Origin of the sequence: Janthinobacterium kumbetense (genome assembly GCF_023703445.1) — a bacterium.
Lineage (GTDB): Bacteria > Pseudomonadota > Gammaproteobacteria > Burkholderiales > Burkholderiaceae_D > Janthinobacterium > Janthinobacterium kumbetense.
The window spans coordinates 230687-287199 of the sequence record NZ_JAMQGR010000006.1; the positions used below are offsets into that span (position 1 = coordinate 230687).

49 protein-coding genes and 1 tRNA gene (1 of these 50 cut by a window edge) are annotated in these 56513 nt (G+C 63.6%); 16 read left to right on the forward strand and 34 right to left on the reverse strand.

Features of this window, described 5'->3' with window-relative positions:
* Nucleotides 1-76: 76 nt before the first annotated feature.
* Nucleotides 77-153, forward strand: a tRNA-Met gene (locus tag NCG91_RS18105).
* Between the two features lie 59 nt (nucleotides 154-212).
* On the opposite strand, the gene NCG91_RS18110 is transcribed toward NCG91_RS18105, so the two are convergent.
* A complete protein-coding gene (locus NCG91_RS18110; protein ID WP_251350685.1) occupies nucleotides 213-1001 on the reverse strand; it encodes a helix-turn-helix transcriptional regulator in 789 nt (262 codons plus the stop codon).
* Between the two features lie 110 nt (nucleotides 1002-1111).
* Between NCG91_RS18110 and NCG91_RS18115 the strand changes: the two genes are divergently transcribed.
* Nucleotides 1112-2317, forward strand: a complete 1206-nt coding sequence (locus tag NCG91_RS18115; RefSeq protein WP_251350686.1) for an MFS transporter — start codon at nucleotides 1112-1114, stop codon at nucleotides 2315-2317.
* Here NCG91_RS18115 and NCG91_RS18120 read toward each other — a convergent pair.
* Together NCG91_RS18120 and NCG91_RS18125 are read right to left on the reverse strand one after the other, a co-directional pair.
* Complete coding sequence (locus tag NCG91_RS18120; protein WP_251350687.1) at nucleotides 2314-4620, reverse strand: xanthine dehydrogenase family protein molybdopterin-binding subunit; 2307 nt, start codon at nucleotides 4618-4620, stop codon at nucleotides 2314-2316. The genes NCG91_RS18115 and NCG91_RS18120 overlap by 4 nt on opposite strands.
* Nucleotides 4617-5093 carry a (2Fe-2S)-binding protein gene (locus NCG91_RS18125; protein WP_251350688.1) on the reverse strand — a complete coding sequence of 159 codons (477 nt, stop codon included), beginning with the start codon at nucleotides 5091-5093 and terminating at the stop codon, nucleotides 4617-4619. The genes NCG91_RS18120 and NCG91_RS18125 overlap by 4 nt, the downstream gene beginning before the upstream one ends.
* Before the next feature lie 152 nt (nucleotides 5094-5245).
* Between NCG91_RS18125 and mug the strand changes: the two genes are divergently transcribed.
* Nucleotides 5246-5767 (forward strand): G/U mismatch-specific DNA glycosylase, encoded by a 522-nt coding sequence (gene mug / locus NCG91_RS18130; RefSeq protein WP_251350689.1) that lies wholly within the window; start codon nucleotides 5246-5248, stop codon nucleotides 5765-5767.
* Nucleotides 5768-5810: 43 nt separating this feature from the next.
* On the opposite strand, the gene NCG91_RS18135 is transcribed toward mug, so the two are convergent.
* The 5 genes from NCG91_RS18135 to NCG91_RS18155 form a co-directional block, all read right to left on the reverse strand.
* A complete protein-coding gene (locus NCG91_RS18135) occupies nucleotides 5811-6596 on the reverse strand; it encodes an anti-sigma factor family protein (RefSeq protein WP_251350690.1) in 786 nt (261 codons plus the stop codon).
* Nucleotides 6593-7114: an RNA polymerase sigma factor gene (locus NCG91_RS18140; RefSeq protein ID WP_099666818.1), complete on the reverse strand. Its 522-nt coding sequence runs from the start codon at nucleotides 7112-7114 to the stop codon at nucleotides 6593-6595. The genes NCG91_RS18135 and NCG91_RS18140 overlap by 4 nt, the downstream gene beginning before the upstream one ends.
* A gap of 21 nt (nucleotides 7115-7135) precedes the next feature.
* Nucleotides 7136-7507, reverse strand: a complete 372-nt coding sequence (locus tag NCG91_RS18145; RefSeq protein WP_251350691.1) for a COG4315 family predicted lipoprotein — start codon at nucleotides 7505-7507, stop codon at nucleotides 7136-7138.
* A gap of 57 nt (nucleotides 7508-7564) precedes the next feature.
* The gene (locus NCG91_RS18150) at nucleotides 7565-8488 is read right to left on the reverse strand and encodes a DNA-3-methyladenine glycosylase family protein (protein ID WP_251350692.1); all 924 of its coding nucleotides are present in this window, start codon (nucleotides 8486-8488) and stop codon (nucleotides 7565-7567) included.
* 69 nt (nucleotides 8489-8557) lie between these two features.
* Nucleotides 8558-9565, reverse strand: a complete 1008-nt coding sequence (locus NCG91_RS18155; RefSeq protein ID WP_251350693.1) for an XdhC family protein — start codon at nucleotides 9563-9565, stop codon at nucleotides 8558-8560.
* 100 nt (nucleotides 9566-9665) lie between these two features.
* Between NCG91_RS18155 and NCG91_RS18160 the strand changes: the two genes are divergently transcribed.
* Nucleotides 9666-9806 (forward strand): hypothetical protein, encoded by a 141-nt coding sequence (locus NCG91_RS18160; protein ID WP_162835767.1) that lies wholly within the window; start codon nucleotides 9666-9668, stop codon nucleotides 9804-9806.
* A gap of 82 nt (nucleotides 9807-9888) precedes the next feature.
* Here NCG91_RS18160 and NCG91_RS18165 read toward each other — a convergent pair whose 3' ends face one another.
* The 14 genes from NCG91_RS18165 to NCG91_RS18230 all read right to left on the reverse strand — a co-directional run bounded on the left by NCG91_RS18165 (nucleotide 9889) and on the right by NCG91_RS18230 (nucleotide 27125).
* Entirely contained in the window at nucleotides 9889-10992 is a 1104-nt protein-coding gene (locus tag NCG91_RS18165; protein ID WP_251350694.1) for a M48 family metallopeptidase, read from the reverse strand.
* 151 nt (nucleotides 10993-11143) lie between these two features.
* Complete coding sequence (gene dut, locus NCG91_RS18170) at nucleotides 11144-11593, reverse strand: dUTP diphosphatase (protein WP_251350695.1); 450 nt, start codon at nucleotides 11591-11593, stop codon at nucleotides 11144-11146.
* Nucleotides 11594-11623: 30 nt separating this feature from the next.
* Nucleotides 11624-12844: a bifunctional phosphopantothenoylcysteine decarboxylase/phosphopantothenate--cysteine ligase CoaBC gene (gene coaBC / locus NCG91_RS18175; RefSeq protein WP_251350696.1), complete on the reverse strand. Its 1221-nt coding sequence runs from the start codon at nucleotides 12842-12844 to the stop codon at nucleotides 11624-11626.
* A 17-nt stretch (nucleotides 12845-12861) separates the two neighbouring features.
* A complete protein-coding gene (gene lspA, locus NCG91_RS18180) occupies nucleotides 12862-13365 on the reverse strand; it encodes a signal peptidase II (RefSeq protein ID WP_077407922.1) in 504 nt (167 codons plus the stop codon).
* Nucleotides 13366-13548: 183 nt separating this feature from the next.
* Nucleotides 13549-16449 carry an isoleucine--tRNA ligase gene (gene ileS, locus NCG91_RS18185; protein WP_099666825.1) on the reverse strand — a complete coding sequence of 967 codons (2901 nt, stop codon included), beginning with the start codon at nucleotides 16447-16449 and terminating at the stop codon, nucleotides 13549-13551.
* Between the two features lie 81 nt (nucleotides 16450-16530).
* Nucleotides 16531-17502 (reverse strand): bifunctional riboflavin kinase/FAD synthetase, encoded by a 972-nt coding sequence (locus tag NCG91_RS18190; protein WP_077407919.1) that lies wholly within the window; start codon nucleotides 17500-17502, stop codon nucleotides 16531-16533.
* A gap of 284 nt (nucleotides 17503-17786) precedes the next feature.
* Nucleotides 17787-18998 (reverse strand): tetratricopeptide repeat protein, encoded by a 1212-nt coding sequence (locus NCG91_RS18195; RefSeq protein WP_099666826.1) that lies wholly within the window; start codon nucleotides 18996-18998, stop codon nucleotides 17787-17789.
* A 78-nt stretch (nucleotides 18999-19076) separates the two neighbouring features.
* A complete protein-coding gene (locus NCG91_RS18200; protein ID WP_170840419.1) occupies nucleotides 19077-19508 on the reverse strand; it encodes an ExbD/TolR family protein in 432 nt (143 codons plus the stop codon).
* Between the two features lie 105 nt (nucleotides 19509-19613).
* Nucleotides 19614-20042 carry an ExbD/TolR family protein gene (locus NCG91_RS18205; RefSeq protein WP_077407915.1) on the reverse strand — a complete coding sequence of 143 codons (429 nt, stop codon included), beginning with the start codon at nucleotides 20040-20042 and terminating at the stop codon, nucleotides 19614-19616.
* A gap of 3 nt (nucleotides 20043-20045) precedes the next feature.
* Nucleotides 20046-20978 carry a MotA/TolQ/ExbB proton channel family protein gene (locus NCG91_RS18210; protein ID WP_199534342.1) on the reverse strand — a complete coding sequence of 311 codons (933 nt, stop codon included), beginning with the start codon at nucleotides 20976-20978 and terminating at the stop codon, nucleotides 20046-20048.
* Nucleotides 20979-21064: 86 nt separating this feature from the next.
* Nucleotides 21065-21721, reverse strand: a complete 657-nt coding sequence (locus NCG91_RS18215) for an energy transducer TonB (RefSeq protein WP_099377981.1) — start codon at nucleotides 21719-21721, stop codon at nucleotides 21065-21067.
* A 539-nt stretch (nucleotides 21722-22260) separates the two neighbouring features.
* Entirely contained in the window at nucleotides 22261-23862 is a 1602-nt protein-coding gene (locus tag NCG91_RS18220) for a SpoVR family protein (RefSeq protein WP_099666828.1), read from the reverse strand.
* Nucleotides 23862-25130, reverse strand: coding sequence for a YeaH/YhbH family protein (locus NCG91_RS18225; RefSeq protein ID WP_077407911.1), 1269 nt, complete (start codon nucleotides 25128-25130; stop codon nucleotides 23862-23864). Before NCG91_RS18225 ends, NCG91_RS18220 begins: the two co-directional genes overlap by 1 nt.
* Nucleotides 25131-25202: 72 nt before the next feature.
* Nucleotides 25203-27125 carry a PrkA family serine protein kinase gene (locus tag NCG91_RS18230; protein WP_099666829.1) on the reverse strand — a complete coding sequence of 641 codons (1923 nt, stop codon included), beginning with the start codon at nucleotides 27123-27125 and terminating at the stop codon, nucleotides 25203-25205.
* A 578-nt stretch (nucleotides 27126-27703) separates the two neighbouring features.
* Here NCG91_RS18230 and NCG91_RS18235 point away from each other — a divergent pair.
* Nucleotides 27704-28735 carry an adenosine deaminase gene (locus NCG91_RS18235; protein ID WP_099666830.1) on the forward strand — a complete coding sequence of 344 codons (1032 nt, stop codon included), beginning with the start codon at nucleotides 27704-27706 and terminating at the stop codon, nucleotides 28733-28735.
* A 21-nt stretch (nucleotides 28736-28756) separates the two neighbouring features.
* A complete protein-coding gene (locus NCG91_RS18240) occupies nucleotides 28757-31288 on the forward strand; it encodes an ABC transporter permease (RefSeq protein WP_251350697.1) in 2532 nt (843 codons plus the stop codon).
* 3 nt (nucleotides 31289-31291) lie between these two features.
* Here the strand turns inward: NCG91_RS18240 and NCG91_RS18245 are convergent, their stop codons facing one another.
* Together NCG91_RS18245 and NCG91_RS18250 are read right to left on the reverse strand one after the other, a co-directional pair.
* A complete protein-coding gene (locus NCG91_RS18245) occupies nucleotides 31292-32299 on the reverse strand; it encodes a response regulator (RefSeq protein ID WP_099666832.1) in 1008 nt (335 codons plus the stop codon).
* A 3-nt stretch (nucleotides 32300-32302) separates the two neighbouring features.
* Nucleotides 32303-33601 carry a sensor histidine kinase gene (locus tag NCG91_RS18250; protein WP_251350698.1) on the reverse strand — a complete coding sequence of 433 codons (1299 nt, stop codon included), beginning with the start codon at nucleotides 33599-33601 and terminating at the stop codon, nucleotides 32303-32305.
* A gap of 152 nt (nucleotides 33602-33753) precedes the next feature.
* On the opposite strand from NCG91_RS18250, the gene cqsA reads away from it, so the two are divergent.
* Entirely contained in the window at nucleotides 33754-35001 is a 1248-nt protein-coding gene (gene cqsA / locus NCG91_RS18255; RefSeq protein WP_099666834.1) for an alpha-hydroxyketone-type quorum-sensing autoinducer synthase, read from the forward strand.
* Nucleotides 35002-35006: 5 nt separating this feature from the next.
* Here cqsA and NCG91_RS18260 read toward each other — a convergent pair whose 3' ends face one another.
* The 3 genes from NCG91_RS18260 to NCG91_RS18270 are packed head-to-tail and all read right to left on the reverse strand — an operon-like array spanning nucleotide 35007 to nucleotide 37142.
* Nucleotides 35007-35456, reverse strand: coding sequence for a MarR family winged helix-turn-helix transcriptional regulator (locus NCG91_RS18260; RefSeq protein ID WP_099668394.1), 450 nt, complete (start codon nucleotides 35454-35456; stop codon nucleotides 35007-35009).
* Between the two features lie 57 nt (nucleotides 35457-35513).
* Nucleotides 35514-35861, reverse strand: coding sequence for a GIY-YIG nuclease family protein (locus tag NCG91_RS18265; protein ID WP_150131032.1), 348 nt, complete (start codon nucleotides 35859-35861; stop codon nucleotides 35514-35516).
* A 3-nt stretch (nucleotides 35862-35864) separates the two neighbouring features.
* On the reverse strand, nucleotides 35865-37142 hold the full coding sequence (locus tag NCG91_RS18270) for an MFS transporter (RefSeq protein WP_251350699.1): 1278 nt from the start codon (nucleotides 37140-37142) through the stop codon (nucleotides 35865-35867).
* A gap of 132 nt (nucleotides 37143-37274) precedes the next feature.
* On the opposite strand from NCG91_RS18270, the gene NCG91_RS18275 reads away from it, so the two are divergent.
* Nucleotides 37275-37670, forward strand: coding sequence for a group II truncated hemoglobin (locus NCG91_RS18275; RefSeq protein WP_251350700.1), 396 nt, complete (start codon nucleotides 37275-37277; stop codon nucleotides 37668-37670).
* A 5-nt stretch (nucleotides 37671-37675) separates the two neighbouring features.
* A complete protein-coding gene (locus tag NCG91_RS18280) occupies nucleotides 37676-39061 on the forward strand; it encodes a DNA recombination protein RmuC (RefSeq protein ID WP_251350701.1) in 1386 nt (461 codons plus the stop codon).
* Between the two features lie 12 nt (nucleotides 39062-39073).
* Here NCG91_RS18280 and NCG91_RS18285 read toward each other — a convergent pair whose 3' ends face one another.
* The 6 genes from NCG91_RS18285 to NCG91_RS18310 all read right to left on the reverse strand — a co-directional run bounded on the left by NCG91_RS18285 (nucleotide 39074) and on the right by NCG91_RS18310 (nucleotide 48661).
* Nucleotides 39074-39973 carry an MHFG family PEP-CTERM protein gene (locus tag NCG91_RS18285; RefSeq protein ID WP_251350702.1) on the reverse strand — a complete coding sequence of 300 codons (900 nt, stop codon included), beginning with the start codon at nucleotides 39971-39973 and terminating at the stop codon, nucleotides 39074-39076.
* 288 nt (nucleotides 39974-40261) lie between these two features.
* Complete coding sequence (locus NCG91_RS18290; protein WP_251350703.1) at nucleotides 40262-41044, reverse strand: hypothetical protein; 783 nt, start codon at nucleotides 41042-41044, stop codon at nucleotides 40262-40264.
* Nucleotides 41041-42900, reverse strand: coding sequence for a molybdopterin molybdotransferase MoeA (moeA, locus tag NCG91_RS18295; RefSeq protein WP_251350704.1), 1860 nt, complete (start codon nucleotides 42898-42900; stop codon nucleotides 41041-41043). The genes NCG91_RS18290 and moeA overlap by 4 nt, the downstream gene beginning before the upstream one ends.
* Nucleotides 42901-42962: 62 nt before the next feature.
* The gene (moaA, locus tag NCG91_RS18300; RefSeq protein WP_251350705.1) at nucleotides 42963-44084 is read right to left on the reverse strand and encodes a GTP 3',8-cyclase MoaA; all 1122 of its coding nucleotides are present in this window, start codon (nucleotides 44082-44084) and stop codon (nucleotides 42963-42965) included.
* Nucleotides 44085-44113: 29 nt separating this feature from the next.
* On the reverse strand, nucleotides 44114-45451 hold the full coding sequence (gene chrA / locus NCG91_RS18305; protein WP_251350706.1) for a chromate efflux transporter: 1338 nt from the start codon (nucleotides 45449-45451) through the stop codon (nucleotides 44114-44116).
* 87 nt (nucleotides 45452-45538) lie between these two features.
* Nucleotides 45539-48661, reverse strand: a complete 3123-nt coding sequence (locus NCG91_RS18310) for an Rne/Rng family ribonuclease (RefSeq protein WP_251350707.1) — start codon at nucleotides 48659-48661, stop codon at nucleotides 45539-45541.
* Between the two features lie 686 nt (nucleotides 48662-49347).
* Between NCG91_RS18310 and NCG91_RS18315 the strand changes: the two genes are divergently transcribed.
* From NCG91_RS18315 to NCG91_RS18330, 4 genes are all read left to right on the forward strand, one after another.
* On the forward strand, nucleotides 49348-50343 hold the full coding sequence (locus NCG91_RS18315; RefSeq protein WP_077407877.1) for an RluA family pseudouridine synthase: 996 nt from the start codon (nucleotides 49348-49350) through the stop codon (nucleotides 50341-50343).
* 88 nt (nucleotides 50344-50431) lie between these two features.
* Nucleotides 50432-51091, forward strand: coding sequence for an HAD-IIIA family hydrolase (locus tag NCG91_RS18320; protein WP_035821424.1), 660 nt, complete (start codon nucleotides 50432-50434; stop codon nucleotides 51089-51091).
* Complete coding sequence (locus tag NCG91_RS18325; protein WP_099666844.1) at nucleotides 51088-51465, forward strand: Rieske (2Fe-2S) protein; 378 nt, start codon at nucleotides 51088-51090, stop codon at nucleotides 51463-51465. Before NCG91_RS18320 ends, NCG91_RS18325 begins: the two co-directional genes overlap by 4 nt.
* A 39-nt stretch (nucleotides 51466-51504) precedes the next feature.
* Nucleotides 51505-52506 carry a S49 family peptidase gene (locus tag NCG91_RS18330; protein ID WP_099666845.1) on the forward strand — a complete coding sequence of 334 codons (1002 nt, stop codon included), beginning with the start codon at nucleotides 51505-51507 and terminating at the stop codon, nucleotides 52504-52506.
* Between the two features lie 374 nt (nucleotides 52507-52880).
* On the opposite strand, the gene NCG91_RS18335 is transcribed toward NCG91_RS18330, so the two are convergent.
* Entirely contained in the window at nucleotides 52881-53258 is a 378-nt protein-coding gene (locus NCG91_RS18335; protein ID WP_251350708.1) for a hypothetical protein, read from the reverse strand.
* A 256-nt stretch (nucleotides 53259-53514) separates the two neighbouring features.
* Between NCG91_RS18335 and NCG91_RS18340 the strand changes: the two genes are divergently transcribed.
* From NCG91_RS18340 to flhB, 3 genes are all read left to right on the forward strand, one after another.
* Nucleotides 53515-54225 (forward strand): pseudouridine synthase, encoded by a 711-nt coding sequence (locus NCG91_RS18340; protein WP_034754110.1) that lies wholly within the window; start codon nucleotides 53515-53517, stop codon nucleotides 54223-54225.
* Between the two features lie 87 nt (nucleotides 54226-54312).
* On the forward strand, nucleotides 54313-55311 hold the full coding sequence (locus NCG91_RS18345; protein WP_251350709.1) for a fumarylacetoacetate hydrolase family protein: 999 nt from the start codon (nucleotides 54313-54315) through the stop codon (nucleotides 55309-55311).
* A gap of 263 nt (nucleotides 55312-55574) precedes the next feature.
* A protein-coding gene (flhB, locus tag NCG91_RS18350) for a flagellar biosynthesis protein FlhB (RefSeq protein ID WP_092608479.1) crosses the window boundary here: on the forward strand, nucleotides 55575-56513 show its 5' portion. It continues 255 nt past the right edge of the window; only the first 939 of its 1194 coding nucleotides appear in the window; the start codon lies at nucleotides 55575-55577; the stop codon falls past the right edge of the window.

The following is a 56513-nucleotide window of genomic DNA, read 5'->3' on the forward strand; positions in this document are numbered from 1 at the left end:
TTCGCGAGGCGGGGGGCGCATGCAATTGTCAAATCTTGCCCTTTACGCCTCGCAACAATCTGGTATATAATTCTGCTGCGGGGTGGAGCAGTCTGGCAGCTCGTCGGGCTCATAACCCGAAGGTCACAGGTTCAAATCCTGTCCCCGCAACCAATTCGAAGCCGCTGATTCCTCGCAAGAGGGTCAGCGGTTTTTTCGTTGTGCGGCGGTGTTTACTCTGGCAGCTGGCGCGCATACACGACCAGCCGCAGGTGGCGGTCCGCATCGATGGTCAGCGAGGTGTGCTCATACGCGATGCCTTCGCCGTCGACGTCCAGGCAGCGCACGCCGGCACATGGCGCATGCACGTCGTGGCGGCGCCACCACAGCTTGAATTCGGGCGAGACTTTTTCCAGTTCGTCCACCAGCGCATGGATGTCCGCTTCCTGCGTGGCGCGCGCATAGTCGCGGCGAAAGCTCGACAGCATCAGCGGCGCCTGCTCTTCCCAGCCGATGAAGCGCGAGCGCAGCAGCGGATCGGTAAACAAGAGCCACAGCAGATTGCGCCGCGCCGGCACATGCGCGCCGAAGCCGAACAGGGCGTCCGCGCCCGCATTGAACGCCAGCACGTCCCAGCGCAAATTGAGCACATACGCGGGATGCGCCAGTTCGTGCATCAGGCGGCGCACCGGCGGCGGCACCACGCAAAACGTCTTGCCTTCTTCGGCCGGCGGACGCGCATGCGCGAGCAGGAACAGGTGGCGGCGTTCGCCCGCGTCCAGTTTCAGCACTTCGGCCAGCTTGTCGAGAAAGGCGCTGGATACGCCGATGTCGCGCCCCTGCTCCAGCCAGGTGTACCAGGTCAGTCCCACGCCGGCCAGCGCCGCCACTTCTTCGCGGCGCAAGCCCGGCGTCCTGCGCCGCCCGCCGCCGGGCAAGCCTACGTCTTCCGGCGACAGGCGCGCGCGGCGCGCCTGCAGGTAGGCGGCCAGTTCGTGGCGGGTGCGGGCCAAAGTGCGCATGATGCTGCCTTTCCGGTAAGCCTGTTGCTATCAGTAATAGCATAAACAGTTAAATTGTAATTGTTTATATTGTATTCCAGAATGCCTGCTTTCTTCCCGAAGGCTTGCCCATGTCCGACTATTCTTCTCACGCCAGTACTGGCACTTCCGCCGCCGTGCTGCCCGCCACCGTCTACCTGATCGCCGTGGGCGCGTTCGCGCTGGGCATGGCTTCGTATGTGACGGCAGGCTTGATGCCGATGATCGCCGGCGCGTTTTCCGTTTCCCTGGCGATGGCGGCGCAACTGGTGACGGCGTTTACCCTGGCCTATGGCCTCGGCTCGCCGCTGATGGTGGCCTTGCTGCCGGCGCGCGCGCAGCGCTCCGGCCTTTTGGTCGCCCTGGGCGTGTTCGTGCTGGCGAACGGGGCCAGCGCGCTGGCGCCCGGTTTCAGCGGTTTGCTGGCATGGCGCGCCATCGCCGGCATCGGTGCGGGCGTGTATCTGGCGCTGGGCATCGCGGCGGCGGCCGGCGTGTCGGCGCCGCAGCAGCGGGGCAAGGCCATCGGCGCGATCATGGGCGGCATGGCGGGCGGCACGGTGCTGGGCGTGCCTTTGAGTTTGCTGCTGGCGCAGCAGCTGGGCTGGACCGCGGCCCTGTGGCTGGTGGCGCTTCTCGGTGCGCTGGCGCTGGCGGGCTTGCTGTGGAAGCTGCCCGCGCTGCCTGCCGCATCGTCCGCGCCGGCCATCTCGCTGCGCCGCAAGCTGGCCTTGCTGGCCGACGGGCAGGTGCTGGCCATCCTGCTCGTGTCGCTGCTGGCGGCCATCGCCAGCCTGGGCATGTACACCTTCATTGCGCCGCTGCTGGCGTGGTCGGCGCAGGGCGCAGCGATCTCCGCCACGCCCTTCCTGTGGGCCTGGGGCGTGGGGGGGATCGTTGGCAGCATGCTGGTCGGGCCATGGGCGGACAAGGTGGCGGCGCCGAAACTGACCTGGCTCATCTTGCTGCTGCTGGCGCTGGCCTTGGGCGCGCTGCCGCTGGCGGCCGGCTGGTCGGCCTGGCTGATGCTGGCGCCTATCGTGCTGTGGGGCGCGGCCGGCTGGGCCCTGCAAGTGCCGCAAAACCAGCAACTGCTGGCCGTGCGTGCGCGCCAGGGCGACGGCAACCTGGCCATCGCCCTCAACGAATCGGCGCTGTACCTGGGCAGCGCCGTCGGCGCGGCCACGGGCGGGGTGCTGCTCCTGCTGGACTGGCCCATGTGGCTGCTGGCGGCCGGCGCCGCCCTGGTCGCCGCCGCCGCCTTGCTGCTGCAGTTGCCGGCGGCGCGGCGCGGCTAGGCTTTCTTCGCCAGTTGCATGCCCACGGGCAGGGCGCGGATGCGCTTGCCCGTGGCGGCGAAGATGGCGTTGCACAGGGCGGGCGCGATGGGCGGCGTGGCCGGCTCGCCCACGCCGCCCAGCTCCATCTCCAGGGTGCCCGGCACCAGGTGCGTGTGGATCACGCGAGGCGCGTCGGCCGCGCGCAGCACGGCGTAGTCGTGGAAATTGCTTTGCTCGACCCGGCCATTTTTAAAGCTGATTTCGCCGCTCATGGCCAGTGACAGGCCCATGATGCAGGCGCCCTCGATCTGCGAGCGCACGCGGTCCGGGTTGATCTGCGGGCCGCAATCCATGGCGATGTCGACCCTGGGCACGATGACTTCGCCGGCCGCATTGATCTCCACCTCGATCACGGCCGCCACATAGGTGACGAAACTGTAGGACACGGCCAGGCCCAGCCCCCGTCCCTTGGGCAGCTTGCGGCCCCAGCCCGCCTTGGCCGTCGCCAGCTCGATCACGTGGCGCATGCGGCTGATGTCGACCGGATACTTCGCCGGATCTTCGCCATAGTTCCAGCCGTCGGACAGGTCGGCCGGGTTGATCTTGCGCGCGGGGCCCAGGAGCGCCAGCAGGTAGTCGCGGTGGTCCTTCTTCGCCGCGTGCGCCAGTTCGGCCGTGAACGACTGGATGGCGAAGGCGTGCGGGATGTTCGACACGGAACGGAACCAGCCGATGCGCGTGTGGGCCGGCACTTCGGGCACTTCGACGCGGATGTTCGCAATGGCGAACGGCACGTTGATGGCCGACATGCCCAGTTCGAACGGCGCCTGCTTGTTCGCGCCGGCGGCAAAGGTCGACGTGATGGTGGGCGCGGCCGTGCGGTGCAGCCAGGCCGTCGGCATGCCTTTCGCATCGAGCGACGCTTCCAGCCGTTCGACCGATACCGTGTGCAGGTAGTCGTGCTGCAGGTCGTCGTCGCGCGTCCACGTCAGCTTGACGGGCGCGCCATCCATGGCTTTCGACAGCAGCGCCGCCTCGACGGCGAAATCGGGTTTCGATTTGCGCCCGAAGCCGCCGCCGAGCAGGGTCACGTGGACGGTCACGTCGTCATACGTCAGGCCCAGGGCCTTGGCCACGTTGCTGCGTGTCGCCTGCGGCGCCTGCACGCAGGCCCACACTTCGGCCTTGCCGTTGGCGATGCGCACGGTGGCGGCGGGCGGCTCCATGGTGGCGTGGGCCAGGTGGGGCAGATAGTATTCGGCGCTGAATTTCCGCGCGGCGGGAGCCGCGGCCAGCGTCGTCACCGTCTTGCCCTGGTCGCGCGCCGGACTGGCCGGCTGGCGCACGGCCGCTTCCAGCGTCTTGCGGAAGGCTTTCGAATCGTAGCCGCCGTTCGGACCGTCGTCCCATTCCAGCACCAGTGCTTCGCGGCCCTTGATGGCGGCCCAGGTGTTGCTGGCGATGACGGCCACGCCGCCCAGCGGATTGAACATGGCCGGCGGCGGGCTGCCCGCCAGTTCGACGATGCGCAGCACGCCCGGCACTTTCAGGGCCGCCGTCCTGTCCACGCTTTTCAGCTTGCCGCCGAAGACGGGCGGACGGGCGATGACGGCATACGCCATGCCATCGAGGCGCGTGTCGATGCCGAAGTGGGTGTTGCCCGTGACGATGTCGTGCAAGTCGATGCCGCGCGTGCTGGTTTGCCCGATGTAGCGCAGCTCGCCCGCCGTTTTCAGGCTGATGCGCGCGCGTGGCGGCACGGGCAACTTGGCCGCGTCTTCGGCCAGCGCCCCGAAGGACAGCGAGCGTCCGCTGGCCGCATGCACGACCGCGTGATTGACGGCTTTGACTTCGGTGACAGGTACGTCCCAGCGCACGGCGGCCGCCGTTTCCAGCATCAGGCGCGCCGTGGCGCCCACGTGGCGCATGGCGCGGAACGAGTGGCGCATGCTGCGCGAACCGTCCGTATCCTGGCTGCCGTAGCGCGCTTCGTCGGCGGGCGCCTGCTGCACGCGCACCTGCGCCCAGTCGGCGCCCAGTTCGTCGGCCGCCACCATGGGCAGGCTGGTGCGGATGCCCTGGCCCATTTCGGAGCGGTGCGCCACGATGGTGACGATGCCGTCGGCGCCGATCGACAGGAAGACCAGGGTGTCGTCGACCACGCCGCCAGCCATATTGTCGCCGCCGTATTTGACGGCATCGGCCGCCATCACGAGGCCGGAAGGGCCGGCCACCAGGGTCAAACCGGCCAGTGCGCCGGCGGCCTTGAGCCAGTTGCGCCGCGCAGGCGAATGTGCGGCGGCAGTGTCATGGATGCTCATTTGGCCGCTCCTTTTGCGTGGATGCTGCTTGCAGCCTGCTTGATGGCCGCGTGGATGCGCGTGTAGGTGCCGCAGCGGCAGATATTGCCGCTCATCGCTTCGCGGATTTGCTGGTCGCTCGGTCTTGGCGTCTTGTGCAGCAGGGCCGTGGCCGACATGATCTGCCCGGCCTGACAGTAACCGCATTGTGGCACGCCGTGTTCCTGCCAGGCTTGTTGCAGCGCAAGGCCGACCTTGTCTTCGCCCACCGCTTCGATGGTGGTGATCTTCTTGCCGGCGGCGGCCGACATGGGCGTCACGCAGGAGCGGATGGCTTCGCCATCGAGGTGCACGGTGCAGGCGCCGCACAGGGCCATGCCGCAGCCGAATTTGGTGCCGGTCATGCCCAGTTCGTCGCGCAGGGCCCACAGCAGGGGCGTGTCTTCAGGCAGTGCAAGGTCGTGCTGCTTGCCATTGATGGTCAGGGTCGTCATGTGTATTCCTCGGAGTGGGGATGGTGCGGGACAGCGCGACGGCCATCCGCCAGACGGATTAGCTCATCAGTATAGGATGGTAGCACCGGCCGCCCTGCGCTGCAGGAGATGGCGCCGGTGGCATACTGCGGTTTCTGATATCGGAGTTTTCCATGACATACCTCACAACGGCGCCGGGCTTGCCCGACATCCTGGCTCCCGGCTTGCAGGTGGTTTTTTGCGGCCTCAATCCCGGCGTGGATGCGGCGGCGGCCGGCCACCATTTTCTCGGCCGCGGCAACCGCTTCTGGCCCGTGCTGCACCTGGCCGGGTTCACGCCGCACCTGGTGGCGCCGCAGGACGATGCCAGCGTGCTCGGTTTCGGGCTGGGCTTGACGGCGGCCGTCGGGCGCCCGACCAGCCGCGCGGACCAGGTGGGGGCGGACGAATTTGCGCAAGCGGCGGCGGGCCTGCGGTACAAGCTGGCATGGGCGCAGCCGCAGTGGATCGCCTTCCTGGGCAAGGCCGCCTACGCGGCGATGACGGGAAAACGCCAGCTGGCGTGGGGCGAGCAGCCAGAGCGCTTCGGCGGCGCGCGCGTGTGGATCTTGCCCAATCCGAGTGGCCTCAATCGCGGTTATTCGAAGGAGCGGCTGGTCGACGCGTATGCGGAACTCAAGCGCGCGCTGGGCTGATGCCGGGCTGGCGTTCAGCGCACTTGCGCATGGATGGAGGGGCTTAGCGGGCTTGCTCCAGCTGCGCGTACACGGCGTCGGCGATCTTGCCCAGTTCCCGTTTGGGCAGGCTCGCCGAGAGGGCATAACCGAGCTGGCCGTCGATCCAGTAAAACACGCTCAGGTCCTTTTCCTGCGTATAGCGGAAAGCCGTTTCCTGCCTGCCCGTCCGTTCCTTGGCCACGTACAGGGTCAGGCGCTTGCCACCGCCATCTTCGTACATGAATTGCGCCACGGGGCCGTCGCCATCGCCGGGCAGCAAGCGCCCGCCGATCAGCTGGTAGCCGAGCGGCGACAGCGCGGGCGGCCGCAGTTGCGTACCCAGGCGTTTCGACAGCCATTGCACCAGGTGCGCTTCCTGCGCCGCGCCCACTTCGACGGGATGGCGCACTTCGGGCGTGTAGACGGCATGGGCGATGGCGGCGCTGCGCGCCAGGGTCAGGGGGCTGGCGCTGGCGCTCGTGCCGTCGCCGCCGCGCAGCAGCCAGCCACCCGCGCCGCCGGCGATGAGCAGCACGATGGCCGCTGCCGCCTGCATGGCGGGGCGGCGCCAGGCGCCGTTCGCCGCCGCTGGCGATGCCGCCTGCCGCAGGGCCGGCGGCACGGTTTCGTCGAGCACGGGATCGAACAGGGCGCGCAATTGCCGGTTCTGTTCGCGCCACGCATCCACCCTGGCGGCGTCCTCGGGGTGCGCGCGCAGGTGGGCGTCGATGGCCGCGCGCTGCTCCTCGGGCAGGACGCCGTCGGCCAGGGCGTGCAATTGCGCTTCGCTGATGGCTTGCGTTGTCATTTCACGACTTTCAGGGTAGGGGCGCCATGGCTGCCGGCGGGGCGGCCGTCGAGCAGTTCGCGCAGCCGCTCGCGCCCGCGCGACAGCCGCGACATGACGGTGCCGACGGGGATGCCCAGGGTGGACGCCACCTGCTCATACGGCATCTGTTCCAGCGCGACGAGCAGGATGACTTCGCGCTGCCCCAGCGGCAAACGGGCCAGCGCCGCATCCATTTCGCCGATGGCGATGGCCTGCCCTGGCGCGCGCTCCGGCGCGGGCAGCAGGGCGTCGTCGTCGAGTTCCTGCAGCGCCAGGCCGGGGCGGCGCAGTTGATCCACGTGCAGGTTATGCATGATGGAAAACAGCCAGGGCCGCATCTCGCCACCGCGCTGCCACTGGTCGAACTTGCGCCAGGCCCGTTCCACGGTATCCTGCACCAGGTCGTCCGCGTGCGCGGCGCCCGCCAGCGCGCGCGCATAGCGGCGCAGGCCGGGCAGGCAGGCTTGCAGCTGGCGGCTGTCCTCTTGCGTGGTCATCGTGGCGGCGGGATGGCGTGCTTAAGGCTTGACGACGTGCCACACGTTCTTGAAATTGTCGCCGGCCGCGTCGCCCGGTTTCTTGTCTTCCTTGTACAGGTACAGGGGCTTGCCCTTGTAGGTCAGCTGCATGGCGCCGTTGTCTTCGCGCTTGATGCTGCCATACGGGGCGGCGGGCGCCGCTTCGGTGGCGATGACGGCGGGCCAGGCCAGCAGGCAGCCGCCGCTGCAGGCGCTCTTGCCGCTGTCGGCGACATCCTTGTCGAACGCGTACACGGTCATGCCGCTGGCGTTGACCAGCATGCCGTTGGCTGGCATGACGTCGGCGGCAAAGGCCAGCGGGGCGGACAGGGCGGTGCAAAGGGCGGTGGCGGCAAAAGTGGTAAAGCGCATGGTGGTCTCCTTGAGGTTTTGGGGGCTTGCAAGGGATAGACGCGTGCCGCCCGCCGTTTATTCCCCGGCAGGCAAAATATTTTTTTCCGGCGCGTGCAGGCTGGCCCACAGGTGGGCGGCGGCCATGGTGCGGTGCGGCGCGTACTGGCGCAGCCACTGCTCCGTGCGCGCCATGTCCGGCTTGACCTCTTCGCCGAGCAGCTTTTGCAGGGCGGCGCGGATGGCCACGTCGCCGTGCAGCGAGCAGTCGGCATAGCCGTAGCCGCGCAGCAGCGCGTAATTGACGGTCCACGGGCCGATGCCCTTCACGGCCAGCAGCGCCTGCGAAATGGCCGCCACGTCGCCGGAAGGGGGCAGCTCCAGCGACAGTTCTCCATCGTTGACGAGATGCGCCAGACGCAGCACGGTTTCCGCCTTGGCGCGCGAGAATTTGCGGCTCGTCAAATCCTCGGCGGATAGCCGCGCCACGTCGCGCGCCTCCGGGTAGCACCACAAGCCGCTGCCATGCCGGCGTCCCGCCTGCACGATGAAGGTGCGGCGCAGGGAAATAGCGAACGGCAGGTTGATTTGCTGGCCGATGATGGCCCAGGTCAGCGCCTCGAAGGGGCTGGCCGATTGCACGATGCGCAAGCCCGGATTGACGTGGATCAAGGGCGCCAGCAGCGGGTCGGCGGCGGCCAGTTGCGCGAACGGCTGCGGGTCGATGCGCAGGCCGAGGATGTTCAGCAGGGCGCCGTGCAGCGGCGTTTGCAGGTCGGCGACGGTATCGTCATTGTCGTCGAGGTCTGCCTGGCAAATGGCGGCATCCTGCGTGAACGCCACGTCCAGTACCACGGGGACGCCGGCAAGCAGGATGCCCTTGCGCAGGCCTGTCGGCGTGACTTGTTCCGCCACGGCTTGCGTATCCCGGCTGTGGAAGGCGATGACATCGTCGCGGCGGTAGCCGGCGGGCAGGGGGAGGGTCCAGTGCAGCAGGGTCATGGCGGGCCAAAGTCAGGGAAGGTATCAGGGGGACGATGCTGGCGCATCCCGTTTCTTGCTTTGCAGGCTTCAGCGCACGCAGAGGTCAGGGTTGGGCGGGCTCAAGGCGGCCGCGTGCTGGATCTGCAGCGCGTCGGGCACGCCGTTTTTCACGGCCGTCAGTTCGGCCAGGATGGAAATGGCGATTTCGGCCGGCGTCTTGCTGCCGATGTACAGGCCGATGGGGGCGTGCAGGCGCGCCAGCTGCTCGGTGCTGACGTCGAACTGCAGCAGCCGTTCGCGCCGCTTGGCGTTATTCGCGCGCGAGCCGATGGCGCCCACGTAGAACGCTGGGGATTTCAACGCTTCCATCAGGGCCAGGTCGTCGAGCTTGGGGTCGTGCGTGAGGGCGACGACGGCGCTGCGGCTGTCGAGCTTTAATTCCAGCACGAGGTCGTCCGGCATGGCGTGCAGCAGGGGCACGCCCGGTACGTTCCAGCCGCCCCGGTATTCCTCGCGCGGGTCGCAGACGATGACGTGGTAATCCATGGCCGTGGCGATTTGCGCCACGAAGCGCGACAGCTGGCTGGCGCCGATGATCAGCAAGCGCCAGCGCGGGCCGTGCTGCGTGGTGAGCGCCCCGTCTTCCAGGGCCAGCACGGCGCCCGGCGCGGCGCGCTGCAGGGTGACCGCGCCGCTGCGCAGGTCGAGGCGGCGTTCGACGAGTTCATGGGCTTCCAGGCGCGCCAGCAGTTCGGCCACGCGGCTGCCCGCGTGCAGCGGCTCGATGGCCAGTTCGATGGTGCCGCCGCAGGGCAGGCCGAAGCGGTGCGCCTCGTCGGCGCTGATGCCGTAGCTGACGATTTCGGGCTGCGTGCGCACGATGCCGTGCATGCGCACGGTGTCGATCAAATCATCTTCGATGCAGCCGCCGGAAACGGAACCGACCACCGTGCCATCGTCGCAGATGGCCAGGGTGGCGCCCACGGGACGGGGGCTGGAACCCCAGGTCTTGATGACGGTGACGAGTTCGCAGCGGCGGCCGGCGGCGAGCCAGGCGGCGCTGGTTTTCAGAACTTCAAGGTCGATGCTGTCCATGGCGCGCGCGGGTTACATGCCGCATGTTTGCGGCAAAGTATGGAAAAGTATTCAAGATTGTGGATATACTACCTGTTCCACCACCCTGCGGAGAATTTTCATGTCAAATGAAGTCAAGACGCAAGAAGAGGGTATTCCCAAGTTCGGCAAGCTGCTCATTGTCCTGTTTCTAGCCGTGGTGTTCTGCGGTGCCCTGACTTGGATCATGGGCACCTACTTCCCCAACTTCCCGGGGGCCTGAGCAAACCCTGTTTGATCAGGATTGAGCACAGTGAGCATCGCAGACCGCAAAGCGCGACGCGCAGTAGGTTATGGCAGGCGTTCTAAGGCTTCAGCGGTTTCTTCGCCGCCTGCTTGGCGCGCACGTCGATGACGGCGCGGTTGACGGCGGCCATGCGCGAGTTGGTGCCCGGATGCAGCGCCGTGTAGCCGTTGGCGACTGTGGCCGGTACTTGTGTGGCCAGCCGCTGCCAGAAGCGGGCCGCGTTGTCGACGTTGTAGCCGGCGCGCGCCAGCAGGTAGATGGCCAGCGTGTCGGCTTGCACGTCGAGTTCCTGCGGCATGGCCTTGATGCCGGCGGCGCCCGTCAGCATCGACACGTCGGGCTGCACGGCGCCCAGGCTGTCGATGATGCTGCCGGCCGTCCCTGCCGTGCGCTGGCTGCGCGCGTGGTCGAGGATGTTGTGCGCCATTTCGCGGGCGATGACAAAGGCGATGCCTTCGTCGTTTTGCGCCGCATTGACCATGCCGCGCGTGAGCATGATGCGCGCGCCGTCCGAGTAGGCGTTGATATTGTCCGCATTGCCCAGGGCGACGCGGAAGGCGCAGGCGCGCGTGACGGGAATCTTCAGGTCCTGCTGCTGGCCGTCGCGGGCGATGGTCATGTTCAGGTTCGCGCTTTTCGAGGCCAGCGGGCCGACGATGGCGCCAAACGGGCCTTCCGCCTTCGGGCCGGCCGGCAGCGGCTTGCCTTCGGCGGCCAGCAAGCCGTCGCCCTTGCGCAAGCCGGCGCGCGCGGCGCCGCTGCCCGGCAAGACGCCGGAGACCTGCATCTGTTCGCCGTAGCCGAGGGCCGCCTGCGCCGCGTCGGCATAGATGCCGGGGTAGGAATACTTGTTCTGCGCCGTGAAGCCCAGCAAGTTGCGCGCATACGTCTTGCACAGGTCCGCATTGTTGATCAGCAGGGGCGCCGAGACTTTCGACAGGCGGTCCTGCAGGGCCACCATCTTCACCAGTTCTTCCTGCGCCGCCTTTTGCTGCGCCGTCGGGGCGGGCGCATCGGGCGCCGGCACCACGTTGAACGGGCCGCTGACATGCGTCGCCGGCGTGGTGCAGCCGGCGAGGATGGCCGCACTGGCCAGCAGGAGGGGAGTGGCCAGTTGGCGCAGCGAAGTTGGGGCTGTGATCAGATGGCGGAAACCTGGCATAAACTATTCCTTCTTGTCGCTCCTGACAACACCTGCTGCGCGGCGAGATTTGCGGCCTCCGATGCTCACTGCCTCGGCGGCCCCGTGCATTCGCACAACTCCGCTTCCCGGCCACAAATCACATCCGCTCGCTACGGTTTGTCAGTCGCTGTTAATGTTTGCCGGTGCTGCCGAAACCGCCAACACCGCGTTCGCTGTCGCCGAATTCCTCGACGACGTTAAAGCCCACTTGCAGCACGGGCACGATAATCAGTTGCGCCAGGCGTTCCATGGGATTGAGCGTGAAAGCGCTCTGGCCCCGGTTCCAGGTCGATACCATCAACTGGCCCTGATAATCGGAGTCGATCAAGCCTACCAGATTCCCCAATACGATGCCGTTTTTGTGGCCCATGCCGCTGCGCGGCAGGATCATGGCCGCATACGACGGGTCGCCGATGTGGATGGCCAGGCCCGTGGGAATGAGCACGGTCTGGCCGGCTTCGATGGTGATCGCCTCGTCGATGCAGGCGCGCAGGTCCAGGCCGGCGCTGCCTTGGGTGGCGTAGGCTGGCAGCATTTCTTTCATGCGGGCGTCGAGGATCTTGATGTCGATATTTTTCATTAATCTAACTAAGCTAAGTCGTGTAAAAGGTTATTTGAGCAGCGAATTCTTGGCCAGCCGCTTCGAGATTTCCGAAATCAGCTGGCGCGCCAGGTTCAGTTTCGAGGCGCGCGGCAGTACGGTATGGCCTTCCTCGTCGAACAGGATGATGGTGTTGTCATCCTGGCCAAACGTGTTCTGGCCGATATTGCCGACCAGCAAGGGGATGCCCTTCTTTTCGCGCTTGGTCGAACCGAATTCCACCAGGTTTTCCGATTCGGCAGCAAAACCGACACAGTACGGATAGCCGGCCAGGTTGGTGCGCGCCGCCACGGTGGCCAGGATGTCGGGATTTTGCGCGAACTGCAGTTCCGGCACGGAGCCGTCGGCCTGCTTTTTCATCTTTTGTTCGCTGGCGTTGGCCACGCGCCAGTCGGCCACGGCGGCCACGGCGACGAAGACATGCTGGCCGTCGACGTGGGCGAGTACCGCGTCGTGCATCTGCTGCGCACTTTGCACGTCGATGCGGCGCACGCCGAAGGGGGCGTCCAGGGCCGTGGGGCCGGAAATGAGCAGCACCTCGGCGCCCGCTTCGCGCGCCGCGCGCGCCACCGCATAGCCCATCTTGCCCGAGGACAGATTGGTGATGCCGCGCACGGGGTCGATGGCTTCGAACGTGGGGCCGGCAGTGACCAGCACGCGCTTGCCCGCCAATACCTTCGGCTGGAAGGCGGCGATCAGCTCCGTCAGCAGCTGTTCCGGTTCCAGCATGCGGCCCAGGCCCACCTCGCCGCACGCCTGTTCGCCGGCGGCAGGGCCAAACAGCTTGACGCCGTCGTCGCGCAGCTGCTGCACATTGCGCTGCGTGGCGGGGTTCTGCCACATTTCCACGTTCATGGCCGGCGCCACCAGCAGGGGCAGGTGGGATGGGCGGGCCAGGCACAGGGTCGACAGCAGGTCGTCGCACACGCCGTGCGCCAGCTTGCGCATGAAGTCGGCCGAACACGGCGCGATCAAAATCGCGTCCGCATGGCGCGTCAAATCGATATGCGCCATGTTGTTGGCGATGCGCGCATCCCACTGGCTCGTGTGCACGGGGTGGCCGGACAGGGCCTGCATCGTGACGGCCGTGATGAAGTGGCTGGCCGCATCCGTCATCACCACTTGCACCGAGGCGCCTGCCTTTGTGAGCGCGCGGCACAATTCCGCTGCCTTGTAGCAGGCGACGCCGCCCGAGAGTCCCAGGACGATTTTTTTGCCGGACAGTTCCATGCCGTTCTCCTGCGTGTTTATTTGTTTACCCGGCGCAGTTCATCGATGATGAACAGGGCCGCGCCGATGCAGATGGCGCTGTCGGCGATATTGAAAGCGGGGAAATGGCCCCAGCTTTTCCAGTGGAAGTCGAGGAAATCGACCACGTGGCCGTACATCAGGCGGTCGATGGCGTTGCCCAGCGCGCCGCCGAGGATCAGCGACAGGGCCCAGCAGAACATGCGCTGGCCGGCGTGCTTTTTCAGCAGGTAGATGATGTAGATGGCGGCCGCCAGGGCGATGCCGGTGAAGAAATAGCGCTGCCAGCCGCCCTGGTCGGACAGGAAGCTGAACGCGGCGCCCTTGTTATACGCGAGCACCAGGTTGAAATACGAGGTGATGACCATTTCCTGCGCATAGCGGAAGGTCTTCAGGATCGTGATCTTGGTGATCTGGTCGAACAGGATGACGATGGCGGCAATGCCCAGCCACAGCGTCAGCGGCGATTGCGGTTTCGATGAAAAACGGTTTTTAGTGGCCATATTTTTCCAGGGAAGATAAAGCCGCCGCCTGGCAGCAGGCGGCGGTTGGACGGATAGCATACAACGGCGGGCAAAATCGTAGCGAGCGGCAGCGATTTGTGGCCGAGAAGCGCAACCGTACTGTAGTACGGTGAGCATCGCAGGCCGCAAATCGCGACGCGCAGCAGATTTTGACGCCGTTGTTTAGGCGAAGCGGCGAACTTCGCCCTTGCCAAACAGGTTGCTGACGCAGCGGCCGCACAGGGTGGCATGCGCGGCGTCCGTGCCCACGTCGCTGCGGTAGTGCCAGCAGCGCTCGCACTTCGGCGCCGTCGACGCGGCCACGACCACTTCCTCGGCCGCTTCGTCGGCCACTTCGGCTACTGTTGCCTGCGAGGTGATGAAGACGAACTTCAAGTCGTCGCCCAGGGTCGTCAACAGCTTGTACTTCATCGGCGCGGCCTTGATCGTCAGCTCCGCCTGCAGCGACGAGCCGATGGCGCCCGAAGTACGCAAGTCTTCCAGCTGCTTCGTCACGTCCGTGCGCACGGCGCGCAGGGCCGTGTATTTCTCCAGCAGGTCGGCCGCATCCGCCACTTCCGGCAGCTGCCACCAGGTTTGCGTGAAGATGGTTTCATCGCTGGCGGCATACGCTTCGCTGCCGGCGAAGACGGCCCACGCTTCCTCGGCCGTGAACGACAGGGCAGGGGCCATCAGGCGCAGCAAGCTTTGCGTGATGTGCCACAGGGCCGTCTGCGCCGAACGGCGCGCGTGCGACGTCAAGCCGGAGGTGTACAGGCGATCCTTCAGGATGTCCAGGTAGAAGCCGCCCAGGTCTTCCGAGCAGTACGTCTGCAGCTTCGACACGACCGGGTGGAATTCGTAGCGCGCGTAGTTGTTCTCGATCTGCGTTTGCAGCGAGGCCATGTTGGCCAGCGCATAGCGGTCGATTTCGAACATCTCGGCCACCGGCACGGCGTCCGTGGCCGGATTGAAGTCCGAGGTGTTCGCCAGCAGGAAGCGCAGGGTGTTGCGGATGCGGCGGTACGATTCCGTCACGCGTTTCAGGATTTCGTCGGAGATCGACAGTTCGCCCGTGTAATCGGTCGAGGCGATCCACAGGCGCAGGATGTCCGCGCCCAGGGTGTCCGAGATCTTTTGCGGCGCCAGCGTGTTACCCAGCGACTTCGACATCTTCTTGCCTTCGCCATCGACCGTGAAGCCGTGCGTCAGCAGGGCCTTGTACGGCGGACGGCCATTGAGCATCGACGACACGAGCAGGGACGAGTGGAACCAGCCGCGATGCTGGTCCGAGCCTTCCAGGTACAGGTCGGCCGGGAATTGCAGCTGCGTCGAGTGCGAACCGTGCGCTTGCGGGCCGCCCAGCACCGTCTGGTGCGTGGCGCCGGAATCGAACCACACGTCCAGCGTGTCCTTGTTCTTCGCGTAGATGGCCGCTTCGTCGCCGATCAGGTCAGCCAGGTCCAGCGCCTGCCAGGCCTCGATGCCGCCTTTTTCGATCAGCTTGGCCACTTGCTCCAGCAGTTCCGGCGTGCGCGGATGCAGGTCGCCCGTTTCCTTGTGCACGATGAAGGCCATCGGCACGCCCCACTGGCGCTGGCGCGACAGGGTCCAGTCGGGACGGTTGGCGATCATGCCGTGCAGGCGCGCCTGGCCCCAGTCCGGGAAGAACTCGGTGTCGGCGATGCCTTTCAAGGCCGTTTCGCGCAAGGTCGCGCCGCCGTCTTTCGGCGTCACGTCCATGCCGGCAAACCACTGCGAGGTGGCGCGGTAGATGATCGGCGTCTTATGGCGCCAGCAATGCATGTAGCTGTGGTCGAACATCTTGACTTCGAACAGCGCACCGGCTTCGCGCAGGGCGTTGCAGATCGGCTTCGACGCTTCCCAGATGGTCATGCCGCCGAACAGGGGCAGGGTCGAGGCGAACTTGCCGTCGCCCATGACGGGCTTGATGATGTCGTCGTCCTTCATGCCGTGCGCCTTGCACGAGATGAAGTCGTCCAGGCCGTAGGCTGGCGCCGAGTGCACCACGCCCGTGCCGCTTTCCGTGGTCACGTATTCGGCCAGGTACAAGGGCGACAGACGGTCATAGAAGGCATCGGCCGCATGCAGCGGGTGGCGGAAGCTGATGCCGGCCAGGGCCGCGCCGTCGCAGGTGGCGATGGTCGTGCCATCGAGCTTGAAGCGCGCCAGGCTGGCGACGACCAGGTCTTGCGCCAGGATCAGCAGCAGCGGCTGGCCATCGCGCTCGGCTTTCACCAGCGCGTATTTGACTTCCGGGTGCACGTTCAGCGCCTGGTTCGACGGGATGGTCCACGGCGTGGTGGTCCAGATGACGATGAAACCGTTATCGGTCGGCAGGGAAGGCAGGCCGAAGGCGGCCGCCAGTTTTTCCGGCTCGGCGAACTTGAATCCGACGTCGATGGCGGGATCGCGTTTTTCCGCGTATTCCACTTCCGCCTCGGCCAGCGCCGACTGGCAGTCGAAGCACCAGTTGACGGGCTTCAAGCCGCGGTACACATAGCCTTTTTCCAGCAGCTTGCCCAGCGCGCGCAATTCGTCCGCTTCATTGCCGTGCGCCATGGTCAGGTACGGGTTGTCCCACTCGCCCAGCACGCCCAGGCGGATGAAATCCTTCTTCTGGCGCTCGACCTGCACATTGGCGTAGGCGCGGGCCTTTTCCAGCACTTCGGCCGTCGGCAGGTTCTTGCCGTGCAGTTTTTCGATCTGGATCTCGATCGGCATGCCGTGGCAATCCCAGCCCGGTACGTACGGCGCGTCGAAGCCGGCCAGCGAGCGCGACTTGACGACCATGTCCTTCAGGATCTTGTTGACGGCGTGGCCCAGGTGGATATCGCCATTCGCGTACGGCGGGCCGTCATGCAGGATGAATTTCGGACGGCCGGCGGCAGCCTTGCGCACGCGCTCGTAGATTTTCTTGTCTTGCCATTGCTGTACCCATTGCGGCTCGCGCTTGGCCATGTCGCCGCGCATCGGGAACGGGGTTTCCGTCATGTTGACCGGGTATTTGCTTTCAGGCTTCTTGTTCTGCTTGGGCGTGGCTGGCTTGTTTTGATCGGACATAATCTTCTTTAATGGTATGGAGTATATTTTTGCAGCGGGTTTGCGACGGCAAGTGCCGCCAGGCGGCGGAGTTGGCCGGCGTCAAATTCGGTCGGTGGCGGTAATGGCGCCGCTGCGCTGCTCAAAATAGGCGCGCGCCTGGTTCGAGTCGCGCTCGATGGCGGCCGTCAGGGTGGGCAAGTCGTCGTACTTTTCTTCGTCGCGCAGCTTTTCCAGGAATTCCACGCGCACCAGCTTGCCGTAGCAGGATTGATTGAAATCAAACAGATGCACTTCCAGCAAGACGCGGCCGCTGTCGTCGACGGTGGGGCGCACGCCGAGGCTGGCCACGGCCGGCAGCGGCTGCGGCGCCAGGCCGTGCACTTGCACGATGAAGACGCCGGACAGGGCGGGACGGTGCGCCACGCGCAGGTTCAGGGTGGGAAAACCGAGGGTGCGGCCCAGTTTCTGGCCGTGGATGACATGGCCGGAAATGGCGTACGGATGGCCCAGCAGCTGCGTGGCCAGCGGGAAATCGCCGGCGGCCAGCGCCAGGCGCACGGCGGACGACGAGATGCGCGTGCTGCCGTTCATCACGGTAGGCAATGTTTCTACATGGAAACCATATTTGCGGCCCGCTTCCTGCAGCATGGCCACGTCGCCGGCGCGCCGGGCGCCATAGCAAAAGTCGTCGCCGACCATCAGCCATTTCACGTGCAAGCCGTCGACGAGGACTTTTTCCGTGAATTCCTGCGGCGTCAAGGCGGCGAACTGGGCGCTGAAGTGCTCGACGACGACACGGTCGATGCCGGCGTCATCCAGCGATTGCAGCTTGTCGCGCAAGTTGGCGATGCGCTGCGGGGCCTTGGACAGGTCGCCCGCGCGCTGCGCGAAGAATTCGCGCGGGTGCGGTTCGAACGTCATCACGGCCGCTTCAATGCCGAGTTCGGTCGCCGCGCCGCGCACGCGCGCCAGCAAGGCTTGATGGCCGATGTGGACACCGTCAAAATTGCCGATGGTCAGAGCGCAAGGCGCTCGTGCCTGGGCATTGGGAAGTCCGCGGAATACCTTCATAGGAATCTGATGAAAAACTGTGCCAAAAGGGGGATTATACGGACTGTTTCGGGGATGCACACCCGGCAGGGTGGACGCAGGGCGAATTTCACTGCTGAAATGATAAAAAGCGTTGCCGGCGGGTATGCTGGCAACGCTTTAGTATTGATTCAATGCACTCTCAACGTCGAAGCCAAGCGTAGCGAGCGGCAGTGATTTGTTGCCGAGAAGCGCAACCGTACTGTAGTACGGTGAGCATCACAGGCTGCAAAGCGCGACGCGCAGTAGCTTGGGTTCGATGTTAATTACTTATTCATCAAGGTCCAGTAGCGGGCCAGGTCAGCCGCGCCATCCGTGCCCTTGACGGCTTTGAGTGCCGTCGTGGCGTTGGACTTCTTGCCGGCGTGGATGTAGGCGATGCCCAGATGCAGCTTGGCTTCTTCCGCATACTTGGCGGTGCCCAGTTTCACGGCGTCGTTCATCAAGCCCAGACCCTTTTCGGCCTGGCCATCGTAGACCAGGGCGAAGCCCAGCTTGCTCAAGCTGTCGGCGTCCTTGTTCTTGGTGTATTCCGCTTCCGACTTGGCCGCGTTGGCTTTCAGGTCAGCCTGGGTTTTCAGGGCCAGGTCTTTCAGACGCTGGTGACGTGGCGCATCGGCGCCGGTACCCAGCACGCCTTTCTTGTAGCCTTGCTCGATGATGCTCAGCGCTTCGCCAGGATTGCCTGCTTGCAGGGCCAGCTGGCTGATTTCCATGTATTCGGAAGGTTTGCTGAACAGGCCGTTGGCCAGGCGCAGGCGCTGGACATCCAGGCCCAGGCGTTGCGAGAAGCCAGGTTTGCCCGAAACGCGGTTCAGCAGGTCGGCCCAGTAGCTGGTTTTCGGATAGCTCGATGCCAGTTTTTCCAGGGTGGCAACGTAGCCGCCCTTGTCGTTTTGCTTCAACTGGATGTTGGCCAGCATTTGCAGGCTCGCTTCCGAGTTGCCGCCACGCGCTTGCAGTTCTTTTGCCGCTTCGGCGAAGTTGCCGCTGACGTAGTAGGTCTGGATCAGCAGTTCGCGCATCTGTGGATCTTCGCGGTCTTTCAGCGAGCGTTTGATCCAGGTGATGGTGTTTGGCCAATCCTTGGCGCGGTAGTACATGCCTGCCAGCGCTTGTGTGAATTTGGGGGCTTCGGCGGCGCTCAGGCGGCCGGAATTGATGACGGCTTCAAAAGCCTTGATGGCGGTGCCGTTGTCGCCAGCGGCGGCGGCAGCCGAGGCGCGCACGCGTTCGATCTGGTAGCTTTCAAAGGCGGTCTTGCCGCCGACGCTGTCAGCTTCGCGCAGCTTGGCCAGTGCTTCCTTGTTTTTGCCGCTGCCAGCGAGTTTTTGCGCTTCTTGCAATGGCTTGCCCACTTCGGCACGCACGGTGTCCGCGGCATATGCCAGCGAGCCCAGGCCGATTACGGGAGTTGCTGCGGTAAAACCGATAGCGGCCATGACGAGGCCGAGATGAGCGAGACGAAACTTGGACATGAGAAAGTCTTTCAGTAAAAAGCGAATAGGCAGGAAGTCCTGCCTATTCGGATGTAAAGATAACCTGATTGCTGCAGCTTACTGGAATTGCTCGTTGCCGACCAGACCGATTTTGGTCACGCCCAGACGCTGCGCCGACGCCATCACACCGGCGACGACTTTGTATTCCACCAGCTTGTTAGGACGCAGATGCACTTCTGGCTGATCTGCTTGCGCAGCAACGTTGCTCAGCTTGGCTTCCAGCGTATTACGATCAGGTACGACCTGATTGTCCCACAAGATAGTGCCATCAAAATCGACATCGATCGTGACGACCACTGGTTCGGTTGTCGGTGGCGGCGGGGTGCCGACCGGCATGTTCAGGTTCACCGAGTGGTTTTGCTTAGGAATCGTGATGATCAACATGATAATCAGCACCAGCATCACGTCGATGAGGGGCGTCATGTTCAGTTCCATCATTGGTTCCGGATCCGCGCCTGCTGCGCTTCCCGAACCGACATTCATACTCATAGTGTTTCCTTTAAGAAGTCCAACGAAGCACCGGGCGAAACTGCCGCCCGGCAAGCTTCCTTCAGTGGCGCCCCCATGTTGCCGGGACGCCGCTGTCAGTCGCTATCAGCCCTTGTCAGGTGGTTCGGTGATGAAGCCGACCTTCTGGATCCCGGCACGTTGGGTCGTGTAAATAACCCGGCCGATCGATTCGTAGCGTGTTTCTTGGTCGCCACGAACGTGTACTTCCGGCTGCGGTACTTTCACTGCTTCAACTTTAAGATAATCGAACAATTCGTTCGTGTCTCTCAGTCTGGTCTGGCCCAGGTAAATCTCGCCATCCTTGTTAACAACGATGTTAACGTTTTGCGGCTTGGTTTGAAGGGCTTGGTTGGCCTCGATCGGCAGATCGATTTTCTGCAGCTTGAGGACAACCGGACTGGTGATCAAGAAAATGATCAGCAAAACCAACATGATGTCGACGAGCGGCGTCGTGTTGATTTCTGACATTACTTGATCTTGATCTCCGCTGTCGGAGCCGACGGACATCGACATGACTTATCCGATCTTTTTAGCGCCGGCAGCACGGCCAGCTTCGCTGGTGGACATTACGCCGGAAACCAGAACCGAGTGAACGTCGGCGCTGAACGAGCGGATGTCTTCCATTGCGGTTTTGTTACGACGAACCAACCAGTTGTAACCCAGAACGGCAGGAACAGCGACCAGCAGACCGAAAGCGGTCATGATCAGTGCTTCACCAACTGGACCTGCAACTTTGTCGATCGATGCGTTACCGGTCATGCCGATAGCGGTCAGTGCGTTGTAGATACCCCAAACGGTACCGAACAGACCGATAAACGGTGCGGTCGAACCAACGGTTGCCAGGAACGACAGGCCATCTTGCAGACGCGATTGGACTTTGTCCGAAGCGCGCTGGATCGACATCGTCACCCAGGTCGACAGATCGATTTGTTCCAGCAGGGCGCCGTCATGGTGAGCGGTTGCCTTGGTGCCCGATTCAGCGATGAAGCGGAATGGCGAACCTTCTTCCAGGGTTGCCGAACCAGCAGCGATCGAAGGAGCTTTCCAGAATTTGGCAGCAGCTTCTTTAGCTTGCTTGAAGATCTTCATTTGATCGATCAGCTTGGTGATGATGATGTACCAGGTACCGATCGACATGATGACCATGATGATCAGGGTGGCGCGTGGCACGAAGCCGCCGTCCCACACTGCTTGCAGGCCGAACGGGTTGTGTACTTCTTCGGTTTTGGCTGGAGCGGCTGCATCAGCGGCTGGAGCTGCTGCTGCGTCTGCTGCTGGAGCGGCGGCATCTGCAGCAACTGGTGCTGGTGCAGCGTCTGCCGCAGGAGCCGAAGCGGCAGCCGATGCTGGCGCGTCAGCGAATGCCGGAGCTGCTACCAGAGCGGTAGTAGCGGTAACGGACAACAGAACCGCGGCAAAAAATGCGGACAAACGGGTATTCTTAAACATGCTTCCTCCAAAATTAAAAATAACAGATCGCTGAACGTAATGACAACGAAATCATAGTGTGAGACAGGGGATAACTGTCTCGGGTTTTAATCCAGCGACCAAACGTATTGCATTTGCTGCCAGCCTTGTTCCGGCTTGCCGTCAACTGTTGCCGGCTTAAATGTACAGCGGCTGATACCTTGCACCGCGGCTTTGTCCAGGTCCCTGAAGCCGCTGGACTTCACGATCTTCGAATCAGCGACCTTGCCGTCTACACCGATCAGGAACGACAGTGTCACCACACCGGTTTCCTCGTTACGCTGCGACGACTTTGGATAAGCCGGTTTTTCGCAGACGCTGAAGTCAACCACGGCCGGCGTACGCACCGATTTGGCTGGTCCAGGAGTTGGCGCAGGCTGTGCAGGCGGCGATGGCGGTGCCAATACATTCGTGGCTGGCTTCACGGCAGTCGCATTTGCAATCACGTTCTGCTGTGGTGGCGGCTGCTGCACGTTCACCTCGACTGGCGGAATGAATGGCGGCGGTGGTGCCTTCATTTCTGGCGGCGGTGGTGGCGGTGGAAGATCCTTCGGTGGAGGCGGTTTGACTTCCTCGATAATCTTGGTTTCAACCGGTTCCATCATTTTGGTGACCAACCGCTTGCCCAAGCCCGTCACGATCCCGTAAGCCGCGAGAACGTGCAGCAGGACAACGATAGTGATGCCTGTGTAGTTCTTGGGACTTTTCTCGTTCGAAAAATTCATGCCTGCTTTCTCCAAATACCATCTCTTGTCTTGCAACTGAACCCCAAAATGACGACACAAAGCTCCAGCCGTATCCGGGACGTCGCCGAATTATACATACGAATTCTTTATTTTACACAGATTTTTAACGCCTAAAACCGGTTAAATTTTTGGCGCTTTTGCGCCCTGAAAACGTACTTGCTTATGTCATCTTTGCACGCTTTCGGACATAAAAAAAGGCGGTCTTATCGGTTTTTTACAGCCGTTTTGGGCGACCGCTGCTAAGTTCTCCGATGTGTCGATCTGGCGGAATTATATTTCGTGATATCCAATATGGAAACTGCTAAATTTGGAGAAAAATATTTCTTTTGGGAAATGTTTTGCCTCGGAACCAGACCACTTAGCCCGTCGCGCGCACCAAACGGGTGCGGAACGCACTTCACCCAGGTCAAAAAAGGCGCTCCTGACAGCCGTTTCGAGGCCGTCAGGCCATACTGAATTCCTATATAGGCATAGGAAGCGCTTATATTCTTGCTATTGATTATTATCAACAAATCATTTCATGGCTTGGCAACCGGGTCATCGCGCCGGTTGCGCTTCTCGCGCCGGCAATTCAAGGTGCCCAGCACCGCCCCCTGTGGGTCGACCGTATCGAGGTGCACATCGAAGCCCCACAGCCGTGCCACGTGCTTGAGCACCTCGGCAGCCTGCTGGTTCAGCGGGCGGCGCTGGAATTGCGTGTGGCGCAGGGTCAGGGCGCGGTCGTCGCGCGTGTTGACGGACCAGACCTGGATATTCGGCTCGCGGTTGCCCAGGTTGTACTGTTCCGCCAGTTGCTGGCGCACGTAGCGGTAGCCGGCATCGTCGTGGATGGCGGAAATGGCCAGTTTTTCATTCTTGTCGTCGTCGAGCACCGTAAAGAAGTGGAATTCGCGGATCAGCCGCGGCGACAGGTACTGGGCGATGAAGCTTTCATCCTTGAAATTGCGCATGGCAAAGTCCAGGCTCTTGCGCCAGTCGCTGCCGGCCATGTCGGGGAACCAGGCGCGGTCTTCGTCGGTCGGGTGCTCGCAGATGCGGCGGATGTCGCTCATCATGGCAAAACCCAGCGCATACGGGTTGATGCCGCTGTAATACGGGCTGTCGATGGGCGGCTGGTAGACCACGTTGGTATGGCTTTTCAGAAATTCCATCATGAAGCCGTCGCCCACCACGCCTTCGTCATACAGCTGGTTCAATATCGTGTAGTGCCAGAAGGTGGCCCAGCCCTCGTTCATGACCTGGGTTTGCCGCTGCGGATAGAAGTACTGGGAAATCTTGCGCACGATGCGCACCATCTCGCGCTGCCACGGTTCCAGCAGCGGCGCATACTTTTCGATGAAGTACAGCAGGTTTTCCTCGGGTTCGGGCGGAAAGCGGGGCGCGGCCTTGCGCTGGTCTTCCTCTTCCTCCTCATCCTCGCGGCGGGGCAGGGTGCGCCACAGCTGGTTGATCTGCGACTGCACATAGGCTTCGCGCTCTTTCTGGCGCGCATATTCCTTCGCCATCGACAGTTTCGCCGGGCGCTTGTAGCGGTCCACGCCATAGTTCTGGATGGCATGGCACGAGTCGAGCAGCAATTCCACGGCGTCGACGCCATGGCGCTGTTCGCATTCGGCGATGTAATTCTTGGCAAACACCATATAGTCGATGATGGCGTCCGCATCCGTCCAGGCGCGGAACAGGTAATTGCCTTTAAAAAAGGAGTTGTGGCCGTACGCCGCATGCGCGATCACCAGCGATTGCATGGTCAGGCTGTTTTCCTCCATTAAATAGGCGATGCACGGGTTCGAGTTGATGACGATCTCGTAGGCCAGGCCCATCTGCCCCCGCTTGTAGCTTTTCTCGGTCGATAAAAAATGCTTGCCGAATGACCAATGGTTGTAGGAAACGGGCATGCCGACCGAGGTGTAGGCATCCATCATCTGCTCGGCCGTGATGATTTCCAGCTGGTTCGGATAGGTGTCGAGGCCAAACTGTTTCGCCACGCGGCGGATTTCCTCGTGGATTTGCTCGATCAGTTCGAACGTCCATTCCGACTGTTCGGGCAGGGCGTTCGGGTGGCGCAGGCGCGCGAACGGTTCGCCCGGAGTGTTGCTGGCGCGGTCAAAGGCTGCACTCATCATTTCACCTGTTTCTTGAACAGTTCGCGGAAGACCGGGTAGATATCGGCCGGCGTGACGATCTTTTGCATGGCGAAATGGGCGTGATGGTCGAGCACGCCCGCGTATTGCTCCCACAGGTTTTGCTGCGGGCCGTCCGTGATCTCGACATAGGTGTAGTACTGCACCTTGGGCATGATGGTATTAATAAGCAATTGCCGGCACAGCACGGAATCGTTGTCCCAGTTGTCGCCGTCGGATGCCTGCGCCACATAGCTGTTCCATTGTCCGGCGCCATAGCGTTCGTCGATGATGGTGTTGAGCAAGTGCAGCGCGGACGATACGACGGTGCCGCCCGACTCGCGCGAATTGAAGAATTCATGCTCGTCCACTTCGGCCGCCGCCGTATGGTGGCGGATGAAGACGACCTCGATCTTGTCGTAGGCGCGCTTGAGGAACAGATATAACAGGATGAAGAAGCGCTTGGCCGTGTCCTTGCGCGACTCGTCCATGGAGCCGGACACGTCCATGATGCAGAACATGACGGCTTGCGTCATCGGCTTGGGCACCTTGATGCGGTTGCTGTAGCGCAAGTCGAACGGGTCGATGAAGGGGATGGCCAGCAGGCGCGTGTGCAGGTGGTGGATCAAACGGCGCAGTTCCGTGACGAGCGGGTCGCTGTCGGGCGCGCCTTCGTGCAGCAGTTCGGCCAGGTCTTCCTCGGCCTGCGCCAGTTGCTTGCGGGCGCCGCCGCCGACGGCGATGCGCCGCCCCAGCGCGCCGCGCAGGGAGCGCAGCACGTGGATGTTCGATGGCGTGCCCGACATATTGTAGCCGGCGCGCTGGTTCTTGAATTCCGTGGTGGCCGTCAGCTGGGTTTTCACCATGTGCGGCAATTCCAGGTCTTCGAAGAAGTAATTCATGAATTCTTCGCGCGACAATTCGAAGATGAAGTCGTCTTCCGTCGTTTCGTCGCTATTGCCCGCCTTGCCCCGCCCGGCGCCACCGCCGCCTTTCGGCCGCGCGATCTGGTCGCCTTTCAGGTATTCCTTGTTGCCGGGATTGACCACTTCCCATACGCCGCCATGCGCGTGGCCGAACGACGGTTCGCCCACGTCCTTGACGGGGATGCTGACCTTCTCGCCATTCTCGACGTCCGTGATCGAGCGCCCCTTGATGGCGCGCCCCACGGCATCCTTGATCTGGCCCTTGTAACGCCGCAGGAAACGCTCGCGGTTGACGGCGGATTTATTCTTGCTTTGCAAGCGCCTGTCGATGAGATATGTCAAAGGGTGCCTCCTTGCTTCTCGTCTTGCGCGCCCCGCCTGCCCTCGGGCGGGAGCGCGCCTCCGCTGTCCGCGCTAGGATGACTTGCGCACGCGCAAGTACCATTCGCATAACAGGCGTACCTGCTTGGCCGTATAGCCTTTTTCCACCATGCGGGCCACGAAGTCGGCGTGCTTGTTGGCATCGTCGGCGCTGGCCTTGGCATTGAAGGAAATCACGGGCAGCAATTCCTCCGTATTTGAAAACATTTTCTTTTCAATGACGGTGCGGAACTTTTCATAACTGGTCCAGGCGGGATTCTTGCCGCCGTTCGAGGCCCGCGCGCGCAAGCCGAAGTTCACGATTTCATTGCGGAAATCCTTCGGATTGGAAATGCCCGCCGGTTTCTCGATCTTCTCGAGTTCATTGTTCAGCGATTCTCGGTCGAAGCTTTCGCCCGTGTCCGGATCGCGGTATTCCTGGTCCTGTATCCAGAAATCGGCAAACGTCACGTAGCGGTCGAAGATGTTCTGCCCGTATTCCGAATAGCTTTCCAGGTAAGCCGTCTGGATCTCCTTGCCGATGAATTCCACGTAGCGCTGCGCCAGGTGCTCTTTTATATAGGAGAAGTAGCGCTGCTCCAGTTCCGGCGCGAACTGCTCGCGCTCGACCTGCTGCTCCAGTACATATAATAGATGCACGGGATTGGCAGCCACTTCGGAATTGTCAAAGTTGAACACTTTTGACAGGATCTTGAAGGCAAAGCGCGTCGACAAGCCGTTCATGCCTTCGTCCACGCCCGCGTAATCGACGTATTCGTGCATGGACTTGGCTTTCGGGTCCGTATCCTTGAGGTTTTCGCCATCGTAGACGAGCATCTTCGAGAAGATGCTGGAGTTTTCCGGGTCTTTCAGGCGCGACAGGATGGCGAACTGCGCCATCATGCGCAGGGTGCCGGGCGCGCACGGGGCCTTGACCAGCGAGGAATTGGCCACCAGCTTGTCGTAGATCTTGATTTCATCGGAGACGCGCAGGCAATACGGCACCTTGACTATATAGATACGGTCAAGAAACGCCTCGTTGTTGCGGTTGTTCTTGAACGTCTTCCATTCCGACTCGTTCGAGTGGGCCAGGATGATGCCGTCGAACGGAATCGCGCCGAAGCCTTCCGTGCCCTTGTAGTTGCCTTCCTGCGTGGCCGTCAGCAGCGGATGCAGGACCTTGATGGGCGCCTTGAACATTTCCACGAATTCCATCAAGCCCTGGTTGGCCAGGCACAGGCCGCCCGAATAGCTGTAGGCGTCCGGATCGTCCTGCGCATAGTCTTCCAGCTTGCGGATGTCGACCTTGCCCACCAGCGAGGAAATATCCTGGTTGTTTTCGTCGCCCGGCTCCGTTTTCGAAATGGCGATCTGTTTCAGCACGGATGGATAGCGCTTGACGACGCGGAACTGGTTGATATCGCCATTGTATTCATGCAGGCGTTTCACGGCCCACGGGCTGGGGATGTTGCGCAGGTAGCGGCGCGGGATGCCGTAATCCTCTTCCAGGATGGTGCCGTCCTCTTCCTCGTTGAACAGGCCCAGCGGCGACTCATTGACGGGCGAACCTTTCAGGCAATAGAAGGGCACGTGTTCCATCAGCGACTTGAGTTTTTCCGCGATGGACGACTTGCCGCCGCCGACGGGCCCCAGCAGATACAGGATCTGCTTGCGCTCTTCCAGGCCTTGCGCCGCGTGGCGGAAGTACGAGACGACTTGCTCGATCACCTCCTCGGTGCCGTAGAACTCGCGGAAGGCGGGGTAGATCTTGATGATCTTGTTGGCGAAGATGCGCGACAAGCGCGTGTCGTTGCGCGTGTCGACCAGCTGCGGCTCGCCGATGGCGGCCAGCATGCGTTCGGGCGCGCTGGCGTACGTCAGCTTGTCCTTCTTGCACAGGGCCAGGTAGTCGGTGAGCGACATTTCCTCTTCGCGGGTGCGCTCGTAGCGTGCTGCATAGTTATCAAAAATGGTCATGTCAATGTCCTTTAATGTAAACCCGTACTGCCAGTCACCATGGCCGCCCGCCTGGCACTCGCCTGGGCTTGCCGCTTGAACTTTTCCTGTACCCCGTATCGATTTTTATTGTTGTTTCAAGCCCGGCTGTCTTTGCGAGTCCGGATTGCCCGGACCAAAAAACTGGCGCTTGATGCCGTGTGCTGACGTGGCCAGCCGGCTTTTTTTTCACTGTTGATAGCGCTTGCTGCACCTACCATTACCCCATGAAATTTATTATTGCTCTAAAGGATCAGGAAGTCAAAAGATATGTCGGCATATCCTTAATACTTGTTTGTAAATTGTTGATTTAATTGGATAAATCATCAAATTTTTCATCGGTTCCAATGAACTTTTGTATACCTTTTAAACCATCATACGACAATTCGCCAGCGCGTGCCGGAGCCGGCCATGGCGCTGCCGCAGCCTGCGCCATGGCGGCCTGGCGCCGGTGAGGCTGGCCATCTTGCGCTAAGATACCTGCATGTCTGATGGCCCTGCGCGCAGCGCGTGCGCGTGCGCGAGCCAGCATTTTTATCGTCACCCTATAAGGAACACCCATGATGAACCCCCAATTGCGCGCGATCGTCCGCGGCATGCCGAAGGCCGAACTGCATATCCATATCGAAGGCTCGCTGGAGCCAGAACTGATTTTCGCACTGGCAGAGCGCAATGGCGTGCCTCTGGGCTATGAATCGGTGGAACACTTGCGCAGCGCCTATGCTTTTACGGATTTACAGTCTTTTCTCGACATTTATTATGCTGGCGCAAGCGTGCTCTTGAAAGAGCAGGATTTCTATGACATGACGCAAGCCTACCTGCGCCGCGCCGAAGCCGATAACGTGCTGCACACGGAAATCTTCTTCGACCCGCAAACCCACACGGCGCGCGGCGTGCCCATTGCCGACGTGATCAACGGCATCCACCGCGCCTGCCAGGACAGTCCCGTCAGCGCGGCCCTGATCCTGTGCTTCCTGCGCCATTTGAGCGAGAAAGAGGCGTTCGAGACCCTGGAAGACGCCTTGCCGCACCGCGACAAATTCATCGGCATCGGCCTCGATTCCTCGGAAGTGGGCAACCCGCCCGAGAAATTCTCGCGCGTGTTTGCCCGCTGCCGCGAACTGGGCCTGCACCTGGTGGCCCACGCGGGCGAGGAGGGCCCGCCGGCCTACATCCGCACGGCGCTCGACGACTTGCAGGTCGAACGCATCGACCACGGCGTGCGCTGCCTGGAAGACGCGGACTTGACGGCCCGCCTGGCGCGCGAACAGATCGCCCTGACCGTCTGCCCCCTGTCGAACACCAAGCTGCGCGTGTTCGACCAGATGCACGACCATAACCTGGTGCAATTGCTCGACGCGGGCTTGCTGGTGACGGTGAACTCGGACGATCCCGCGTATTTCGGCGGCTACATGAACGACAATTTCGACGCCATCTTCGACGCGCTGCCGCTGGGCCTATCCCACGCGCAACGCCTGGCGCGCAACGGTTTCATCGCCGCCTTCCTGCCGCAGGCGCAGAAAGACGCCTTCCTCGCTACCGTCGATGCGTATTTCGCGCAGCACGCCGCCGCCCACGGCAGCGCGCAGTAACTCTATAAAGACCCGCCGCCCATGTTCCGCCTCTCCCTGAAAATGACCGGCCGCGACTGGCGCGCCGGGCAACTGCGTTTCCTGCTCGTCGCGCTGATCGTCGCCGTGGCGGCCCTGTCGGCCGTCGGCTTCTTCGTCGACCGCCTGCGCGCGGGCCTGAACCGCGACGCGCACCAGCTGCTGGGGGCCGACCTGGTCATCAGCGCCGACCAGCCCGTCAATGCGGCCTGGCGCGCGGAGGCGCAGAAGCGCGGCTTCATCCTGGCCGACACGGTGACGTTTCCCAGCATGGCGCAGGCGGGCGAGGGCGAGCAATCGCTGTCGCAGCTGGCCTCCATCAAGGCCGTCTCGCCCGGCTACCCGCAGCGGGGCAAGCTGAAAATCACCACCCAGGTTAGCGAGGCGCAGGATGCCGTCGGACGGCCAACGGACCAGGTGCCGGCGCCCGGCACCCTGTGGGTCGATGCGGCCATCCTGTCCAGCCTGAACGCCAAGCTGGGCGACACGCTGACCCTGGGCGACAAGGCGTTTACCGTCACCCAACTGATCGCCAGCGAGCCGGACCGCGGCGCGTCCTTCCTCAACTTCGCTCCTCGCGTGATGCTGCCCTTGAGCGACCTGGCCGCCACGGCGCTGGTGCAGAACGGCTCGCGCGTGTCGTACCGCTTGCTGTTGTCGGCGCCGCCCGCCAAGGCGGGTGAACTTGCGCAATATCAAGCCTGGCTGGAAAGCCAGATCAAGACGCAAGCCATCAAGGGCGTGCGCATCGAATCGCTGGAGTCGGGCAGCCCGCAGATGCAATCGACGCTGGACCGCGCCGACCGCTTCCTGTCCCTCGTCGGCTTGCTGTCGGCCATGCTGGCGGCCGTCGCCGTGGCCATGGCGGCGCGCCGCTTCATGCTGCGTCACCTGGACGCCTGCGCCATGCTGCGCTGCCTGGGGCTGACGCAAAACCAGGTCACTGCCATGTACGTGATCGAATTTTTATTGGTCGGCCTGGCCGGCAGCGTGGTCGGCGTGATGGTGGGTTTCGGCGGCCACCTGGTGCTGCTGGAGCTGCTGGGCAAGCTGGTGCAGAGCGACTTGCCGCCCGTGTCCATGTTGCCCGCCCTGCAGGGCGTGGCCACCGGCATGCTGTTGCTGCTGGGTTTTGCCCTGCCGCCGATTTTGCAGTTGCGCAATGTCCCCCATAACCGCGTGATCCGCCGCGAGCAGGAGCCGCCGCAGGCGCTGGCCCTGGCCACCTACGGCCTGGGCATCGCCGCCTTCGTCGTGCTGCTGTTGTGGCAAGCGGGCGACGTGAAACTGGCGCTGCTGACGGCGGCCGGCTTCCTGGGCGGCTTCGCCCTGTTCGGCCTGGCCGGCTGGCTGGGCATCCGCTCGCTGAAAACCCTGCGCGGCGCCTTCAAGCACCAGGGCTGGCGCTTCGCCGTCACGTCCCTGCAGCGCCGCCCGGGCGCCACTGTCATCCAGGTGGTGTCCCTGGCCTTGGGCCTGATGGCCTTGCTGCTGCTGACGGTGGTGCGCGGCGACTTGATGGTGGCCTGGCGCAACGCCACGCCGCCGGACGCGCCGAACAGCTTCATGATCAATATCCTGCCGGAACAGAAAGACCCGATCGCCGCGCGCCTGGCCCAGGCCGGCGTGGCCAATGCGCCCTTGTATCCGATGATACGGGGGCGTCTGGTGGCCGTGAACGGCAACGCCATCACGGAAACCACGTATGAGGACGACCGCGCCAAGGGCCTGGCCGACCGCGAATTCAACCTGTCGACGATGGCCACGATGCAGGAAGAAAACAAGCTGGTGGCCGGCAAGTGGTTCGGCAATGCGCCGGGCGCGCCAGCCGAGGCGTCGGTGGAAGAAGGCATCGCCAAGACCCTGAAGCTGAAGCTGGGCGACAAGCTGCGCTTCGACATCGCCGGCCAGTCCGTGGAAGCGGCCATCACCAGCTTGCGCAAGCTGGAATGGGGTTCGATGCGCGTCAATTTCTTTGTCATCATCAATCCGGCCGCCATGGCGGACACGCCGCAGACGTGGATCACGGCGTTTCACCTGCCGCCCGTGCAGGCGGACCTGGGCAACGCCTTGCTGCGCGATTACCCGAACCTGACGGTGGTCGACGTGGGCGGCGTGCTCAAGCAAATCCAGGGCGTGCTGGACCAGGTGGTGACGGCCGTCGAATTCCTGTTTGCCTTTACCTTGGCCTCGGGCTTGCTGGTGCTGTATGCGGCCCTGATGGGTTCGCAGGACGAGCGCACGCGCGAAGCGGGCCTGCTGCGCGCGCTGGGCGCCACGCGGCGCCAGCTGGCGCAGGCGCAGCTGATCGAGTTTTCCCTCGTCGGCGCGCTGGCCGGCCTGCTGGCGGCCTCGGGCGCGGCGGCCATGGGCTGGGCGCTGGCCACGTACCAGTTCAAGTTCGCCTGGAGCTTCGCGCCCGGCGTGTGGGCCTTTGGCTTGCTGGCCGGCGCCCTGTGCGCGATCGCCGGCGGCTGGCTGGGCTTGCGCAATGTGCTGAAACATCCGCCGCTGCAAACCTTGCGGGAAAGCTAAGGACTAGGCGCCCACGCTGTCGTCCGCCTGCGCGCGTAAAAATTGCGCGTAGGACATGACCGGCTGTCCCAGCTGGTGCGGCGGCACGTCGAACAGGGCCCAGAAATAGGTTTCGCGTCCCAGGCAGATGGTGGGCGCGGCGCAGTAGCGGAACCAGTTTTCGCCGATGTGCGCCGCATACATGCCGTCGCTGTCGGCATCGGAAAAGTACGGGATCACGCGCATTTCCAGCAAGGCCAGCAGCAGGGACTCGGGCGCGTCGCTGTCGCGCGCCATTTCGTACTGCGTGTGCAGGCTGCGTTCCGTCTCGATGATCATCAGGCGGGCCTGGCCGTCGCGCGTGAAAAACAGGATGCCGCAGGGATTCGGGAAAATATAGAACTCGACAAAGCCATGGCGCCGGCACAGCTCCTGCACGACGGCGGCCATGGCTTCGTCTTGCAGGAAACTATAGTCGTGCAGCAATAGCAAGTCGCGCACCGTGTCCGACTGCTGCAGGAAGAATTCGCGTTGCAGGGAAACGATTTCCTGTTCCAGTATATCGAGCGCATCGTCGTCGCTCTTCTTGACGTAGCGGTCGATCAAGCCCCGGTTGAAGGCCGTCACGGCCACTTTTTCATCGGCCGCGCCCGTAAATAAAATCTTCTTGCACGGCAAGTCACGCACGGCCTGGCAGAATTCCAAGCCATTCATCTGCGGCATCGAATAATCGACCACCAGCACGGAAGGCACGGCAAAGCGCTGCGCCTGGCCGCTGATGCGCCAGATGCGTTCGAGGTCGAGCGCCACGTTGCGCTGGTCGCGCGGCAGGTTCTGTGTGTCGAAATTGACGTGCAGCGGCGTCTCGCCCGGCTGCGTGCTGTGGCGCAGCCAGTGCAGCGCGCTGCTGGTGTCATGAAAGGTCAGGCGCGCCAGCGCGGGATCGAGCTGGAACGCCAGGCTTTTCAGGAAGGAATCGCTGTCATCGATCAATACGGTCAGGGTCGGATGGGAGTAGACGGGCAGTTGCATGCATCACCTTGCGGGGGAAGAGGGTTGTAAGCGGGCAGGCAGGGGCTGGGGAAATTCCAGGATGAAAATCGCATATGCATGCTCGCGCGACACGCAGCGGATGCGCGCCTGCCAGGCCGTGATGATCTGCCGGCACAGGGCCAGGCCGATGCCGCTGCCGTTATGCACGGGATACGAATAAAAACGCTCGAAGATCAGCGGCAGGCGGTTTTTCGCGATGCCGCAGCCCGTGTCGATGAACAGCAGCCTGGGCACGGGGCGGGCGCCGTCGATGATGATGCGCACGCGGCCCTTGCCGGCCCGCTGGATGGCTTTCAGCGCGTTCCTCAGCAGGTTCAGCAGGATCACCACGCACAGTTCGTCCTGGCCGGCGAACTGGAAGTCGGCGCGCACGTCCACCTTGACGCGGCTGCGCTGGCTGTTGCCGGTGAATGGGTAGCGCTTCAGCACGGAATTCACCATCGCCAGCATCGACAGCGCCTGGCTGGGCTGCAGGTTGCGGTTCACGGCGCTGGCGCTCATCAGGAACAAATCGATCATGTGCTGCATGTGGCGCACTTCGAACTGGATGCGCGACAGGGCTTCCTGCAGCGGCGGCAAGTCGTGCGTCTGGCCGGCCAGTTGCGGCAGCAGCCGGCGCATGCCCCGCACATTGGCTTCCACGCTCGTCAGCGGCGTGCGCAGCTCGTGCGCCACGGAACCGAGCCCGGCGGACAGGCCGGCCAGCCGTTCCAGTTCCAGCACCTTGCTGCCCACTTTCACCACGGACAGCGCGGCTATGGTGAACCAGTGCACGGGCAGTTGCTGCAGCACTTCACGCTGCAGCAGGAAGTCGCCTTCTCCCTGCAGGATGACGGCCAGGCAGGCGGTGCTGGTGCCGATCAGGTAGGCGCGGCAAGCCAGCTTCGTTTCGAAATGAAACAGCACGACCAGGCCGATCAGCAGCGATTCGCTCCAGATGGACGACGCGTGGTTCATCAGAAACATGAAGGTAAAGAAGAAAGGCAGGATGTAGCTGAGCGCGAACAGCAGGTAGCGCGACAGCCAGCGGGCCGAGAAGTGGCGCGCAAACAGGCCGACCGCGCAGATGCCCACGCCCGTCAGGCGCAAGGTCAGGTTTTCATAGGCTTGCGGAAAAAAGTAATTCCACAGCAGGTAGTACAGCGGCATCGCCACCGTGCCCACGGCGGCCAGCATGGCAACCCTGCCGGCCAGGTTTTCATGGGGCATGCGTTCATGCAGCAGCGAATGGAGCAGGCGCCTGCGCCAGTGTGTCCATCGTCCGTGCAATTGCTGCGTCATGACTCTGCCTTGATTCTCTTCAGAACATTATCATCGCGTAAATTTTCCTGGTTGAACGGTTATCTCATCGGACATTGATATACGTCAATGGATGGGTTCGCGAGACGGTCAAGGCTTTAAGCCGCAGCAAACCTTTCCCCAGGAGAAAACTCATGACCATCGCTACCAGCTTGCACGCCCCATCCTTCGTCCGCGCCGAACACTGCTTGCCAGACTACATCGTGCGGCGCATGGATGCGCACCACGTCACGCGCATCGAAAAACTGCTGGGCGGCCAGCATCCCCATGCCTGGCAACCGACACCCGCCCATGCTATTTTCCTGGCCGGCAATGACTACCTGTCCATCGCCGCCGAGCCGGCGCTGGTGGCGGCCCAGGTGGCGTCCCTGCAGGCGCATGCGGGCGGCATGCTGATGTCGGCCGTGTACTTGCAGGAAGGCAGCGAACAACACCGGCTGGAAAGCCGGCTGGCCCGCTTCATGGGCAGCGAGGACGGCATCCTGGCGCAGTCCGGCATGGCGGCCAACGTCGGGCTGATCCAGTGCATCGCCAGCCCCGGCATTCCCGTCTACCTCGACATGCAGGCCCACGCCTCGCTGTGGGAAGGCGTGCTGTCGGCGCAGGCCCAGGCCGTGCCCTTCCTGCACAACGACATGACGCACTTGCGGCGGCAAGTGGAAAAGCATGGCCGCGGCGTGATCGTCGTCGACGCTCTGTACAGCACCAACGGCAGCCTGGCGCCGCTGCTGGAATTGCTCGACATCGCCGAGCGCAGCGACTGCGTGGTGGTGGTCGACGAGTCGCACTCGCTGGGCACGCATGGCCCGCAGGGTGCGGGCCTGGTGGAGGCGTGGGGACTGGGCCACCGCGTGCATTTCCGCACGGCGTCGCTGGCCAAGGCTTTCGCGGGACGCGCCGGTTTCATCAGCTGTTCCAGCCGCTTCAAGGGCTATTTTTTGTCCGAATCACGCCCCGCCATCTTCAGTTCCTGTTTGCTGGCGCATGAGCTGGCGTGGCTGGGCGCGGCGCTCGACTTCATCATGGCCGCCGATGGGCGGCGCGCCACCCTGCAACGCCATACGCTGCAGGTGCGCGAAGGCTTGCGCGAACTGGGCTACAACGTCAGCGATGGCACGGAGCAGATCGTGGCGCTGGAGGCGGGCGGCGAACCGGCCACCCTGGTCCTGCGCCAGGCGCTGGAGCGGCAAGGCATTTACGGCGCCATGTTTTGCGCCCCGGCAACGGCGAAGAACCGCGCCCTCGTGCGCCTGACCCTGAACGCGGGGCTCGACGGGGCGGCCATCGAGCGGGTGTTGGCGGGCTGCGCCGCCATCCGCGCCGAAGCGGGCGTGGAACATTGGCCGTCGACGCGGCGCCTGCGCAGGCTGGCGCTCGTGTAGGGGCTTCAGCCGGCCAGCCGGCCCAGGAGGGCGGAAAGCGCTCCCAGCTGTTCTGCCGGCGCATCCTGCAGCAATTCGCGCCCCACGGCCTGCGCGGTGGCGCTCGCATGTCCCAGCAATTCCTGGCCGGCGGCAGTCAGCACGGCATAGCCGACGCGGGCGTCGCGCGCATCGGCCTGGCGCGCCACGAGGCCGATCTTTTCCAGCGGCATCAGGGAGCGCGTGACGCCGGAGGCCGTCAACGCCAGGCGCTCGGCCAGGTCGATGCGGCGCAGGCGCGCACCGGGCGCGCGCTGCAGCTGGTACAGCAATTGATAGTCGCTGAAGCTCAGGCCATGCAAATTGCCCAGGGCGCTGTCGAAGCGGCGCACGATGAGCGCCTGGGCGCGTGCCAGACGCAGGCAAAAGTCCAGCGCGCCGTCGGCGTCCGGCGACGGGAGAGTGTGATCGTTCATGGCTTCCATTTTATCCATTGCGAAATGCTTGAGTGCGCAAGTGTAAAGCAATGCCGCTCAATACAGTGGCTGGCCTTGCTCCAGCCACTGTGCGCGGTGCAAGTCCAGCAAGGCGCCCAGTTCGGCATCCGCATCGAAGGCGGGGTCGTCGGGCAGCTTGAGCGTATCGATGACGGCGCAGGAAAAGGCCGCCGCGCCATCGCGCCGCCAGTCCGCCTGCAGCAGGGCGTTGCGGTGCTTGCCCAGGTTCAGCTCGAAGCGGTGCCGGTTCAGCATGCCGGGCGCGTTGCGGCTGCTGTCGAGCAAGGTGCGCCCGCTGGGCAAGTGCCGCAAGGCGATGATGCCCAACGGCGGCGGCTGTTGCCGGTAGTGCGCTTTCAATGTTGCCTGTCGTGTCTTGTCCATGTTTTACTTCTCCGATATCGTTTGGGTAATCGTTTCCGGTCCGGCGATGCGCGGGATGGCGGTAAATAATGCGGCCGCCACGGCGGCCGCCAGCAGCAGGGCGCCGCCGCCGCAGAACAGCTCGCCAACGCTCAGGTGGCGCAGCAGCGCGCCCGTGGCCGCGGCCGACAGCGGCGCCAGTCCCAGGAAGATGCCCATGAACAGGGCCATCGCCCGGCCCAGCATGGCGGGCGCCACGCGCCGCTGTATCCACGTAAAGATGGCCACCTGCAAGTAGCCGCCCAGCAACCCTGTCACGGCCAGCAGGGCCGCGCCTTGCCAGGCCGAGCCGATTTGTCCCAGCGCCATCAGCAGCAGGCCGACGACCGCGTCGACGAGCAGCAGGGTGGCGCCGAAGTGGCGGCGCAGCCAGGCGCCGCCCAGGCTGGACGCCAGCATACCGGCCAGGGTGCCGGCGCCATGCGCGCCCATCAGCAAACCCAGCGCGGAGGCGCCCTGCAGGCGCTCGCTGGCCAGCACGGGCAAGGCCACCTGCAGCGGCCCCATGACGAAGAATGCCACCACCGCCCAGTACGCATAGCAGCTGCGCAAGGGAAGGTCGCGCCACACCATGGCCAGGCCCGCCGCCATGTCGCGCCACATGCCCTGCGCCGTCGCCGCGGCCAGTGGCCGCAGGCTCACTTGCCGCAAGGTCCACGCGGAGAACAGGAACGTCAGCGCATCGATGGCAAAGGCGGCGGCCAGCGCCGCCATGGAGGTGTGCTGCGCGCCATCGCGGGCGCCGAGCACGAGCGCCGCCAGCAGGGGGCCGGCCAGCAGGGACAACTGGCGCGCGCCCATCTGCAAGCCATTGGCGTTTTGCAACGATTGCGGCGGCACGGCTTGCGGCAGGATGGCCGTGCCGGCGGGAATGCCGAAGGCGGCCGCGATACCCAGCGCCAGCGCGGCCGCATATGCGAGCGCCAGGCTGGCCTGGTCCAGCAGCAGCAACCCCGCGAGCGCCAGCAGGATGACGGCATTTGCGTATTTGCTCAGCAGCATCACGCGCCGGGGCGAATAGCGGTCGGCGATGGTACCGCCCAGCAAAATCAGCACGGCGCGCGGGGCGCCCATCAGGGCCACGGCGATGCCCAGGCTGAGGCTATCGCCCGTCAGGCTCAGCACCAGCCAGGGCAGGGCCAGCATGCTGAACTGGTCGCCCAGCATGGAGACGAGGCCGCCGCCCAGCAGCCAGCGGAAGTTGGTATTGCGTAGCAAAGGGGATTCTGCGGTGGTGGGCATGGTTGACCTGTCCGTGTTTAAAGATTGCATAGTAGTTGATAAAAGCTTGAGTAGTCAAGTATATTGCTTTTTATGCCGGCAGCGGCAGCTGGCGCCGCATGGGCCGCCGGCGCTTGCGCTATCATGGCGGCCATGACTGATACCACTGCCTCCACCCTCTACGAGACCATCGGCGGCGCCCCCGTGCTGCGCGAAATGGTCGACCGTTTTTATGACTTGATGGAACTCGAAGCCGAGTTCGCCGGCATCCGCGTCATGCATCCGCCCTCGACGGACGGTTCGCGCGACAAGCTGTATTTCTTCCTGACGGGCTGGATGGGCGGACCGGACTTGTATATCGAGAAATTCGGCCACCCGCGCCTGCGCGCGCGTCACTTGCCCTACGCCATCGGCACCAGCGAGCGCGACCAGTGGCTGCGCGCCATGGCCTGGGCCATGGAAGACACGGGCATCGAAGAGTCCTTGCGCGTGCGCCTGATGGAATCGTTCTATCAGACGGCCGACTGGATGCGCAACAAACCTGACTGACACCCATGAGCCCTATCGAGTTTTACAGCCTGCTGGGCGCCGCCATCGTCGCCATCGTCCTGTTGCTATTGATCTTGCTGCGCCCCCGTGGCGCGGCCGGCGATGGCGCCACCACCCTGGCCCTGGTGCAGCAGCACCAGCAGCAAAGCCTGGAGCGCATCGACCGGGTCGAGCGCGAAGTGCGGCTGCAGCTGCAGGCGTCGGCACAGGCGACGCGGCAAGACCTGGCCACCAGCCTGGCGCAATTCCAGGCGGCGACCCTGCAGCAGCTCGACAGCCTGCGCACGCAGATGCAGGCGCAGGGAAAAGTCGGGCGCGAGGAACAGGCGCAAAGCCTGGCGCGCTTTGCCGACAGCACCAACCAGACCCTGGCGCAGCTGACGGAATCGAATGCGCAGCGCATGCTGGAAGTGCGCGCCACCCTGGAAAGCAAGATCCGCGATTTGCAGGCCGACAATGGCGCGCGCCTGGAAGAGATGCGCAAGACGGTCGACGAGAAATTGCACGCGACGCTGGAAACGCGCCTGACGGCCTCGTTCCAGCAAGTGTCGGAGCGGCTGGAAAAAGTCCACCAGGGCCTCGGCGAGATGCAGCAGCTGGCGCTGGGCGTGGGCGACCTGAAGCGGGTGCTCACCAACGTCAAGACGCGGGGCACGTGGGGCGAAGTGCAGCTGGAGATGCTGCTGGAGCAGGTACTCACTGTCGACCAGTACGCGAAGAACGTGGAAACCTTGCCGGGCAGCGGCGCGCGCGTGGAATTCGCCCTGAAACTGCCGGGCCTGTCCGATGGCGGGCCGCCCGTGTGGATGCCGATCGATGCGAAGTTCCCCAAGGAACAGTATGAGCGCCTGGTCGAAGCGGCAGAGCGGGCCGATGCCGACGGCGTGGCCCTGGCCGGACGCGAGCTGGAACGGGCCGTGCGGGGCGAAGCGAAAACCATCGCGGTCAAATACCTGGCGCCGCCGCTGACCACCGACTTTGCCATCCTCTTCCTGCCCACGGAAGGCTTGTATGCGGAAGTGTTGCGCCGCCCGGGCCTGGCCGATGAATTGCAGCGCGTGCACCGGGTCAGCATCGCGGGGCCATCCACGTTGACGGCCTTGCTCAACAGCCTGCAAATGGGTTTCCGCACCCTGGCGCTGGAAAAGCGCTCGTCGGAAGTGTGGCAAGTGCTGGGCGCCGTGAAGACGGAGTTCGGCAAGTTTGGCGACGTGCTGTCGCAAACCCGGCTGACCCTGGAAAAGGCGGCGAAGAATATCGAAAGCGCGGAAGTGCGCAGCCGGCAAATGGCGCGCAAATTGAAATCCGTGGAAGCCTTGCCGGGCGAGGCGGCTGCCTTGCTGCTGGGTAAGGCGGACGCGGGGCTGTCCGCCGAAGCGGACGGCGAATAGCCCCGCCGCCGTTCAGGCCGCCGCCGCAGGCCGGCGGCGCAGCGTGGCGCAGACCAGCAGCGCGAGTCCCGCCAGCAGCATGGCCCACGTTTGCGGTTCCGGCACGGCGGGCAGGACGGACAGGCCGGTGGGCGGCAGCGAAGGCAGCATGACGGTGGGGTTGAATGGCTCGACGATGATGCTGCTGCCGCGCGGTGGCTGGCCACCGCCTATGCCCGACGGCAACATCGTGTCGCGGCTGCCGCGCACGACATCGAAACCTAGCAGGGGCAGGCCGGCCATCACGGCCGGCGGCGTCGCGCCCGTGAGCGAGCCGCCATGCGCGGCGACGGGATGCTCGATGACGGGCACGCCCGTTGCCGCCGGCGCTGCCGCTGCCGGCGTTGCACCGCCCGGTGCGGCGCCAACCGGGGCCGCGCCAGCGCCGCGCGGCCCGGCCGCCGCCTGCGTGATGCGGCTGACATTGCGGCACACGGTGGGCACGAGGATGCAGGCGCCCTGCACGCAGTACACGAGTCCCCTTTCCTGCATCTGCTCGCTCCAGCCTGCCCGCGTGACATTGCGGCAGACGCGGCCCGGGCCGAAATGCATGTCGCTGATGCGCGCATCGTAATTGCCCTTGCCGCGGATGGCGTCGCGGCTGATCACGACGATTTCATCATACTGGCGCGCGCGCATGCGCGCCTTCAATTGCTCGCGCACCTGCGGCGCGATGTCCGGGTACCTGTCCACGGCGGCCACGACGTCGCCCATGAACGGGTCGGCGCCGGGGCGGTTCCAGCTGCAGTTGTCCAGTACGTCGGCCCGAGGGGCCCCTTTGGCATGGGCGGGCGGCGGCGCGAGGGTCAATAGGCCAAGCAGGCAAGCCGCTCCCAGCATGCTGGCGCCCGCGCTCCAAGAGCGGTGTCTCATTATTAGTTTCCTCATGAAAACAATATCAAAATTGAACTTTTCGTATAAGTTCGGATGTTATCACTGAAGAAACTTCAATATCAACAAATAAATAAAATAATTACAATTAGTGTTGTGTTTGTTGATATGTTATTTGAAGAAATAATTAACATTTTTATCTCAATAGCCGAGCAGTTTCTGGGAAGAAAATTGATTGCGAAGGAGCAATGCAAACGGCCCGCGCAGGGCGGGCCGTTCGGGAGGGGAAGCTTGGGGATGCGCCGCCGGCGGCGGCGCGGCAAGGGATGCTTAGATGCGGCCCGGGCAGGCTTGCGTATCGAAGGCGGGATAGCCGATGGCGGGCAGCTTGTGCAGCCAGGTGCGCATCAAGGTGCGCGCCCCTTGCGCATCGTACTGCCGCCCTTGCTGCAAGTCGGCGGCGAGCGTGTCCAGCTCTGAGCAGATCGATTGCTTGCCGGCCTGGGCCGCCAGCAGGGAGGCCAGCAGTTCCGGCAGCACGGACGCCGCCGGCGCCGCCTGGCGCGTGGCGCGGTAGTGCTGCCAGTAGCGCCCGGCGGCATCGCCATCAAAGCTGGGGACGAAACCGAACGTGGCGTCATCGCGGTGCAAGCGGTACACGGTGGGAAAGTAATGCGGGCCCGTCAGTTCGCCAGGAAAGCGGTCGCGCCGCAGGACGTCGATGGCCAGCGATCCGTCGCGCTCCATGCGCACGGGACTGGGCGCATCGTACTGGTCCACGCTCACCATGGCGGGTGAGTTGCCTTGCATGAAAATGATCTTTTGCGTGTAATGGCGCCCGCCCAGATGGCCGCACAGGGCGACGAAGCGGTCGTCGAGGGCGGTGACGGCCGCAACGGCGCCGCAGCCGGGCCGCAAGGGCGTGTTTTCCTGCCACACGAGCGCCTGGTCGCTGGTGCGCACGAGGCGGATGCGGCCCACGGTGTCGCCGTGCGAGTCACCGCGTGCATCCTCGATGCGTTCGTCGAAGCGCACCGTGTAGCCATTGCTGTGCACTTCGCCGGCGTACGCCGTCATGCCCTGCAGCAGGGCCAGTGCCAGTGCCAGTTTCATACCAATCCCTGGAACAGCACGATATCGACCAGGTCGCCGGCGGCCACGTGGCCTTGCGCTTCGTGCAGCACGATCATGCAATTGGCTTGCGTCATCGAGCGCAGGATGCCCGAGCCTTGCGCGCCCGTCACGCGCACGTGCTGGCGCCCGTCCGCACCGCGCTCGACGATGCCGCGCTGGTATTCCGTGCGGCCCCGTTTCTTGCGGATCGCCGCTTGCGCCGCCACTTGCAGCAGCGGCAGGGCGGACGTGTCCGCGTCGGCGCCCATCAGGCGCAGCAGGGTGGGGCGGGCGAGGAAATAAAACGCCGCCATCACGGCGACCGGGTTGCCGGGCAGGCCCAGCAGTAGTGCCGATTCGCCTTCGCTGGCAATCCGCCCGAAGGCCATGGGGCGGCCCGGGCGCATGTTGATTTGCCAGAAGGCCACGTCACCGAGGCGCGCGAGGATGTCGCGCGTAAAATCGGCCGCGCCGCTGGACACGCCGCCCGAGGTGATGATGACGTCGGCCGTGGCGCAGGCGCCGCGCAGGGCCGCTTCCAGCGCTTGCGGATTGTCCTTGACGATGCCCATGTCGAGCACTTCGCAGCCGAGGCGCGTCAGCATGCCCAGCAGGGTGTAGCGGTTGCTGTCGTAGATGCAGCCCGCGTCGAGCGGCTCGCCGATCGAGCGCAATTCGTCGCCGGTGGAAAAGAAGGCCACGCGCAGGCGGCGGCGCACGGGCACCGTGGCGATGCCCAGCGAGGCCAGCAAGCCCAGCTCGGCCGGTCCGAGTATCTTGCCTTGCAGCAGGGCCGGCTTGTCCTGCATCAAGTCTTCGCCCTTGAAGCGGCGGTTGTCGCCGGCGCGGATGCAGTCCGGCGCCACGGTAATGCTGGCGTCGCCCGCTTGCAGCACCAGTTCCTGCGGCACCACGCTGTCGCAACCGTCGGGCATGACGGCGCCCGTCATGATGCGCGCGCATTGGCCGCGTCCGATTTTGACTGTGCCGGGACGCCCGGCCAGGATGGTGTCGACCACGGCCAGGGTCACGGGGGTGTCGCCGCCGAGGTCGGCGCCAAGGTCAGCTCCGTAAAGCGCATAGCCATCCATGGCGGAATTGTCGTGCGCGGGCACGCTGATGGGCGAGATGATGTCGGCCGCCAGGATGCGTTCGAACGCTTGCGGCAGCGGCAGTTCCTCGATCTCGGCCACGGGCGCGACGGTGTCGGCCAGGATGGCTTGCGCCATCGGCACGGACAGGCCCTGCGCCTGCAGGGCGGCCAGCTCGTCCGGCGTATTGATGTTGCCGAATGCACTATTGTTTTCGAAGAGCACTTCGGCCAGTTTCAAAGGGCCGTGCCAGGTGCGCATGCGGCGTTCGCCGCCGCGCAGATAGGCGTCGAGCTGGGGCAGGGCGGATGTTTTTACCAGGCAAAAGACGGGGTGCGGGCGGCGCACGGCCGCTCCCGTCGCCGCATCGATTTCCTCGGTGACGGCGATGGCCAGGTCGGCATTGTCTTGCCTCAAACCGGCGGCCAGGCGCGCCGCCAGGTCGGGCGGCAGCAGGGGCGAGTCGCACGGCACGGTGAGCAGATAGGGCGTGCCGGCGTGCTGCATGCCGCTGTGCAAGCCGGCCAGCGGACCCAGCTGGCCTGGCAGCACGTCGGGCCACACGGGCAGGCCGAAGCGCGCGTAGTCGCCCGCATCCGCGTGGACGCTGAGGGCCAGCTGGCCTACTTGCGGCCCCAGGCGCTGGGCCACGTGGCGCGCCAGGGGCTGGCCATGCAGGGGCAGCATGCCCTTGTCGCGCTGGCCCATGCGCGTGCCGAGGCCGCCGGCCAGGATCAGGCCGGTAATGTCGTGTTTGTTGATCATGTCAGGTAGGAAAATTGGTGCATGCGCCATGGTAGCAGCGGCGGGCGCGCGCTGCGCCCGATTCAGCCGCCGATATACGACATTTCCACTTTCTTTTTGCCATGGTCAAGCGTGGTGCCCGTCAAGTCCGTCTGGCTGGTGCGCAATTGCGAATAGCGGTCGGCGCGGCCGCGCCACAGCTGGGCCACGGCCGAGGAAATTTCCGCATCGCTGCGGCCGCCGCGCAGCAGGCTGCGCAAGTCGTGGCCGCTGCTGGCGAACAGGCAGGTGTACAGCTTGCCCTCGGTCGAGAGGCGGGCGCGGCTGCACTCGCCGCAGAACGCTTGCGTGACGCTGGAAATGAGGCCGATTTCGCCGCTGCCATCGGCATAGCGCCAGCGCGCCGCCGTCTCGCCCGCGTAGTTCGGATCGATGGGCTGCAAGGGCATGTGCGCGGCGATGCGCCGCACCACTTCCGCGGAAGGGATGACTTCCTGCAAGTTCCAGCCGTTCGAGGCGCCCACGTCCATGTATTCGATGAAGCGCAGGATGTAGGGCGTGCCCTTGAAGTGGCGCGCCATGGGCACGATTTCCTGCTCGTTCATGCCGGCCTTGACGACCATGTTGATCTTGATGGGCCCCAGGCCGGCCGCGTGCGCCGCATCGATGCCGTGCAGCACGTCGGCCACGGCGAAATCGACGTCGTTCATGCGCTTGAAGGTGGCGTCGTCGAGCGAGTCGAGCGACACGGTGACCCGGTTCAGGCCCGCATCCTTGAGTGCCTGCGCTTTTCTTGCCAGCAAGGAACCATTGGTCGTCAGGGTCAGGTCCAGCGGCTGGCCCGACGGCGTGCGCAGGTCGGCCAGCATGGCGATGAGCTTTTCGATATTCTTGCGCAGCAGCGGCTCGCCGCCCGTCAGGCGGATCTTTTCCACCCCGTGCGCGACGAACAGGCGCGCGACGCGCGTGATTTCCTCGAACGACAGCAAATCCGTGTGCGGCAGGTAGACGTGGTTCTTGTCGAATACGTCCTTGGGCATGCAATACACGCAGCGGAAATTGCAGCGGTCGGTAATCGAGATGCGCAGGTCGTGCAGGGGCCGGCCCAGGCTGTCGGCCACGTTGCCGCTGGGGCTATCCAGCTGCGCGGGAATCGCCAAAGCCCCGTTGCGGGCTTCGGCGAGGTAGATAATCTTGTCAGCCATGAAAGGTGATACCACTTACGTTGAGTCGTTCAAGGCAGATACGATAGCACGAGGCCGAAGATGGCACAGGCGAGCAGCAATTTGATGGTGCCCACCTGAAACTTGATCAGCGCCACGCCGGCCGCCAGCGCGATGGCGATCGCCAGCCAGTCCCAGTGCGGCAGCGGGTTTTCTTGCCAGAAGACATGGCGGCCAAAGAACAGGGCCAGGCTGGCGATGACGCCCACCACAGCCGCCGAGATGGCCGTCAGGGGCGCGCTCAGGCGCAGATTGCCGCGCGATGCTTCCACCAGCGGCGCGCCGGCCAGGATGAAGATGAACGAGGGCAGGAAGGTGAACCAGCTGGCGACGAGCGCGCCGCACACGCCCGCCAGCCACAGGTGGTCGCCCGTCACGGCATGGCTCCAGCCGCCGACGAAACCGATGAAGGCGACGATCATGATCAGGGGGCCGGGCGTCGTTTCGCCCAGCGCCAGGCCATCCATCATTTGCGCGCCGGTGATCCAGTGGAAGTGCTCGGCGGCGCCCTGCACCAGGTAGGGCAGCACGGCATACGCGCCGCCGAACGTCAGCAGGGCGGCCTTGCTGAAAAACACGCCCATCTGCGCCAGCGGCTGGTCCGCGCCGCCCGCCAGCGCCAGGCCCAGCCAGGCGAGGAAGGCCAGGGCCAGGCCCACGGCGGCCGTGCCAAGCAGGCGCGGCCAGCTGAAGCGCGCGTGTTCCGGCGTGGGCGTGTCGTCATCGATCAGGGCGGCGCCGTAGCGGGCCGCGCCGCCGTGCGAGGCGGCGCCGACATGGAAGTGGGCCGGCAGCCAGCGGCCGCCCGCCATGCCCAGCAGGGCGGCAGCGAGCACGATCAGCGGAAATGGCAGCTGTAGCGCGGCGATGGCGACAAATGCACCGGCCGCGATGGCGATCAGGCCGGGGCTGCGCAAGGTGCGCCGGCCCAGGCGCCAGGCGGCCGCCAGCACGATGGCGACGACGGCCGGCTTGACGCCGTACAGGACGCCGGCGATGGCGGCCACGTGGCCATACGCCATGTACAGCCAGGACAGGACGATCAGCAGCAGCAGCGAAGGCAGCAAAAACAGCAGGCCCGCCACCAGGGCGCCGCGCGTGCGGTGCATCAGCCAGCCGATGTAGATGGCCAGCTGGGTCGCTTCCGGCCCCGGCAGCAGCATGCAGTAATTCAGGGCGTGCAGGAAGCGCTGCTCGGAAATCCAGCGCCGCTTTTCCACCAGTTCCGCATGCATCATGGCGATTTGCCCGGCCGGGCCGCCAAAGCTGACGCAGCCGAGCTTGAGCCAGTACCAGAAGGCGCTGCGCAGGCTGACGGGGGCGGGAAGTTGGTTGGCGTTCTCGTGCATGGCGGCTGGCTGGCAAAGTTGGGGACGTAAAAAAGGGGAAGCCTGAGCTTCCCCTTCATCATCGGCGGCTGGGCGAACCCGGCACGCTTATGGACGTTGCGTGTTGACCTGGATCAACGGCTCATCCGATTGCGGCGGCAATGGCTTGCGTTCGCGCGGCTTGCGTACCGGAGCGACTGCCTTGGCGGCCGCTTCCTGCGCCAGGCGCAGTTTTTCCGGATCGGTGGCAGCCAGGGTCAGGCCGGCCGAACCGAGTACTGCGCTCAAGTCCAGCGGCGCGGCCACTGGCGCGGCAGGCGCCGGGGCAGGCGCGGCGACAGGCGCCGGCGCTGGAGCAGGAGCAGGAGCAGGAGCAGGAGCAACTTCGGCAACCACCGGTGCGGCTTCCGCCACGACAGGTGCCGCTTCGGCTACCGGCGCTTCTTCCACCACGACGACCGTTTCCACGACAGCAACTGCTTCCACGACTGGCGCCGCTTCGACGATGACTTCCGCTGGAGCAGGGGCAGGCGCTGGTGCGGCTTGCGCTTTCTCGGCAAAGCTGTACTCGGCAGCTGGCACTGGTTCGGCAGCGGCTGGTTCAGCTTGCGCTGCAGCCGCTTCGACAGGGGCTGCCGGCACGATCACTTCAGCAACTGGGGCAACTTCCGCGGCAGGAGCGGCTTCTTCGACCTTGGCGATGTCCACGACCTTGGCCACTTCCGCCACTTCCACCGTTTCAGCCACGACGGCTGGCGCAGCTTCGGCGGCAGCTTCCACTGGCGCGGCAGCGACAGCAGCTTCCGGCGCCGGAGCAACCGTAAAGCTGATCACTGGCGCATCCTGGCCTTCGTTCTCGCCATTTGCCGATTCGATCAGCTCGCCCGTTTCGCGGTCGCGGCGGTTGCGGTTGCGGCCGCCACGACGACGGCGGCGGCGCGGTTCTTCGCCTTCCACGTCGTTTTCCGTCTCTTCGCCTTCAGGACCGGCATTCGCCGGTGCTTTCAGCAGGTTGGCCGGTGCGGCGTCGGATTCCGGGCCGCTGGACGGCACGACGACGTTCACTGCGCTGGCGGTGGCGCCAACCAGTGCCAGCTCTTCAGCTTTCACTTCAGCAACAACAGCCTTGTCGGCGCGCGGTTCGCGGCCTTCGCGTGGCTGGCGTGGCGGACGTTCGGCACGTTCCGGACGCTCGGCGCGCTCCGGGCGTTCCGCGCGTTCAGGACGTTCGCCCCGTTCGCGTGGCGCTGCCGTTGCATCGCCGCCTTCGCGTGCTTCACGCGGTTCGCGTGGCGGACGCGGCGGGCGTGGCGGACGGGCCGCTTTTTCCAGTGCTTCCGCTTCTTTCGCGGCATCGTCCTGGGCTGGACGGCCCTGGCCAGGTTCGCGCTCTTCGCGGCCAGGCTTGCCGTTGCGGCCACGGCCACGCGGGCCACGGCTGTTGCGGTCGCCGCGGTCGGCGCCGGCCGGCTTGGCTGGTGCGACTGGGGCGGGTGCCGGTGCCACCGGTGCCGGGGCGCCGGTGAAGAAGCTGATGATCTTGGCGATCAGGCCTTGCGGCGCGGCAGGCGCGGCCACGGGAGCCGGTTTCGCTTCGACGGGCTTGCGCTCGACCAGCGGTGCCGGCTGGTCAGGGGTGATCGTCTTGACGACGGCTTCCTGGCGCGGCTTGGCTTCTTCCTTCTGGCGCTTGCTGTAAGCCATGTCGGTTTCAGCGCTTTCGGCCAGGTTGTAGCTGGCCTGGCTGTCTTCCAGACGCGGATCGTCGTGCTTGATGCGTTCCAGCTTGTAGTGCGGCGTTTCCAGATGCTTGTTCGGGATCAGGATCACGGCGATGCGGTGGCGGTTTTCGATCTTCAGCACTTCGCCGCGCTTTTCGTTCAGCAGGAAGGCGCCCACGTCCACGGGTACTTGCACGTGGATGGTGGCCGAGTTTTCCTTCATCGCTTCTTCCTGGATGATGCGCAGCACCTGCAGGGCGGACGATTCCGTATCGCGGATGTGGCCGGTGCCGGAGCAGCGCGGGCACGTCACGTGCGAGCCTTCGGACAGCGAAGGACGCAGGCGCTGGCGCGACAGTTCCATCAGGCCGAAGCGGGAAATCTTGCCCATTTGTACACGGGCACGGTCATGGTGCAGCGCATCTTTCAGGCGCTGTTCCACTTCGCGCTGATTTTTTGCCACTTCCATGTCGATGAAGTCGATGACGATCAGGCCGCCCAAGTCGCGCAAGCGCAGCTGGCGGGCCACTTCTTCGGCCGCTTCGCAGTTGGTGTTGAAGGCGGTCGTCTCGATGTCCGAGCCGCGCGTGGCGCGGGCCGAGTTGACGTCGACGGAGACCAGCGCTTCCGTATGGTCGATCACGATGGCGCCGCCCGATGGCAGCGGCACGGTGCGGCTGTACGCCGTTTCGATCTGGTGTTCGATCTGGAAGCGCGAGAACAGCGGCACGTCGTCGCTGTAGCGTTTCACGCGGTGCACCATGTCGGGCATCACGTGGCTCATGAACTGGTGCGCCTGGTCGTAGATCTCGTCGGTGTCGATCAGGATCTCGCCGATGTCGGGCTGGAAGTAGTCGCGGATGGCGCGGATGACGAGCGACGATTCCTGGTAGATCAGGAAAGCGCCGTTGGCCGACTTGCCGGCGCCTTCGATGGCGCGCCACAGTTGCATCAGGTAATTCAAGTCCCACTGCAGTTCATCGACGTTGCGGCCGATGCCGGCGGTGCGGGCAATGACGGACATGCCAGCTGGCAAGTCCAGTTTATCCATGGTTTCGCGCAATTCCTGGCGCTCTTCCCCTTCCACGCGGCGCGATACGCCACCGCCACGCGGGTTGTTCGGCATCAATACCAGGTAACGGCCGGCCAGCGAGACGAACGAGGTCAGGGCGGCGCCCTTGTTGCCGCGCTCTTCCTTTTCCACCTGGACCATGATTTCCTGGCCTTCGCGCAGCGCTTCCTTGACGGAAGCGTTACGCACGTCCACGCCTTCGCGGAAGTACGTGCGGGCAACTTCCTTGAAAGGCAGGAAGCCGTGGCGGTCTTCGCCATAGCTGACGAAGCACGCTTCGAGCGATGGCTCGATGCGCGTGATCACGCCCTTGTAGATGTTGGATTTGCGCTGTTCGCGCCCGGCTGTCTCGATATCGATGTCGATCAGTTTTTGTCCGTCGACAATCGCTACGCGCAGTTCTTCTTGCTGCGTGGCATTAAACAACATGCGTTTCATTTTTATAACTCCGCGACCCGTAGGCCATCTCAAAGCCGCTTCCGGGGAAGCGGCGAAGTACAGGGATATATGCGAGAACGGGAGTGCTGGCGGGGGAAATGCCTAGGCGTGCGGAGCAACAACGCGTACGAGGTATACGTTACGGCCGCAACAGGCGCGGTGAGGTCGATCGTCATGCCGAGTGCACAGGACACCTGCAACTCATCTGAAGCAGCCCGGATGTCGGGGGCAGAGAATGCAAGTGGTCAGCAAATTCAGAGCCAAATCGTAAGCCGGCTCATTACAGGGATCGCGATGGCGAGGCTTGGCCTCAGCCTATTCATCGACAACCCTCAGTATTGTGGCCGCATACGGGGTTTGGCGAAAACGGCAAGCGTTATCAACTTCATCAACCCGCGAGCCCGACTCGATAAGTCGCGCTAACGGGTACTTATCCTTATAATCCAATACACTCACTTCAGCATCTCCACGCGTTATCCGATTACAACTACGGTGCAACCTTGATTCGCGCAGGGATGGTGCATATACATTTTTTTCCACCGAATTTGCAATTTGGCGAGGCCGGTGGAGACGCCCCTGTGTAAAATGTGCTTTTATTCTTACACTCGCAGCAGCCAGGGCCGCAGCAAAAACAATTATATATTCAAAATGAAGGACTTAGAGAGATTTCTGGGAAGACATAGTAAATGAAGAGTCAAAATGATGTTGTTCCCCCTTCAACACCCCCGGTTCAGCCGCAAGCCCAATTCGTAACGATCGCCGAGGAAGAAGCAGGCCAGCGCATCGACAACTACTTATTAAGAGTGTGCAAGGGAGTGCCTAAAAGCCACATCTACCGGATCTTGCGATCGGGAGAAGTGCGGGTTAATAAAGGCCGTATCGATCAGCTGTACCGTCTCGCCGCCGGCGACGTGGTGCGCATTCCACCCGTGCGCGTGGCCGAAAAGGCCGCCACGGGCGCGCCGGCCGCCGAATTCAAGATCATCTTCGAAGATGCGCAGCTGCTCGTCATCGACAAGCCGGCCGGCGTGGCCGTGCATGGCGGCTCGGGCGTCTCGTTCGGCGTGATCGAGCAATTGCGCGCTTCGCGCCCCGACGCCAAGTTTTTGGAGCTGGTACACCGCCTGGATCGCGACACGTCCGGCTTGTTGTTGCTGGCAAAGAAACGTTCCGCGTTGACGAATCTGCATGAACAGATGCGCGACGGCGTCACGGACAAGCGCTACCTGGTGCTGGTGGCGGGTGACTGGAAGAATGCGCGCCAGCATATCAAGTTGCCCTTGCATAAATATACGACGGCCGAAGGCGAGCGCCGGGTGGCCGTGCAGGCCGATGGCCTGGCGTCGCACACGGTGTTTTCACTGTTGCATAAATATCACAACTTCGCCTTGCTGGAAGCGGAATTGAAGACGGGACGCACGCACCAGATCCGCGTGCACCTGTCTTCGTCCGGTTTCCCCATCGCCGGCGACGATAAATATGGCGACTTTGCCCTCAACCGTGCCCTGTTGAAAGCCGACAGCACGCGCGGCGCCCTGAAACGCATGTTCCTGCACGCGCACCAGATCACGTTCACGCATCCGGAAACGGGCAAGACGATGACCTTGAACGCGCCGCTGGCTGCCGAATGCGAGCGTTTCTTGGTAAGCTTGGGCAAACCATTGGCCGTTGCCGCACGCTAAATATCCACCGTGCGCGCGACACTACCCACAAGGTAGTCAGTCGCCAGCATTCATTCTCAAGGAGCCGGCGGCTATGCCGTCGGGAAACATGGCAAGAAAGCAATTTGATCTGATCGTCTTCGATTGGGACGGTACCCTGATAGACAGTACCTCGACCATCGTCAAGTGCATCCAGGCGTCGGCCAAAGACCTGGGCTTGCCAATTCCCACCGAGTTGCTCGCTTCGCACGTGATCGGCCTGGGCTTGCAGGAAGCCATGCAGCTGGTGATGCCCGACGTGGAGCCGAAATACCATGCGCGCATGGCGGAACGCTACCGTTATCACTACCTGTCGCGCGACCATGAGCTGGCCTTGTTTCCTGGCGTCTACGAGATGCTGCAGGAACTGTCGCAGCAAGCGTATTTCCTCGCCGTCGCCACGGGCAAGAGCCGCGTCGGCCTGAACCGCTCCTTGAATGCCGTCAAGCTGCTGTCCCTGTTCGATGCGACGCGTTGCGCCGATGAAACCTTTTCCAAGCCCCATCCAGCCATGCTGCAGGAACTGACGCGGGAACTGGGGCAGGACATGCGCCGCACCGTGATGATCGGCGACACCAGTCATGATTTGTTGATGGCAAGCAATGCAGGCGCGGCCGGTATTGCCGTAGAGTATGGAGCGCATCCGGTGGCGCAGTTGCAAGCTTGCAATCCCCTGTATTCGGCCGCCACGGTGGCCGAGCTGCATCAATGGCTGAGCGAGCACGCATGATGAACGATGTTGTCGACGTTTTCATCTGTGCCGCCGACGCCGTGGCCGATGGCGGCAAGGGTGTGCGCTTTCCCGTCTCGGCCGGCGGTGAAACCACCACGGGCTTTGTCGTGCGCCATGGCGGCAAGGCGTATGGCTACCTGAACCGCTGCGCCCACGTGCCGATCGAACTGGACTGGGCGGAAGGCGAGTTTTTCGAGTCCAGCGGCTTGTACCTGATGTGTTCGACGCATGGCGCCATCTATGTGCCGGAAAGCGGCTACTGTGCGGGCGGTCCCTGCAAGGGCGGGCGCTTGCGCCCGATCGCCGTGGCCGAACGCGATGGCCAGCTGTACTGGCAACCCGACGAGTATGTCCAGCCGCTGCCGGCCTGAGGCCGGGGCAGGCCTTCTGTAATTTACGCAAAGTGAACCATGAGCGATAACACGAATGACAAGCTGGACAGTAGCGCGCCGGCCGCCGGCCACGGCGCCCCTGCGGGACACTGGGAGCGCGAGGTGCTGGAAAAGCTGGTATTTGCCACTTTGCAAGAGCAACGCGCGCACCGCCGCTGGAGCATCTTTTTCAAGGTCTTCGGCTTGCTGATCGTGCTGTTCGCCCTGTGGGTGTTTTATGACTACAACACGGCCGACGACAGCGAAACCCTGGGCCGCCACACGGCCCTGATCGACATCAGCGGCGCCATCGAGTCCGAAGGCAGCGGCTCGGCCGCCGTCGTCATCCCCGCGCTGGACAAGGCGTTTTCCGATGCCGGTTCCGTGGCCGTGGTGCTGCATATTAATAGTCCGGGCGGCAGTCCCGTGCAGGCCGGCATGATCGTCGACGAGATGCAGCGCCTGCGCAAGGGCTATCCGGACAAGCCTTTATATGTGGTGGTCGATGAAATGTGCGCCTCGGGCGGCTATTACATCGCCGCCGCCGCCGACCGCATCTACGTCAACAAGGCCAGCGTGGTCGGTTCCATCGGCGTGCTGATGGATGGCTTCGGCTTCACGGGCGTGATGGAAAAGGTGGGCGTCGAGCGCCGCCTGCTGACGGCGGGCGAGAACAAGGGCTTCATGGACCCGTTCAGCCCCCTGACGGAAAAACACAAGGCGTATGCGCAAGGCATGCTCAATGAAATCCACCAGCAATTCATCGACGTGGTGCGCGCGGGGCGGGGCAAGCGCCTGAAGGAAACGGCCGATACCTTCTCCGGCTTGTACTGGACGGGCGCGAAAGCCGTGGAAATGGGCCTGGCCGACGATTTCGGCACGGTCGACAGCGTGGCGCGCGACGTCGTCAAGGCGGAAGACATCGTCGACTACACGCAGCATGAAGGCTTGCCGGAACGGGTGCTGAAGAAGTTTGGCGCCGCCATGGGGGCGGGCGCCATGAAGGCGGCCGTGCAGCAGTCGCAACCGGCGTTGCGCTGAGGACATCACTCTTGGCAGGCAGGCAAGCCAGTCGAGAATGATTTTCAATAAGGTGGTAAATTGGCTTGAAAATAGGGCTGCTTGGGCTATAGTGAAAGCGTAGTTCTTTTCAAGGAGGGGCGATATATCAACTATGTTGTCAGTACTAACTTGATTGGCAGGTCTTGGAACTACTCGCCGCATCGCAGATGTGGTTTTGAGTGAATTTACATTCCTCACTAAAGTCCCGATGGGGCTTGGGAACGGCGGCGCAATGCCGCCGTTCCCTTTTGTGCGTCGTTCATGTTCGATGGTCCGGTATCGCTGGATGGGGTTGGGCGTGCTGGCAAGGCAGGCATGCGAGGGCGTGGCATGGCTGGTCGGATGGGCCGCGCTCAGACGGCGCAGCCGTTGCAGTGCACGGGCAGGGGAGCGGCGCTGGTTTCCCTGGCTGCTGTTGCACCGGCGTCAACGTTGCTGCCGATGTCGGACGGCATGTCCGCCATGGCGGGCGCGGTCACGTTGTCGGCCTGCGCATCCGCGTGCGCAAAACCGCCCAGTTCCAGCCAGCACATGAAATGACATTGCGCCTCGGCATGCCAGCGCTTCTGGCTTGCCGGCGATGGCGGCGCGTCCGCATCCTGCGGCGCAGGGGCGGTGCTCCAGCGCGCCACGCCGAGTCTGACCTTGTGCATGGCCGCCTGTTCTGCGGCGATGCGCAGGCGCATGTCGGCGATGTTGCCTTGTAAGGCGATGGTATCGGTATGCTCCATACGATGTCCTTGTCAGTCGTTGCCTAGTTATTATTCCTAAACCTCGTTAGGCGGATTCCTAACGAAGTTTCAGTCTATCAACGCGATATTCCGAGCGCTTGATATTTCTCAAAGGAATCAACCATTTCTCGCCAAATCTCACCTTGTTCTTTTTGGTATTTCTGCGTGCACCATGGTTTCGTGCCGCCTGGGCCGCCGCGCGGACGCCAGGCACCGCTGCTTCACGCTGCCAGCCGCTTCTGGTAAAGTCACGCCCATGAGTAAATTATCCCTAGACCGCATCCTGCAATCGCAGGGTTTTGGCACCCGTAAATATTGTCGTTCCCTCATCGAGGATGGCGATGTCGTCATCGATGGCGTCACCCAGACCAATTACCGCACCACCGTCGAGACCGAAGGCCTGGTGCTGCACGTGTTCGAAGAAGAGTGGGTGTACCGCGCGCACCTGTACCTGGCGCTGAACAAGCCCGCCAACTTCGAATGCTCGCGCAAGCCCAGCCATCATCCTGGCGTGCTGACCCTGCTGCCGGAACAATTCACCTGGCGCGAAGTCCAGCCCGTCGGCCGGCTCGACCACGATACGACCGGCATGCTGCTGATGTCCGACGATGGACCGTTTATCCATGCACAATCGTCGCCGAAGCGCCACGTTCCGAAGATTTACCAGGCCACCACGCAAGAGCCCGTGACGGATGAGCTGGTGGCCCTGCTGCTGGCCGGCGTGCAATTGCACGACGAGCCGGCCCCGCTGGCGGCCCTCGTCTGCGTCAAGCGCGGCGAGCACCAGCTGGAAATCGTGCTCGAGCAAGGCAAGTACCACCAGGTCAAGCGCATGCTGGCCGCCGCCGGCAACCATTGCAGCGCGCTGCACCGTTCCGCCATCGGCAGCCTGACCCTGGAATCGCTGGGCATCGCCGAAGGCGAGTGGTGCTACCTCACGCCCGAGCAGATCGCGCTCCTGGCCTAGCCCCTTCCTGACCGCCAAAGCCGGGGATATCCCGGCTTTTTGGCGTCTTTAGTCTCCATTGCCTGCATTTGACGAAGTTTCCCGCACATGAAATTAGCTACCCTGAAGGATGGCACGCGCGACGGCCAGCTGGCTGTCGTCTCGCGCGACCTGAAAACGGCCCATCTGGCCGATGGCATCGCCTCGACCCTGCAAAAGGCGCTCGACGACTGGAGTTTCATCGCGCCCCAGCTCGATTTGCTGTACCAGACCATCAATAGCGGCCGCGGCCATCGCGCCTTCGAATTCGATCCCGCCAACTGCATGGCGCCCTTGCCGCGCAGCAGCCTGCGCGTGGCTGGCGCAGCCTACCTGCAGCAGATCGAGCGGGCCTGCAAGGCGGCGGGCAGCGAGGCGCCCGCCAATCTGCGCGATGCGCCGCGCCTGTACCAGGGCGCCAGCGACGATTTCCTGGGCGCCCAGGACGAGATCGTGCTGGCGCACGAGCAGTGGGGCATCGACTACGAAGCGGGCATCGCCGCCATCACGGACGACGTGGCCATGGGGTCGACGCCGGACCAGGCGCACCTGAACATCAAGCTGTTGATGCTGGTCAACGACATCACCCTGCGCAACCTGGCGCCGGACGAGCAGGCGAGTGGCTATGGTTTCCTGCAGGCGAAACCGGCCATGGCGTGCTCTCCTGTCGCCATCACGCCCGACGAGCTGGGGGACGCCTGGCGCGGCGGCAAGGTGCATTACGCGCTGCGCTGCAGCCTGAACGGCAAGTTGACGGGCCAGCCCCACGCGGGCGCTGACATGGCGTTCAATTACCCGCAATTGCTCGCCCACCTGTGCCAGACGCGCAACGCGCGCGCCGGCAGCGTGGTCAGCGCGGGCGGGGTCGCCAACAAGGAAGTCAAGAAGGGATTTTCCAGTATTTTTGAGCGACGTAACCAGGAGATGATCGCCGATGGCGTCGCCAGCACGCCGTATTTGCTGTTCGGCGACGTCGTCCGGCTGGAAATGCTGGGCGATGACGGCAAGTCGCTGTTTGGCGCCATCGAGCAGACCGTGAAACAGGCCGAGGCGAGGAAAAACCGTTAGGAGCCCCGAGAAAATGGCCATGACTGCGTTGCAACCCCTCGCCGTACTATTCGTACTGTCTTCGGGGCTGCGCCTTGTCCTGACCATTTTTCGGTCTCCTTTGAAGTGGGCGCCTGCGGCGCCTTGTTTCATTTAGGCAAAGGAAAAGCAGGGGATTCGCCCTCCTTTTCCCTTGATGGCGTTGCGGTAATTGAACCGATAATGCCACATGCCCAGTCCGTATTGCGCCTAGCCAGGCTGCAGGACTTCACCGGAGTTGATTGATGTCGGAAGACAGCGACGCAGAAAAGACCGAAGCCGCGTCACCGAAGCGCCTCGAGCAGGCGCGTGAGGAAGGCGACGTTCCGCGATCGCGTGAAGTGGCAACGTTCACTGTGTTGATGGCGTCCGGCTGCTGCCTGTGGTTTGCCGGCGACGCCATCGTGCGGCGGTTGACGGCCGTCATGGTGTCCGGGCTGACCCTGGACCGGGAACAGATACTCAATCCCGACGCGATGATGTTGCGCATCGGCTACGACGTGGGCTCGGTCTTGCTGACGTGCCTGCCGTACGCGCTGGCCATCATGCTCGTCGCCCTGGCTTCGCCCGTGCTGGTGGGCGGCTGGCTGTTCAGTTCCAAGGCGTTTACACCCAATTTTGGCAAGCTCAACCCGATTCGCGGCCTGGGCAACATGTTTTCGAAGAATGCGCTGGTGGAACTGCTCAAGGCCATCGCCAAGACCCTCGTCGTGGGCGTCGTCGCCTGGATGGTGATGCAGCATCAAAAAGATGCCGTGCTGGGCTTGTCGGTGGAATCCCTGCGCGCCGGCTCGGCCCATCTGATCAGTTTGCTGATCACGGCTTTCCTGCTGATCGTCGGCGCGCTGGGCCTGATCGCCGCCATCGACGGTCCGTACCAGATGTGGCATTACGCCAACAAGATGAAAATGTCCTTGCAGGAAGTCAAGCAAGAGTCGAAGGAATCGGACGGCAATCCGCAGATCAAGGCGAAGATCCGCCAGATGCAGCATGAAATGTCGCGCCGCCGCATGATGGCCGACGTGCCGACGGCCGACGTGGTGGTGACCAACCCTACCCACTACGCGGTGGCCTTGAAGTATGGCGAGAATTCGCGCGGCGCGCCGCAGGTGGTGGCCAAGGGCGTCGACGAGGTGGCGGCGAAGATCCGCGAACTGGCCGGCGAACACAAGGTCGCCATCCTG

Bases quoted from the DNA above. Each gene is read 5' to 3' on its own strand.
- NCG91_RS18110 (WP_251350685.1), bottom strand. From the start codon at position 1,001: ATGCGCACTTTGGCCCGCACCCGCCACGAACTGGCCGCCTACCTGCAG.
- NCG91_RS18115 (WP_251350686.1), top strand. From the start codon at position 1,112: ATGTCCGACTATTCTTCTCACGCCAGTACTGGCACTTCCGCCGCCGTG.
- NCG91_RS18120 (WP_251350687.1), bottom strand. From the start codon at position 4,620: ATGAGCATCCATGACACTGCCGCCGCACATTCGCCTGCGCGGCGCAAC.
- NCG91_RS18125 (WP_251350688.1), bottom strand. From the start codon at position 5,093: ATGACGACCCTGACCATCAATGGCAAGCAGCACGACCTTGCACTGCCT.
- mug (WP_251350689.1), top strand. From the start codon at position 5,246: ATGACATACCTCACAACGGCGCCGGGCTTGCCCGACATCCTGGCTCCC.
- NCG91_RS18135 (WP_251350690.1), bottom strand. From the start codon at position 6,596: ATGACAACGCAAGCCATCAGCGAAGCGCAATTGCACGCCCTGGCCGAC.
- NCG91_RS18140 (WP_099666818.1), bottom strand. From the start codon at position 7,114: ATGACCACGCAAGAGGACAGCCGCCAGCTGCAAGCCTGCCTGCCCGGC.
- NCG91_RS18145 (WP_251350691.1), bottom strand. From the start codon at position 7,507: ATGCGCTTTACCACTTTTGCCGCCACCGCCCTTTGCACCGCCCTGTCC.
- NCG91_RS18150 (WP_251350692.1), bottom strand. From the start codon at position 8,488: ATGACCCTGCTGCACTGGACCCTCCCCCTGCCCGCCGGCTACCGCCGC.
- NCG91_RS18155 (WP_251350693.1), bottom strand. From the start codon at position 9,565: ATGGACAGCATCGACCTTGAAGTTCTGAAAACCAGCGCCGCCTGGCTC.
- NCG91_RS18160 (WP_162835767.1), top strand. From the start codon at position 9,666: ATGTCAAATGAAGTCAAGACGCAAGAAGAGGGTATTCCCAAGTTCGGC.
- NCG91_RS18165 (WP_251350694.1), bottom strand. From the start codon at position 10,992: ATGCCAGGTTTCCGCCATCTGATCACAGCCCCAACTTCGCTGCGCCAA.
- dut (WP_251350695.1), bottom strand. From the start codon at position 11,593: ATGAAAAATATCGACATCAAGATCCTCGACGCCCGCATGAAAGAAATG.
- coaBC (WP_251350696.1), bottom strand. From the start codon at position 12,844: ATGGAACTGTCCGGCAAAAAAATCGTCCTGGGACTCTCGGGCGGCGTC.
- lspA (WP_077407922.1), bottom strand. From the start codon at position 13,365: ATGGCCACTAAAAACCGTTTTTCATCGAAACCGCAATCGCCGCTGACG.
- ileS (WP_099666825.1), bottom strand. From the start codon at position 16,449: ATGTCCGATCAAAACAAGCCAGCCACGCCCAAGCAGAACAAGAAGCCT.
- NCG91_RS18190 (WP_077407919.1), bottom strand. From the start codon at position 17,502: ATGAAGGTATTCCGCGGACTTCCCAATGCCCAGGCACGAGCGCCTTGC.
- NCG91_RS18195 (WP_099666826.1), bottom strand. From the start codon at position 18,998: ATGTCCAAGTTTCGTCTCGCTCATCTCGGCCTCGTCATGGCCGCTATC.
- NCG91_RS18200 (WP_170840419.1), bottom strand. From the start codon at position 19,508: ATGAGTATGAATGTCGGTTCGGGAAGCGCAGCAGGCGCGGATCCGGAA.
- NCG91_RS18205 (WP_077407915.1), bottom strand. From the start codon at position 20,042: ATGTCGATGTCCGTCGGCTCCGACAGCGGAGATCAAGATCAAGTAATG.
- NCG91_RS18210 (WP_199534342.1), bottom strand. From the start codon at position 20,978: ATGTTTAAGAATACCCGTTTGTCCGCATTTTTTGCCGCGGTTCTGTTG.
- NCG91_RS18215 (WP_099377981.1), bottom strand. From the start codon at position 21,721: ATGAATTTTTCGAACGAGAAAAGTCCCAAGAACTACACAGGCATCACT.
- NCG91_RS18220 (WP_099666828.1), bottom strand. From the start codon at position 23,862: ATGAGTGCAGCCTTTGACCGCGCCAGCAACACTCCGGGCGAACCGTTC.
- NCG91_RS18230 (WP_099666829.1), bottom strand. From the start codon at position 27,125: ATGACCATTTTTGATAACTATGCAGCACGCTACGAGCGCACCCGCGAA.
- NCG91_RS18235 (WP_099666830.1), top strand. From the start codon at position 27,704: ATGATGAACCCCCAATTGCGCGCGATCGTCCGCGGCATGCCGAAGGCC.
- NCG91_RS18240 (WP_251350697.1), top strand. From the start codon at position 28,757: ATGTTCCGCCTCTCCCTGAAAATGACCGGCCGCGACTGGCGCGCCGGG.
- NCG91_RS18245 (WP_099666832.1), bottom strand. From the start codon at position 32,299: ATGCAACTGCCCGTCTACTCCCATCCGACCCTGACCGTATTGATCGAT.
- NCG91_RS18250 (WP_251350698.1), bottom strand. From the start codon at position 33,601: ATGACGCAGCAATTGCACGGACGATGGACACACTGGCGCAGGCGCCTG.
- cqsA (WP_099666834.1), top strand. From the start codon at position 33,754: ATGACCATCGCTACCAGCTTGCACGCCCCATCCTTCGTCCGCGCCGAA.
- NCG91_RS18260 (WP_099668394.1), bottom strand. From the start codon at position 35,456: ATGAACGATCACACTCTCCCGTCGCCGGACGCCGACGGCGCGCTGGAC.
- NCG91_RS18265 (WP_150131032.1), bottom strand. From the start codon at position 35,861: ATGGACAAGACACGACAGGCAACATTGAAAGCGCACTACCGGCAACAG.
- NCG91_RS18270 (WP_251350699.1), bottom strand. From the start codon at position 37,142: ATGCCCACCACCGCAGAATCCCCTTTGCTACGCAATACCAACTTCCGC.
- NCG91_RS18275 (WP_251350700.1), top strand. From the start codon at position 37,275: ATGACTGATACCACTGCCTCCACCCTCTACGAGACCATCGGCGGCGCC.
- NCG91_RS18280 (WP_251350701.1), top strand. From the start codon at position 37,676: ATGAGCCCTATCGAGTTTTACAGCCTGCTGGGCGCCGCCATCGTCGCC.
- NCG91_RS18285 (WP_251350702.1), bottom strand. From the start codon at position 39,973: ATGAGACACCGCTCTTGGAGCGCGGGCGCCAGCATGCTGGGAGCGGCT.
- NCG91_RS18290 (WP_251350703.1), bottom strand. From the start codon at position 41,044: ATGAAACTGGCACTGGCACTGGCCCTGCTGCAGGGCATGACGGCGTAC.
- moeA (WP_251350704.1), bottom strand. From the start codon at position 42,900: ATGATCAACAAACACGACATTACCGGCCTGATCCTGGCCGGCGGCCTC.
- moaA (WP_251350705.1), bottom strand. From the start codon at position 44,084: ATGGCTGACAAGATTATCTACCTCGCCGAAGCCCGCAACGGGGCTTTG.
- chrA (WP_251350706.1), bottom strand. From the start codon at position 45,451: ATGCACGAGAACGCCAACCAACTTCCCGCCCCCGTCAGCCTGCGCAGC.
- NCG91_RS18310 (WP_251350707.1), bottom strand. From the start codon at position 48,661: ATGAAACGCATGTTGTTTAATGCCACGCAGCAAGAAGAACTGCGCGTA.
- NCG91_RS18315 (WP_077407877.1), top strand. From the start codon at position 49,348: ATGAAGAGTCAAAATGATGTTGTTCCCCCTTCAACACCCCCGGTTCAG.
- NCG91_RS18320 (WP_035821424.1), top strand. From the start codon at position 50,432: ATGGCAAGAAAGCAATTTGATCTGATCGTCTTCGATTGGGACGGTACC.
- NCG91_RS18325 (WP_099666844.1), top strand. From the start codon at position 51,088: ATGATGAACGATGTTGTCGACGTTTTCATCTGTGCCGCCGACGCCGTG.
- NCG91_RS18330 (WP_099666845.1), top strand. From the start codon at position 51,505: ATGAGCGATAACACGAATGACAAGCTGGACAGTAGCGCGCCGGCCGCC.
- NCG91_RS18335 (WP_251350708.1), bottom strand. From the start codon at position 53,258: ATGGAGCATACCGATACCATCGCCTTACAAGGCAACATCGCCGACATG.
- NCG91_RS18340 (WP_034754110.1), top strand. From the start codon at position 53,515: ATGAGTAAATTATCCCTAGACCGCATCCTGCAATCGCAGGGTTTTGGC.
- NCG91_RS18345 (WP_251350709.1), top strand. From the start codon at position 54,313: ATGAAATTAGCTACCCTGAAGGATGGCACGCGCGACGGCCAGCTGGCT.